Origin of the sequence: Micromonospora sp. CA-240977, assembly GCF_050942285.1 — a bacterium.
In the GTDB taxonomy this organism is placed as follows: domain Bacteria; phylum Actinomycetota; class Actinomycetes; order Mycobacteriales; family Micromonosporaceae; genus Micromonospora.
This window is the reverse complement of sequence record NZ_CP192055.1, coordinates 3,640,222-3,696,963: the sequence shown is the minus strand read 5'-3', so window position 1 is coordinate 3,696,963 and position 56,742 is coordinate 3,640,222. Positions and strand designations below refer to the sequence as shown.

The following is a 56,742-nucleotide window of genomic DNA, read 5'->3' as shown; positions in this document are numbered from 1 at the left end:
TCCAGCAGTTGCAGCAGCGGCCACACGAACGGGTAGAGCAGCGTGTCCAGTCCGGTGTTGAGCGCCTCGGAGGCGGGGCTGGTGACCTGGTTCCAGGTGTCCCGGACCTGCTGGTAGCCCTTGGCGACGTCGACGGCGTCCGGCTGGGTCACGACCCCTCCCGGTACTGGCTCGCCAGGTGGTCGGCGTTGCCCGAGTCGGTGTGCTCGTACGCATCGGCGTTGCCGCGCAACCCCTCGGCCAGGTCGTGCAGGTGCTGGACGAGCGCCTCCAGCGAGGCCACCTCGTCGGTCACCCAGCCGCGGTAGCCGGCATCCAGGCCGGCCATCTGCCCGATCACGCCGAAGAGGTTGCCCTGTGCGGTGGCCGACTCGACGGCACGGGCTGTCGACTCGGCCGTCCCGGCCGCGGCCTCCTGACCGGTGGCCGCCGCGCGCAACGCCGCCGGGTGGACGGTGAAGCCGTCGCCGCTCACCGGCGCCTGCCGAACTGCTCGTCGGCGGAGTCGAGCCGCTCCTCGGCCTCCCGGAACCGGCCCTGGTCGAGCGCCCGGTCGACCATCGACCGCACGTCGACCGCCCCGCCCGTGGCCGGGCCGATCAACTCCTGGACCGCCTCGGCCTGCCGCCGCCCGGCCTCGGCCGCGGCCTCCCGCTGCGTCGCCACGATGCGCTCCGCCAACTCCTCCGGCCCCAGCCGCATCGCGGAGGCGCTCAGCGTGAGCCGTACCGGCATCCCCCCGGGTGCCACCACCGCGACGACGCCGTCCGAGGATCGCGCCTCGCCGTACAGCCGCTCGGGGTCGTCGCCGAGCTCGGCCAGCCCCGCGAACCGCTCCCGGGTGTCCGCCACCAGGCGTCCGAACCAGGCCCGGGTCTCGTCACTCACACTCACCGTCGCCCCCCGTCACAGTCGTACGAGCGACGAGCGTACCGATGCCGGTCCAACCTGGCTGCCCCGTCACCGGGCGCGGCCCGGGTCGTCCACGCGCACAGTGGTTTTCCCGTTCCAACGGCGGACGGGGCCATAGCCTGGATCCGGGGGATGCCCGCACGGGCATCCCGGGCCGGGAGGATCGCGTGGCAACGAACGAGGAGGACCGGGCGGCGACGCGCCGACGCCGCCAACTGTGGGCGGGGGTGCTCGCGCTCGTCGGCCTGGTCCTGCTGATCATCGGTGTCACCGTGGCCGACGGCGTCGCGGCCTGGGTCGAGGTGCTTGTCGCGATCGTGCTGCTGGTGACCAGTTACGTCGTGCAGCACCTGGCCCGACGGGAGACCGTCTACCGGCACGACGAGCGGCGCTGACACCGCCGACGGCCGGGCGTACCCCGGATCGTCGGAGGCTTGTGCCAGGCTGTCCGGCGTGGCACACCGACCCCCGATCCTGCTGATCGACGCAGCCAGCCTCTACTTCCGGGCCTACTTCGGCATCCCGGAGTCCGCCGCCCGCACCGAGGACGGCACCCCGGTCAACGCGGTGCGCGGCTTCCTCGACATGCTCGCCACCCTCATCCGCGGTCGCGGCGCCGACCGGATGGTCTGCGCTCTGGACTACGACTGGCGGCCCGCGTGGCGGGTCGATCTGTTGCCGTCGTACAAGGCGCACCGGGTCGCCCCGCAGGGCGGCGAGATCGTCCCGGACACCCTCTCCCCGCAGGTGCCGATGATCCTGGAGGTGCTGGCCGCGGTGGGCATCACCGCTGTCGGCGCGACCGGCTACGAGGCCGACGACGTCCTCGGCACGCTCTCGGTCACCCAGCCGGGCCCGGTCGAGGTGGTCTCCGGCGACCGCGACCTGTTCCAGCTCATCGACGACGCCCGGTCGGTCCGGTTGCTCTACGTGGGGCGCGGCGTCGCCAAGCTCGACGACTGCGACGACGCCGCGGTGCGGGCCCGCTACGGCGTGCCGGCCGACCGGTACGCCGACTTCGCCGCGCTGCGCGGCGACCCGAGCGACGGGCTGCCCGGCGTGGCGGGCGTCGGCGAGAAGACCGCCGCCCGGCTCATCGAGCGCTACGGCAGCGTCGCCGGCATCCTGGCCGCGCTCGACGACTCCGACTCGTCGTTCGCGCCGGGCCTGCGCACCAAGCTGGCCGCGGCCCGCGACTACCTGGGCGTCGCGCCGACGGTGGTCCGGGTCGCGCTGGACGTGCCGCTGCCGGAGCTGCCCACCGCGCTGCCGACCGCGCCTGTCGATCCGGACCGGCTGGTCGAGCTCGCCGGCCGATGGAACCTGGCCGGCTCCACCCGCCGCCTGGTGGACGCCCTCGCCGCCCGCGCCGACGCCTGACCGCCGAGTCGGCTGTGCCGACCCCGGACCGCCGGCGCGGCTGTGCCGACCGCCCACGCCCGACCGGCGGCGCGGCAACGCCAGCCTCGCCTGAACGCCGCCGCCGGCGGTGGCGCGGCGGTCGGCCTCAGGCGCGCAGCCTCGCCGCGAGGTCGCCGATCGCTCCCATCGCGAAGCGCTGCATGCCCGGGCCGAAGGTGATGCGGGTCGCGCCCCGCCGACCCAGCTCGGCAACGGACTCGCGGTCCGGGCCGGCGGCCATGTTGATCGGCCCCGCGATGCCCGCACGCAGCACCGGCAGGACCTCCGGCGGCGCCAGGATCGGGTAGACGCAGTCCGCGCCGGCCGCCACGTACCGGCGGGCGCGGTCCACCGCGTCGGCCGGGTCACCCGTCCCGACCAGGAACGTGTCGACGCGCGCGTTGATGACGAGCGCGTCCCCCGCCTCCGCCCGCACCTCGGCCAGCCAGTCCGCGTGCCGCTGCGGGTCCTTGAGGGTGGCGTGCCCCTCCGAGTCCTCCAGGTTGCAGCCGACGACGCCCGCCTCCAGCAGCCGTCCGACCAACTCGGCGGAGGCGAGACCGTAACCGCCCTCGACGTCGGCGGACACCGGAACGGAGACGGCCCGGACGATCCGCGCCACCGCCGCGAACATCTCGTCCGGCGGCGTCGCGCCGTCCTCGTAACCGAGCGACGCGGCGACCCCGGCGCTCGGGGTCGCGAGCGCCGGGAAACCGGCGTCGGCGAACACCTTGGCGCTGGCCGCGTCCCAGGGGCCGGGTAGGACGAGTGGGTCGCCCGCGGCGCGGTCGTGGTGCAGGGCACGGAAGGTGGCGGCTGTCATCGTTGTGGTCTCCCGACGGGACGTGCGGCGGCGGAGGTCAGGCGGTGTACCCGCCGGTGGAGTCAAGCACGGCGCCGGTGCGGTACGAGGCGGCGGGGCTGGACATCGACACCCTGACCGCGACCACCCGCGCCCTCGCCGCCACGCTCCGGCCGGACGCCTGACCCGGTCGGCGCGGCGGCGCCGGGGAGGGGAAGGGCCGGCCGGCTACTTGATCTTGCGGGTGGACCGGACCACGATGCTCTCGTACTCCGGGTGCTTGACCAGCCAGTCGGCGAGAAACGGGCAGATCGGCACGACGGTCCGCTTTCTGGCCCGCGCGTCGTCCATCACCGCGCGCGCCAGCGTCGACCCGACGCCCCGGCCCTCGAACGCCGGATCGACCTCGGTGTGGGTGTAGGCGATGATCGAGCCGGTCAGCTGGTAGGTGACGAACCCGGCGACCGCACCCGCCTCGTCGTGCGCCTCGAAACGCTCCCGCTCCGGCGCGTCTGTCACTGTGAACTCCACCCGACCATCCAACCACCCGCCCCGGCCGCGCCGACCGCGAGGCCAGCGGGGGCGCCGTACGCGCATTCTCTCCGTGGGAACGGGAATCCAGCGCCGCCGCGCCCCGTGGGAGGAGAGACGCCACAATGACGAATCCAGCGACCGACGGCGGCTTCGCCGTCGTGGAGATGTTCACGTCCCAGGGCTGCAACAGCTGCCCACCCGCGGAGGAGTTGCTCAGCGAGCTCGAGCACGACGCACGGGTTCGGGGGCAGAACGTCTTCGCCCTCGGGTTCCACGTCGACTACTGGGACAACCTGGGGTGGCCCGACCAGTTCGCCGACCCGGCGTACACGGCGCGGCAGGAGGCGTACGCCCGCGCGTTCGGCACCGGGGGTCTGTACACCCCGCAGATGGTCGTCAACGGCACCGTGGAGTTCGTCGGCTCCGACCGTCGGCGAGCGGCCGGCGCGATCATGTCCGCCATGTCGTCGACCGCCTCCGCGCCCCTCACGCTGTCCAGGGCCGACGGGGATGGCCACCGGGTGCTGCTCGACTACCGGGTCGAACACCCGCCGGCGGGGGCCGTGCTGAACGTGGCGATCGTGGAGCGGGGCCTGGACAGTGCGATCGCCCGGGGCGAGAACGCCGGGCGGACGCTTCGGCAGGACAACGTCGTACGCGCCTACGCGTCGGTGGGGCTGGACGCCGAGCGGGGCCAGGTGCGGTTGGTGACACCACCCGATCTCGATCCGCGCAACGCCGCGGTGGTCGGTTACGTTCAGGAGGACGGCAACCGGGCGATCGTCGGCGCCACCGCCATCGAGGTGTCCACGGCGTAATCTCGGCGCATGCGGATGGGGCGCGGCGCGAGGGGGCACTGTGGTTGACGCCGACGACGTACGACGGGTGGCGCTGGCCCTGCCGCACACCGTGGAGATCGCCAGTGACGGCTTCGACTTCCGGGTGGCCGACAAGGGCTTCGTCTGGTCCTACCCGGAGCGGGTCCCCGGAAAGCCGCGGGTGATCCGGCTCGACATCGCCGTGCTGTTCGTCGGCGACGAGGCCGAGAAGCAGGCTCTCCTGCTCGGCGAGCCCGACCTCTTCTTCACCACGCCCGGCTACGAGGGCCTGCCCCTGGTGCTGGTGCGCCTGGCGGAGGTCGGCCCCGATCGGCTGCGCGAGCTGGTGACCGACGCGTGGCGGATGCGCGCACCCGAGGCGCTCCTGGGCGACCTCGACGACGGTGGCGCGTCGGCCGTCGCGGCGGACGCGGGCGCTGGCGCATAGCGACATCAGCACGCAACGGGTTTGACACATTGACGGGGATCTCGGTACTCCACTACCGTTGCTGTGAGAGCGCTCTCTCACCTGACCTTCCCCCCAATTCAGACGCACGCGTCGGAACCGGCAAAGGGCCGCACCCCGGCGCGCGATGGAGGCACCATGAAACCTCCCGTCCCCCACCGCCGCTGGGCCCTGGCCACCGCGACCGCCCTGGCCCTGGTCGTCGGCGGTCTCGCGATCCCCGTCACCCGCGCCGCCGAGGCCGCACCTGTCGGCGCCGGCAGCTACACCACCACCCCGGTCGGCGCACTCCCCAGCGGCTGCGGCGCGATGTCCAGCAACCCTCGGCAGTTCGCCACCGCCAACGCGCCGGCCGGGCCGATACCCACGAACGACTGGTGGTCCTCCCTGCTGTGGAAGCGCACCGACTGCTCCTTCAGCGAACCGCTGCACGCCCACCCGATCTCGTACGACACCTTCACCGACGGCCTTGGCTTCTCCGCCAACTCCACACCCGCCATCAGTGGCACCGCGACCGGCGTCGGTGAATACCACTACCCCTACGTGCAGGACATCCGGGTCGGCGTGGCCGGGCTCGGCGCACCCCAGGTCAAGGTGGACGGCTGGACCGACTGGACGGTCAGCCCACACTGGAGCGACGGCACCCGCACCATGCGCGCCACCATCGGCCACGGGCTGCCGTTCGCGTACTTCCAGACCACCGGTGGGGACGCGGTGATCGGCACCGCCGGCACCCCCGACGTGTGGTCCACCAACGGCGCCACCATCGGCTTCCGGGTCAACGGCCACGACTACGTCGGGTACGCGCCCAGCGGCGCCACCTGGACCGTCGCCGGCGGCCGGATCTCGTCCACCCTCGCCGGCCGGGGCTACTTCTCCGTCGCCCTGCTGCCGCCGACGTCCAGCGCGACGGAGCGCGCCGACCTGGCCGCCACCTACGGCCGGTACGCGCACGCCCACGTGACCGGCACCCAGGTGTCGTACGCGTACGACCCGGCGACCAGCGGCCTGACCACCACGTACGCGTTCACCACTACCGCCCGGGAGGGCTCCGCCACGCAGACCGTGGTCAGCCTCTACCCGCACCAGTGGAAGTCGCTGAGCGGGTCCACCGCCATCACCCCGACCTACCCGTCGGCGCGCGGCCGGATGCGGGTGCTCACCGGCGTCAACCAGTTCCGCACCGCCATGAAGTTCCAGGGCGTGCTGCCGGAGCTGCCGGCCGTCGGCGACGGCAGCGGAAGTGACCTGGCCACCATCACCGGTCAACTGGCCGCCGCCCGCGCGAACCCGATGGACCAGCGCGGCAACGACACCTACTGGACCGGCAAGGGGCTCGGTCGGGCCGCCCGCATCGCCGAGATCGCCGACCTGGTCAACGACACCACGACCCGCGACAGCGCGCTGAACGCCATCCGCAGCACGCTCACCGACTGGTTCACCGCTTCCAGCGGCAAGACCAGCCGGGTCTTCTACTACGACAACAACTGGGGCACCCTGATCGGCTACCCGGCGTCGTACGGCTCCGACCAGGAACTCAACGACCACCACTTCCACTACGGCTACTTCATCGCCGCCGCCGCCACGCTCGCCAAGTTCGACCCGGCCTGGGCCACCGCCAGCCGCTACGGCGGCATGGTGGACCTGCTCATCCGCGACGCCAACAACTACCAGCGCGGCGACACCCGTTTCCCCTACCTGCGTGACTTCGACATCTACGCCGGCCACGACTGGGCGTCCGGGCACGGCTCGTTCGGCTCCGGCAACAACCAGGAGTCCTCGTCCGAGGGGATGAACTTCGCCAACGCCCTCATCCAGTGGGGGCAGGTGACCGGCAACGCCGCCGTCCGTGACGCCGGCGTCTTCCTCTACACCACGCAGGCCGCCGCCATCCAGGAGTACTGGTTCGACGCCAGCGACCAGAACTTCCCCGCCGCCTTCGGGCACTCCACGGTCGGCATGGTCTGGGGCGACGGCGGCGCGTACGCCACCTGGTTCAGCGGCGAACCCGAGATGATCCAGGGCATCAACCTGCTGCCGGTCACCGGCGGACACCTCTACCTGGGCAACAACCCGGCGTACGTGCGGACCAACTACGCGGAGCTGGTCCGCAACAACGGCGGGCAACCGACGGTATGGCAGGACATTCTCTGGCAGTTCCAGGCCCTCGGCGACCCCGACGCGGCGCTGGCGAACCTGCGCGCGAACCCCGGCTACACCCCGGAGGAGGGCGAGAGCCGAGCCCACACCTTCCACTGGATCCGCAACCTCGCGGCGCTGGGCACCGTCGACACCACGGTGACCGGCAACCACCCGCTGTCGGCGGTGTTCTCGCGCAACGGGGCGCGCACCTACGTGGCATCGAACCCGACCGCCGCGCCGATCACTGTGACGTTCTCCAACGGCACCAGCCTCACCGTGGCAGCGGGCCGGACGGCAACCACCGGGGCGTACACCTGGAGTGGTGGCAACGCGTCCGGCGGCGTACCACCGGGGTCGACGCCGACGACCGCGCCGCCACCGACCACCGCGCCACCCACGACGGCGCCGCCGACGTCCGCGCCACCCACGACCACCCCGCCGACGACGGGTGGTCCCACCCGGTACCTGCTGCCCGGGGGCGGGTTGGGCGCCGCCGGCAGCGCGGCCACCACGACGGTCGCGGCCGCCAACGGCAACCACGACGGTACGCCCACCAACCCGCAGGTCTTCACGGCGACCGGCCTGAATCTCGCCTACTCCGGCGGGCAGACCACGTTCGACCTGTTCGTGGATGCGGGGACGGCGGTCGGTAACGGTGTGCAGGTGCGGATCTCCTACGACCTCACCGGCAACGGCAGTTGGGAACGGGTGGAGACCCTTCGCTACTTCGCCACCGACCCGGTTCCCGGCTACGAGCACTACACCCAGAGCGCGGGCCTGGCCTCGGCCACCGGCACGTTGGGCACGCTGAGCAACGGCACGGTCCGGGTGGAGGTCTGGTCGGCGATCGGCAACAACCCCAGCACCGTGGGCATCGGCAACCAGTCGGTGCTGCGGCTGCCGTACTCCTGATCGACCCCGCACGTGGCGACCGGCCGGTGCGCGGGACCACTCTCGGTCCCGCACACCGGCCGGTGTGCGGAGTCAGTCAGGCATCCGCGGTCAGGAGGCGGCGCAGGTGGGCGTCATGCCCGCGCCGCTGCCGGTGCCCTGGAAGCCGAACTCGGTGACCTGACCGGCGCCGAGCCGGCCGTTGTAGTCCACGTTGGTGAACCGCACAGTGCCGGTGGAGCCACTTGCCGTCGCGCTCCAGGTGTTCGTGACACTCGCGCCACTGGGCAGCGTGAAGCTGACGTTCCACCCGCTCGTGCCGCCGGAGCCCGCGGTGACCTTGACGGTGGCGACGAAGCCACCGGTCCACGAGTTCAGTGACACCGACGCCGAGCAACCACCCGGCGGAGGCGTGGTGGGCGGCGGGGTCGTGGGCGGAGGCGTGGTGGGCGGCGGGGTCGTGGGGGCAGGCGTCGTCGGTCCCGGGGTCGTCGGCGACGGGGTGATGCCCGGGCCGGCGTTGAGGGCGTTCAGGACGCTTGTGTACGCCGCCTTCTTGTTGCCGCTGCAGTCGAAGAGCAGGGCGTTGTCCGACCCGCGCCACGAGTCGCAGTCCCGCACACCCCAGGTGGTGATGCCGGTGCACCGCGAGACGTTCATGCACGCGCGGGTGACCGAGCCGAAGATGTTCGCCTGGTTGCCGCCGGTCATCACGTCCAGCTCGGTGATCTGCACGTCCACACCGAGATCGGCGAAACGCTGCAGGTTGGCCTGATAGTCACCGGCCAACGACGTGCCCAGGTGCGACTGGAAACCCACGCAGTCGATCGGCACACCACGGGACTTGAAGTCCCGCACCATGTTGTAGATCCCCGTCGACTTCGCGTTGATCCCGTCGGTGTTGTAGTCGTTGTAACACAACTTCGCACCCGGATCCGCCGCCCGCGCCGCCCGGAACGCCGCCTCGATCCAGTCGTTACCGGTGCGCTGCAGGTTCGAGTCACGCCGCCCGCCACTGCCACCGTCGGCGAAAGCCTCGTTCACCACGTCCCACGCGTAGATCTTGCCCCGGAAGTGGGTCGCCACCTGCGTGACGTGGTTGATCGCCGCACTCCGCAACGCGCTACCGGACATGGTCTGCGCCCAACCCGGCTGCTGCTGATACCACAACAGCGCGTGGCCCCGCACACTCATGCCGTTGGCCTGCGCGTGACTGACCAGCCGATCACCACCGGTGTAGTTGAACCGGCCCTGCTGCGGCTCGGTCGCGTCCCACTTCATCTCGTTCTCGGCCACGACACTGTTGAACTCGCGGTTCAGGATGGTCGCATACGTGTTGTCGGAGAGCTTGTTCGTCGCGACGGCCGCGCCGAAGTAGCGGCCCTTCTCGGCCGCCGACGCCCTCAGGGTCGTGCCGGCACTGGCCGTGGAGGTCAGCGTCATCGTCATTCCGGCGGCGAGTGCGCCGGTGGCTGCGACGGTCACCGCCAATCGCAGAACTCTCTTGTGATTCATGCGAATTCCTTGTCTGTGGTGGTTCGGTGATGGACGTGCAGCGCCCGAATCTGCTCCTGCGAAGTCGGCGACATCGACACGGCGATGTCGACGCCGATGCCAGTCCAGCCGCGGGATCGGTCCGCAGTGGTCGGACCATGACGAGCGGAGGCACAGTCGCCGTCACGGCACCGGTGGTGGGAGACCCCGACACGACGTCCGGCATGCCCTGGGCGGACGTCACGCTCCGAGGTGCGACCAGCAGGCTCGCCCGGTGAGCCACAGGTGCGGCCGCCCTCAACCATCGACTGTGAGCGATAACATGCCGTTCGTCAAGTCGTAACGAATCGCGCTGCGGACGGGTTGCTCCGGTCGCGGTGTCGGAGAGCGGCGCTGCCGGAGCCGTACGCGGACGGCTCCGGCAGCGGGCGTCACTGGAACGAGACGTCGTCGACCAGGAGACTGTCGGTGCCCTCGGCCGTTTCGACGTAGAAGGTCGCGTTGGACAGCGTGCCGCTCCACGACACGGTCGTCGTGCCGGTGAGCAGGGTCCAGCCGTTGACGTTCACCCCCACGGCGGGGGTGAGCTGGAGATAGCTCGTCGTGCCGTTCGCGGTCAGCGACAGGGTCGCCTTGGCCGAGGGCGTGCCGCTCTGCGCCCGTACCCAGACGTTTGTGGTGTAGCTCTTGCCGTTGGTGAGCTTCGAGGTCACGTCCTGACCGGGGCCGTTCCACGCGGCGGTCCGGCCGGTGATCGACAGCGACCCGCCGCCGCCGTGGGCGGCGGCGGTGGTCCGGGAGAGCGTTCCGCTGCCGTGCACACCCCAGCCCGTGGTGCCGTTCTCCACGTCACCGTTGGTGAGCACGGTGCCGCTGCCGCCGGTGCCGCTGAACTGCCACCAGTTGATATTGAACAGGGTGCCGGTGCCGCCGGCGAAGCGCAGATACAGGTCATGGGTGCCGGTGGCGCCGTTCACCGCGCAACTGGTGGTGGTCCAGGCCTGCCAACCGCCGGTGCCCGCGACAGCGCAGGTCCCGACGAGCGGGCCGGTGGCACTGTCGAGACGGACCTCGATGCGCCCACCACTGCTCGCCGACGCGACCCGGGCCGTGAACGACGACGCGCCCGCGCCGAACGCCACACCCTTGACCTTGACGTAGTCGCCGTTCTCGATCCAACCGACGTTCATCCCACCCTCGGTGGAGACCTCCGTCTCGATCCCCGAACCCCACGCGATCGTCTCGGCCTCCTGCCGCACGTACGGATTCAGCGTGCCCACCTGCGGCACCCCCGCGGTACTCATCGTGATCGTCGGGAACGTGCCGTTGGAGTTGTACGAGAACTTCTCCACCGCCACCGACCGGGTGTAACCACCACCACCGGGCAACGCCCCGTTGTGATAGAAGAAATACGACCCACCACCAAAATCGACGACCCCGGCGTGATTGGTGAAACTAGCGCCCTGCCGCGCCATGATCGTCCCCCGGTACGTCCACGGCCCCGTCGGACCAGGCGCCGTCGAGTACGCGATGAACTCCGAACAACACTCCGCCGCGAACACGTTGTAATACAACCCGTTGCGCTTGAACACCCACGGCCCCTCCTCATACAAGGTCGGCCGACTCGCGTTACCACTACGCGTACCGAACCCCGCAGTGGTCAACGCGATCCGCGTCGCGCTCCCCGAGTAGGAAACCATGTCCGCGTTCAACCGCACATACCACAGACCCGGATTACCCCAGTACAGATACGCCTGCCCATCATCATCGATGAACACCGTCGGATCGATCTCGTTGTTCCCCACCAACGGCCGACCGATCGCATCCCGAAACGGACCCGTCGGCGAGTCCGCCACCCCCACCCCGATGACCATCTGCCCGTTCGACCGCTGCCGCACCGGCACGTACCAGTAGAACTTCCCGTTCCGCGCCACCACCTGACCAGCCCACGCGTTGGCATCCGCCCACGCGAACGTCGCCAAACTCATCGGCGAACCATGATCAGTCCAATTCACCATGTCCGCCGACGACCACACCCGCCAGTCCCTCATCGTGAAATACGTCGAGCCATCCTCATCATGACCCGTATACAGATACACCCGACCGTTGTACACCAACGGCGCCGGATCAGCCGTATAAATATGCTGAACAATAGGATTGTCCGCCTTCGCCGCGCTGGCGGGAACCAGGGCGAGAACGCAGACGAGGCTGGCGAGCCAGGCGATGGCTTGCCTGGCCCGGGTTGTGGTTCGAGCATTCACCTTCACGATTACTCCCACCGAGAGTGCGCCGTGCGCGGGTCTGAGTCGACGGGCCACCGCTACCCGGGTTGCCGTCGAGAGGGGCTTCACCGTGCGCGTACGAACCGGCACGGGCGGCAACCGTGTTAGCGCTAACAGATCTGTTTCGACACCTGCTCTCCGCTGGTGACCTGGACTTTTGAGTGGTGCGAGATGACCGTCGTAACCACATCGCAGCATTGATGTATCGACGTTGACATCCAAGATTTACGATGCACCGTACTGAGCGGCGTGACGGGCGTCAACGGACGGCAGCCGGCTCTCCGTCATCGGCCCGCCCGTTACGCACGGTTACCATCTGCCGGCCACAAGCCCCATACCGTCCATTTCGGATCGCGACCGCCGCCGCGACCGCCGCCGGCCAGGCACCAGGGTGGGCTGCCACCGGGCCGGCGCGCCCCGGATGGCCCGCCCGGCGACCTCGGGGGTTGCGAGCGTGTTAACGAGCAACTATGTTAGCGATCACATTGATGTACCACGATTAGGCCTTCCGCAGGCGTGCCCCTGGCGTCCACGGTGGCAGCTCGTCCGCTCGACGCGCGTTCGCCCTGGGCGCACCCTCCGCCGCGGCCACCGCCAGCGCGCACCGAGCCCTCCGAGCGCCGCGGGCCGCCCGGACACCACCTTCCGCACCACCCCGCAGCGCACCGTCCCGTACCGAATCTCCCGGAGGTTCCCATGCCACCCCCGCCCCTCAGCCGCCGCCACCTCCTGCAGGCCGCCGGAGCCACAGTGGTGCTCTCCGCGACCGGCACCACCTTCGCCGCCGGCAGCGCCGCGGCCGCCGTGGTTCCGCCGGCCCGGCCGGACATCGGCGTCTCGGCGTACCCGTTCGACCTCGGTCAGGTGCGGCTGACCTCCGGCCGCTGGATGGACAACCAGTCGCGGACGCTCAACTACCTGCGGTTCGTCGACGTCGACCGGATGCTCTACAACTTCCGCGCCAACCACCGGCTGTCCACGAACGGCGCCGCCACCAACGGGGGCTGGGACGCGCCCAACTTCCCGTTCCGGACCCACATGCAGGGCCACTTCCTGAGCGCGTGGGCGTACGCGTACGCCGTGCTGGGCGACACCACCTGCCGGGACAAGGCGAACTACATGGTCGCCGAGTTGGCCAAGTGCCAGGCCAACAACGGTGCCGCCGGGTTCGGTTCGGGCTACCTCTCCGGCTTCCCGGAGTCCGACTTCACCGCGCTCGAGGCACGGACGCTGTCCAACGGCAACGTGCCCTACTACTGCATCCACAAGACCCTCGCCGGGCTGCTCGACGTCTGGCGCTACACCGGCAACACGCAGGCCCGTACGGTGCTGCTGTCGCTGGCGGGCTGGGTCGACACCCGGACGGCCCGGCTGAGCTCCAGCCAGATGCAGTCGATGCTGGGCACCGAGTTCGGGGGCATGAACGACGTGCTCACCGACATCTACCAGCAGACCGGCGACAGCCGGTGGCTCACCACGGCGCAGCGGTTCGACCACGCGGCCGTGTTCAACCCGCTGGCCGCCAACCAGGACCAGCTCAACGGGCTGCACGCGAACACGCAGGTCCCCAAGTGGATCGGCGCCGCCCGCGAGTACAAGGCCACCGGGACCACCCGTTACCGGGACATCGCCAGCAACGCGTGGCGAATCACCGTCGGCGCGCACACCTACGCCATCGGCGGCAACAGCCAGGCGGAGCACTTCCGGGCGCCGAACGCGATCGCCGGATACCTCAGCAACGACACGTGCGAGCAGTGCAACACGTACAACATGCTCAAACTGACCCGGGAGCTGTGGCTGCTCGACCCGAGCCGGGCGGACTACTTCGACTTCTACGAGCGCGCGCTGATCAACCACCTGATCGGCGGACAGAACCCGGCCGACAGCCGCGGCCACATCACCTACTTCACCCCGCTGCGGCCGGGTGGTCGTCGGGGCGTGGGCCCGGCGTGGGGTGGCGGCACCTGGAGCACCGACTACAACTCGTTCTGGTGCTGCCAGGGCACCGGCCTGGAGATCAACACGAGGTTGATGGACTCCATCTACTTCTACAACGGCACCACGCTGAGCGTGAACCTGTTCGCACCATCGGTGCTGGACTGGACGCAGCGCGGCATCACCGTCACCCAAACCACCAGCTTCCCGGTCAGTGACACCAGCACCCTGACCCTGAGCGGCACGATGAGCGGCTCGTGGAGCATCCGGGTGCGGATCCCGTCCTGGACCAACGGCGCGACGATCGCTGTCAACGGCACCGTGGAGAACGTCACCACCACGCCGGGCAGCTACGCCACCGTCACCCGCACCTGGGCCGCGGGCGACACCATCACCGTACGGCTGCCGATGCAGGTCGTCGTCCGGGCCGCCAACGACAACGCCAACGTCGGCGCGGTCACGTACGGCCCGACAGTGCTCGCCGGCAACTACGGCAACACGGCCCTGAGCACCCTGCCCACCCTCACCGTCTCCTCGGTCACCCGGACCAGCACCAGCTCGCTCGCGTTCACCGCCAGCGCCAACGGGTCCACGGTGAACCTCGCCCCCTTCTACGACGCCCACGGCTACAACTACACGGTCTACTGGAACACCAACGGCAGCGGCGGCCCCACCGGCAGCTACCGCCTGCTCAACGTCGGCACCGGGCTGGTCCTCGGCGTCCAGAACATGTCCACCGCCGACGGTGGTCTGGCCGTGCAGTGGAGCGACAGCGGTACCGCCGACCACAACTGGGTGGTCGTGACCGACGGCAACGCGGTCCGGTTCCGCAACGTCAACAGCGGCAAGGTGCTCGGTGTGGAGAACATGTCCACCGCCGACAACGCTCGGGTCCTGCAGTGGGCGGACAACGGCACCGCCGACCACCGGTGGATCCTCGTGGACAACGGCGACGGAACCTACAAGATCCGCAACGTCAACAGCAACAAGCTGCTCGGCATCCTGAACGCGTCGACCGCCATGGGCGCACAGGCGGTACAGGACTCGGACAACGGCAGCGCGGACAACCGGTGGCGGCTGGTCCGCAACGCCTGACGATCCGCCCAGCTCGCCGGCCCACCGGCGCGGTCGCCCCGATGACCGCGCCGGTGACGCCGGGCGGGCGGTCGGCTGCGGTCGTACAGTGGGCAGGGTCCTGGCCCCAGTGATCGTGGCGGATCTGTCGGCTCGCGCCGGCGCCCGCCCGGAAGGAGCACAGTGCACCGACCCCTTCGGGCCGCTCTCGGCGGCACCCTGACCGCCGCCCTGCTGACCTGCGTCGCCGTCGCGCCCGCCCAGGCGCATCCCGCGGAACGGCTGCCCACCGTCCTCGCCCTGCCCGACGGGTTCGCCCCCGAGGGCATCGCCACCGCCGGCCGGTACGCGTACCTCGGCTCCCGCGCCACCGGCGCCATCCAGCGCGTCGACCTGGTCACCGGTCGGGGTACGACGATCGGTGCGGTCACCGGCACCCCGTCCCTCGGTCTCAAGATCGATCCACGCGGCCGGCTCTTCGTCGCCGGGGGCACCGCGGGCGACGCCCGCGTGCTCGACACCCGTACCGGCGAGGTGCTGGCGCGCTACCAGTTCGCCACCACCCCGACGTTCGTCAACGACGTCGTCCTGACCCGCGACGCCGCGTACTTCACCGACTCGCACCGACCGGTGCTCTACCGGCTGCCGCTCGGTCGCGGTGGCGCGCTGCCACCCGCCGACGGGTTCACCACCATCGCGCTGACCGGCGCGTACGAGCAGGTCGGCACCGGCGTGAACCTCAACGGCATCGCCACCACACCGGACGGGAGGGCGCTGATCGTCGTCCAGTCCAACACCGGGACGCTGTACCGGGTCGACCCGGCGACCGGAGCGACCACCGTCGTGGACGTGCCCGGTTACACGTTCACCAACGGCGACGGGCTGCTGCTGCGCGGACGCACCCTCTACGTCGTGCAGAACAGCCTCAACCAGATCGCGGTGGCCACGCTGAACGACGCCGGCACCACGGGAACGGTCACCGGCACCATCACCGACCCGAACTTCGACGTACCCACCACCGTCGCCGAGGCGCTGGGCAGGCTCTACCTGCCCAACGGCCGCTTCACCACGCCACCGACGCCGACCACGCCGTACACGGTCGTCGCGGTCCGCGCCCGCTGAGCGACCCGAGGGGGTACGCGCACCGCGGGTGTCCCCTCGGCCCTGCGCGCGGGGGACCTGCCGTCAGTAGGATCGCGGGCACCACGGCGAAGACTGTCGCCTCCTGCACCCGGAGCCCGCGTGGCCGACCGCCGCACGCACCGTCTTCTGCGTCGAGCCCTGGCCGTCGGCTGCCTGATCGCCGCCGCCGGGCTGCCCGCCGGGCCGCCGGTGTCGAGCCCGACGGACCGCACCGGGCCGACGATCCTGCGGGTGCTGCAGATGAACCTCTGCAACAGCGGCCGCGCCGGCTGTTACACCGGCCAATCCCTGCAACGGGCCACTGAGGTGATCAGCGCCGAGGCACCCGATCTGGTCACCCTCAACGAGATCTGCCAGGACGACGTGGCCGTCCTGGAACGGGCGTTCGCGACGGTCCACACCGGGTGGCGCGTCGTCTCCGCCTTCCAGGCGGCCGGTGACCGCCCCAGCGGAGGCGACACCCTGTGCCGCAACGGCCAACCGTACGGCGTGGGACTGCTGACCCGGGCGCGGACGCCGGACACCGTGCCCGCCGTGTACCGGGGGATCCACCCGACGCAGGACCTCGCGGACCCCGAGGAACGCGCCTGGCTCTGCGTCGACGTCGACGCGGTCCTGCTCGCCTGCACCACGCATCTGGCAGCCACCAGTTACGCTGTCGCGCTCGCCCAGTGCCGCCAACTGCTCGACACGATCCTGCCGACGATCCGCCGGCGCACCGGGCACACGCCCATCCTGCTGAGCGGCGACCTCAACCTCCACGACGGCGGCGACCCCGATGTGCGGTCCTGCGCGCCGCCGGGTCACCAGCGCATCGACGACGGCGCGCGGCAACACATTGTGGCGACAACCGACATCGGCCTCTGTTGCCGCAGGTCGGTGCCCATGCGCGGGGCGACCGACCACCCCGCCCTGCTGGCCACCCTCAGCATCGACGGCCGACCGCCGACCTGACCACACCCCGGCCGCGCCGCGTCCCCGTCAGCGGGGTGGGGTGTCCCGGCGGGACGGGAACGGGGTGCCCGGCTGGCCGAGGGTGGAGCGGGCGCGCAGCCCGACCGGGTCCGGGGCGACGGTGGGCGTCGCGGCGGCCGGCTCCGGGACCCGTCGCCCGTTCAGGTAGGCGGCGGCGGCCCGGTCGTCGTCGGTCGGGGCGGCGAGCAGGGCGTAGAGCAGACCGACCACGCCGAAGATCACCGCCGCCATGATCGGCACCAGCAGCGTGCTCACCTGGGCGCCGGTCACCCCGTCCGCACGTTCGTGCCGGTGCACCGACAGGGCGCTCATCCCGGTGAAGTGCATACCGTTCACGGCGATGCCCATGACCAGCGCGGAGGCGAAGATCGCCAGCCCGCGTCGGACGGTCATCGCGAGCCACAGCGCGACGGTGGACGCCACGACAGCGATGACCACCGAGAGCACGACCCGGACGGTGTCGTAGCCGAGACTGCCGTTGAGGCGCATCGCCGCCATCCCGGTGTAGTGCATGGAGGCCACCCCGACGCCGGTGAAGACACCACCGGCGACCAGGCGTACCGGATGCAACCGGCCGGTGCCCACGATGGCCAGGCCGATACCGACCGCCACCACGGCGATGGCCGTGCTCGCCACGGTCAGCGGCACGTCGTAGCGGATCCGGGTGCCGTCGACGGCGAAGCCCAGCATGGCCATGAAGTGCATCGCCCAGATGGCGGTGCCGCCCAACGCCCAGGCCGCCAGCAGACCCCACCAGGCCCGCTGGCCGGCCGTGCGGGCGGTACGAATGCGCCCGGCGCAGACCAGCCCGAGGATCGAACCGAGCACGGACAACGCGTAGCTCGACGCGGGCGTGATCCACCCGTACTCAAAGTGATTGATGTCCGCCACAGCGGCCTTCTCCCGTTCGTTACCGGCGCGTCAACAATGAGCGCTCGGCAATGATCAGGGGTGGTGTGATCAGGCGCAACAGCGCCCCCCGAGCTGTTCGGGGGGTGCTGTCGCGGTGACTGTCCGACGCGTCGATTCGCCGGGGAGCGTCACTGAGAGTGACGTTAGGCGGAGGTGTGGTACGCCAGCACACCCCGGTTGACGGCCGCGATGGCCTGCCGGGCGGTGGACCGCAGCTCCGGCGAGGCGCCGCCGGAGTCGGCAAGCTGACCGAGCAGGTCGACCACCTGTCGCGCCCACCGGACGAAGTCACCGGCGGGCATCTCACCGTCGATCTCGTGACCGCTGCCGAGCACCTTGGCGAGCGCCTCGCCCCGGGCCCACCGGTAGACCGGCCAGGCGAAGCCCAGATCCGGCTCCCGGGTCGCGGTCAGCCCGCGCGTCGCCTCGTCGGCCTCGATCTCGCTCCAGAGCTTCACCGTCTCGTCCACCGCGTCGGCCACCGGCCCCCGCGGCAACGACGCCCGCTCGTCGACGTCGCGGCGCGCCTCGAAGACCACCACCGACACCGCGGCGGCCAACTCGGACGGGGACAGGCCGTTCCACACCCCCCGGCGCAGGCACTCGGCGACCAGCAGGTCCGCCTCGGTCCAGATCCGACCGAGCATCCGGCCGGCGTCGGTGACCGCGCCGTCGCGAGCGAGATAACCGCGGTCGGTCAACAGCGCCACGATCCGGTCGAAGGTCCGCGCGAGGGACCCGGTCCGCCCGGAGACCCGCTCGCGCAGTTCCTCCGTGTCGCGCTCCAGCCGCCGCCGGCGCTCCGCCCAGCGGGCGTGGTCCTCCCGCTCCGGGCAGGCGTGGCAGGGGTGGTTGCGCAGCTCGGTGCGGAGCTGGGCGATCTGGTGGTCCTCGCCGGCCGACTGTCGGGACCGGCCACCCCGTCGGCCGCCGTGCCGATCCAGGCCGGTGCCGCTGACCTCGGCGGCGAGGTCCCGGCGGGCGCCCGGCGACCGGTGGTTGAAGTGCTTGGGCACCCGGATCCGGGCCAGCACCTCGGCCGGAGTGGTGAAGTCGCCGGGGCTGACCCGGCCCGCCCACCGATCCTGGGTCAGCACCAGCGGCCGAGGCTCACCGAACCCGCCGGTCGCCGGGTCCAGCACGACGGCCAGCCCGGCCCGTCGGCCCGACGGCACCCGGATCACGTCACCGATCCGCAGCCGCTCCAGCGACGCCACCGCGGCGGCCTTGCGCTGGGTCTGCCCCTGCCGGGCGATCGCCTTCTCCCGCTCCGCGATCGCCACCCGCAGCGCGAAGTACTCGTCGAAGTCACCGTGGTGGCAGGCGGCCTCCGCGCCGTACGCCTCGATGGTCTCGGTGTTGCGCTGCACCTGCCGGGCCAGGCCGACCACCGACCGGTCTGCCTGGAACTGGGCGAACGAGGACTCCAGCAGCGCCCGGGCGGGCTCCGCGCCGACCGTACCAACCAGATTCACCGCCATGTTGTACGACGGCCGGAAACTGGAACGCAGCGGGTACGTGCGGGTGGACGCGAGCCCGGCCACGTGCCGCGGGTCGGTCTCCGGGGACCACACCACGACGGCGTGCCCCTCCACGTCGATGCCACGGCGGCCGGCCCGGCCGGTGAGCTGCGTGTACTCCCCCGGCGTCAGGTCGACGTGCGCCTCACCGTTGTACTTGACAAGCCGTTCCAGGACCACGCAACGGGCCGGCATGTTGATGCCCAACGCCAGGGTCTCGGTGGCGAAGACCGCCTTGACCAGGCCGCGGACGAACAACTCCTCGACGATCTCCTTGAACACCGGCAGCATGCCGGCGTGGTGGGAGGCCAGGCCCCGCTCCAAGCCGTCGAGCCACTCCCAGTAGCCCAGCACCGACAGGTCCTCGCCCGGGATGGCGGTGACCCGCGACTCGACGACCCGGCGGATCTCGGCCCGCTCGTCGGGCGAGGTGAGGCGCAGACCGGCGGCGAGACACTGCTGCACCGCGGCGGCGCACCCGGCCCGGCTGAAGATGAACAGGATCGCCGGGAGCAGACCCTCCCGGTCCAGCCGGTCGACGATGTCCGGGCGCATCGGGCCACGCCAGCGCGGACCCCGCCGACCGGCGCCGGGCCCCGCGCTGCGACCCTCGCCCAACTCCAGCCGCCGCGCTGTCTCCCGGGTGTAGCGCAGCAGCTCCGGGTGCACGTCGTGCTTACGGGCGGCGTCCGCGTCGTGGAACAGGTCGAACATCCGCTTACCGACGAGCATGTGCTGCCACAACGGCACCGGTCGGTGCTCGCTGACCACCACGGCGGTCTCGCCGCGCACGGTGACCAGCCAGTCGGCGAACTCCTCGGCGTTGGACACGGTCGCCGACAACGAGACCAGGGTGACCGAGGCGGGCAGGTGGATGATCACCTCTTCCCACACGCCACCGCGGAACCGGTCGGCCAGGTAGTGCACCTCGTCCATCACCACGTACGCCAGCCCCTGCAGGGTGCTGGAGCCCGCGTAGAGCATGTTGCGCAGCACCTCGGTGGTCATCACCACCACCGGCGCGTCACCGTTTATCGCGTTGTCGCCGGTCAACAGGCCGACCTGCTCGACGCCGTACCGGGCGACCAGGTCGTGGTACTTCTGGTTGGACAACGCCTTGATCGGTGTCGTGTAGAAGCACTTGCGCCGGGCCGGCGGGTCGTCGCCGGGCGCCGGGTCGCCGGGCCGCCCGCGCAACGCCAGGTGGACCGCGAACTCCCCCACCACTGTCTTACCGGCGCCGGTCGGGGCGCAGACCAGCACACCGCTGCCCCGCTCCAGTGACTGACACGCCTCCCGCTGAAAGTCGTCGAGGTCGAACCCCAGGTCAAGGGCGAACTCGTCCAGCGCCGGAAACTCTGCGGCCTGTGCGGCCCGGCGGCGCGCCGCTGCGTACCGCTCGGCGGGGCTCGACATGGCACCAAGATTAGTGCGTGCCGCGACGGGACACCCAGCAAGGCCGACCGGTTGGGCCGTCCGGGGCGGTCGGTAGGGTGCACGGCGTGCCGGACCATGCCGAACCGCCCCAGACTCGTTCGCCGGGCAGCCCCGAGGCCGCCGCCCCCCGGGCGTCCCGACGGCCCGTCAAGGCGGTGCTCTTCGACTTCCACGGCACCCTGGCGCAGGTGGAGGAGCCCCGGCAGTGGGTGCTGGCGGCCGCGGCGGCGTGCGGGGTCACCCTGGACCGGGTCCGCGCCACCTCGCTGGCCGACCGGCTGCTGACCGCCGGGCGCGCCGGCGGGCCACTGCCGGCCCGGGTGCCACCCCGACTGGCCGAGCTGTGGGCCGACCGGGATCTCTACCAGCACGCCCACCGGGGCGCGTACACCGGGCTGGCCGAGACCGTCGACGCGGGCATCGAGGGCTTCGCCGACGCGCTCTACGAGCGGCTGCTGACCGCCGAGGGCTGGTTGCCGTACCCGGACACCGCGCCCACACTGGCCGCGCTGCGCGCCGCCGGAGTGCCCGTGGCGGTGGTCAGCAACATCGGCTTCGACCTGCGACCGCACTTCGACGCCTGGGGGTTGACCGACCTGGTCGACGCGTTCGTGCTGTCCTACGAGGTGGGGCGCTGCAAGCCCGACCCGGCGATCTTCTGGCGGGCCTGCGGGATGCTCGGCGTCGACCCGGAGCAGACGCTGATGGTCGGCGACACCCCGGCGGACGCGGGCGCGGTGGCGGCCGGCTGCGCGGTGTTGGTGCTCCCCACGGCCGACCCGGGTCGGGAGAACGGGCTGGGCGCCGTGCTGGACCTCGCCCTGCCGGGCTGACCGGCGTTTCGTACCGTCAGTCGGGAATGTGAATCACCGGTAGCTCGCCGTCGCCGTACCGGTCCTCCCCGGTGAGGATCGAGGCGTCGTGGTCGAGGCAGGCGAGCGCTGTGGTGGCGAGATCGGCACGACCGGTCACCGTGCGCCAGTAGCTCAGCTCGTGCCAGTGGTGCCCCTCGGTGGCGAGCACCTCGCAGGCGTCGAGGGTCAGCAGCCGGTGCAGGGTCGCCCGTTCCTTGGGGTCGCTGACGATCGCCAGCGCCTCCGCCACGGTCACCGCCGTGACACCGAACCGGTTGCGGTCCTGGATGACCTCGTGCAGCGGCTCACCGACGTGCACCGACCCCGCCAGGTAGGCAAGCAGCGCCGAGCGGTCCAGCACGAGCCGGACCGGACGGTCGTCCCCCGCGCTCACGCAGCCGACTGGTCGGCGGTGCCAGCGGCGTCCAGCGCGTGTTGGCGGGCCCGCTCGCGAAGCGCGCTGCGGCGCTCGGGCGACCACTCGGCCTCCACCGCGGCACGACGAGCGCGCGCCTCGGCCACGCCCTGCTCGGTGATCTGGATGCCCTGGTGGGCCAGCTCCGCGTCCAGGGCGTCCAGACGCATGCGGTCCCGGACGGCCTGGGTGACGTACGCGCTGGCGTTGGACTCGTGCTCCAGGCGCTCCGCCACGTCGGGTGGCACGGAGATCGACAGTTTCCGCATCGCGCTGGTCATACCCCGGACGGTACGCCGGTAGCACCGGGTTGGCGACCACCGACGGCCGTGTCGGCGTCGCGGTCCCCCGTGCACGACCAGAGCGGTCGGGCGTGGCGCCACCCCACCCCGCCTCCGACGGGGGCTCGCGTTTCGGCAGGTGGATACCGCCGTGCGGCAGTCGGAGCGGACCGCCTACCGTCCTGCCCGTGACCGAGATCCTGCTGCCCACGCCACCGCCGACCGACACGCCACCGACCCGGCGCGGTGGCGTCGTCGCCGTGGGGCTGGTGCTCGGCGGGGCCCTGTCGGTGCAGTTCGGCTCCGCCGTGGCCGCGTTGCTCTTTCCGCGTACCGGGGTGGCCGGCGCGGTGACCCTGCGACTGACCATCTCGGCGGTGCTGCTGCTCATCGTGTGCCGGCCCCGGCTGCGTGGGCACGACCGGTCGGCCTGGCTCGCGGCGGGCGCGTTCGGGCTGGCGCTGGCCGGCATGAACTCGCTGTTCTACCAGGCCATCGACCGCATCCCGCTGGGTCCGACGGTGACGCTGGAGGTGCTCGGCCCGTTGGCGCTGTCGGTGTTCAGCGCCCGACGACTGGCCAGCTGGGGCTGGGCGGGGCTGGCGCTGGCCGGGGTGGCCCTGCTCGGGCAGGGCGGCTTCGACCGGCTCAACCCGGTCGGGGTGGCCTTCGCGTTCGGCGCCGGCGCCATGTGGGCCGCGTACATCGTGTTGAGCGCCCGGGTCGGCAGCCGGTTCCCGGGCGCGGACGGGCTGGCCCTGGCGTTGGCCCTCGCCGCGCTTGTCACCCTGCCGCTGGGCATCGTCGACGGCGGCGCGGTGCTGCTCGACCCGCCGGTGCTGGCGCTCGGCACGGCCCTCGCGGTGCTCGCCTCCGGGCTGCCCTACACCCTGGAGCTGGTGGCGCTGCGACGGATGCCGACCGGCACGTTCGCGGTGCTGATGAGCCTCGGCCCGGCCATCGCCACGCTCGCCGGGTGGCTGGTGCTGCGGCAGGCCCTGACCCTGCTGGAGTGCGCCGCCATCGTGCTGGTCATCGCGGCCAGCATCGGAGCGGTACGGGTCAACGCAGCAGCCGCAGCGCGCCCGGAACGGCGCTGATCGTCACCGGCAGTTCCAGGGAGCGTTCCCCGTCGGCGTACGTGACGATGCCGTCGGCGGCCACCTCCACAATGCGGGCCCGGTAGCTGGTCACCAGCGGATGGCTCACGTGGGTGCCCTGGTAGATGCGCGGCTTCACCCGGATCAGGGTCCGGCGATCGACCCGACCCGCCACCACCACGTCGAGCAGCCCGTCGGTCGGGTCGGCGTCGGGGCAGATCCGCATCCCGCCGCCGTACGTCGGGCAGTTGCCCACCGCCACCAGCACCGCGTCCAGCTCGTGCGCGACCCCGTCGAGGCGCAACGTGTAGCGGCGCGGGCGCAGCCGGGCCAGCTCGACAAGGATCGCCAGGTCGTACCGGCGGGGGCCGCGCGGCCAGCGCATCCGGTTGGCCCGCTCGTTGACTATCGCGTCGAACCCGGCCGCGAGGACGGCCCCGAACCACCGCTCGGCGCCATCGGCCCCGGTCATCCGCGCCAGGTCGACGACCCGGGTGCGGTCGGCCCGCAGCGCTGACGCGATCACGTCCACCGCCGCCACCGGGTCGGCGGGAAAACCGGTGTCGAGGGCGAAGTCGTTGCCGGTCCCCGCCGGCACCGGGCCGAATGGCACCTCGGTGCCGGCGACCGCCTGCATCGCCCGGTGCACGGTGCCGTCCCCACCGATCGCGACGAGCGCGCCGATGCCGTCGGCGACGGCGGCACGGCAGGCCGCCTCCGCCTCACCCGGAGTGGCCGCCGGCAGCACCCGGACCGGCCGGCCGGCGGCGGCCAACCCGTCCAGCAGCCGGGGCAGCAGGGCGCGGTGCCGCCCCCGACCGGCGGTCGGGTTGGCAAGCACCGCCACGGGGCCACCAGCGAGCGGGGCCGGGCCGCCCGCGGGCGGGCCGGGAAGGTGATCGTCTGCGGTCACGGGCAGCACCGTACCGGTCGGACACCCGACGTTCACCGGGGGCAGGCGCGGTCGCCACCGGTCCCGCCACCGAGGCCGCGGGTAACGCGGCGACGCCGCCCCCGGACAACGGGGACGGCGTCGGCTGACCGGGCGGCGCGGGGCCGTCAGGTCATGTCGTCGTAGCGGCGCTCGATCGGGGCCGGCTTGGCGATCGGCTCGGGCACACCGATCGGCGCGGTCGCGTCGACCCGTTGCCCGGCCACGACCGGGTCCGCGTCGAACTCCAACGGCGACACCTCGTCGTCGTCGAGGCCGGCGTAGATCTCCTTGCCCCGCCCACGCCGCTTGTCGTTGATGAACGCCACGCCCACCGCCACGAAGTACAGCAGCGAGAGGGAGACCGCCAGCAACGTCATGCCGAACGGACCCGGATCCGGAGTCGCGATCGCGGCGAAGGCGAAGGAGATGAAGATGACCGCCCGCCACCAGCTCAACAACCGGCGTGCGCTGGCCACCCCGGTGAAGTTGAGCATCAACAGGATCAGCGGAAACTCGAACGCCACCCCGAACAACAGGATCATGTTGGTGACGAACGAGATGTAGCGGGTGACCTCCAACTGGGTGGAGAGGCCGGTCACGCCCGCCTCCAGCAGGAACGCGAGGCCCTTGTCCACGACGAGGTAGGCCAGGACGGCTCCACCGGCGAACAGCGGCGCCGCGATCGCGACGAAGACGTACGCCCACTTGCGCTCGTGCCGGTGCAACCCCGGAGCGATGAACGCCCAGAGCTGGTACAACCAGACCGGCGCCCCGACGATCAGGCCGATCCAGAGCGCCAGCTTCAGCTTCAGGATGAAGCCGTCCGCGGGCGACAGCTGAATGAACGAGTGGCAGTCGCCGAACTCGTCAATGGCGCCCGGCAAACTGCAGTAGGGCTCCTTCAGCAGGTCGAACGCCGGCTGAGCCAGAAAGAAGCCGACGATCAGGCCGGCGACGATCGCCAGTGAGGCGCGGAACAACCGGTCGCGCAGCTCGCGGACGTGCTCGATCAGGGTCATCGAGCCGTCGGCGGCCCGCTCGAACGACTTGGGGCCGCGTTTGCGCAGTGCGAAGGCCACGGTGGTGGGGCCCTTCGGTCAGTTGTCGCGGACGCGGTGCACCGGGTCGACGACCGGCTGCTGCGTCGGCGCCTGCTGGTACGGCGCCTGCTGCGGCTGCCCGGCGTACGGCGCCTGCTGCGGCTGCCCGGCGTACGGCGCCTGCTGCCCGGCGTGCGGCGGCAGCGGCTGGTAACCGGCCTGCGCGTCGGCCTTCTCGGCGAGGTCGCGGTCGTCGTCCTGCAGGCTCTTGGTCTCGGCCTTGATGATCCGCAGCGACCGACCCAGGGAGCGGGCAGCGTCGGGAAGCCGCTTCGCACCGAAGAGCAGGATCAGCACAACCACGAGAACAGCGATGTGCCACGGCTTGAGGGCACCCATGAGAAGCTCCAGTCGCTCTGTGTCCGGGGGGTGGTACGCAGCCCATCGTACGTGCGGATCGGCTGCCTGCCACCCGCCGGGTGGGGGTGGTTCGACCCGAAGGGTGAAGTCTTGACCAACGCGCGATGATCCGTCAACCATCGCCAGGTGCGGCTCGATCAGCCGCGCCTGGCCCTGATCACCGCGAGCCGCCGCGCCGTGGTGTCGAGTTGGCGTTGGACCTCCTCGGCGCGCTGCTGCAACACCTCGGCGGTCCCCCGCAGCGCCTCGGCCTCGGCGGCCCGCCGCTGCAACGCCACAGCGGCGCGACGCAGCCGAGGCAGCCGGGTCAGCACCGGGCGCACGGCCAGCGCGAGCGCCACCAGCGGAAGCAACACGACAGCGAGCACGATCCAGATCAGCACGGCGGTCAGCCTACTGGGTGCGGCCGGCCACCGCCGGGTCACCCGACGGCGCGTCCAGCGGCACACCGGGGTGGGCCGGGACGGCGTCGGACGCGGGCAGCCGGGGCGCCGCCGTGGGGGCGGGCACCGCGTACGCGTCCAACGCGGCGGCCGCCGCCGCGCGGACCTGCTCGGCCAGCTCGACCGGGGCGACCACGACGGCGTCCGGGCCGAGGCCCAGCACGAACCGGCGGGCCCAGCCCAGGTCGGTCACCCGCAGGGAGACCAGCCACTGCTCGCCGTCACCGGCCTCGACCCGCTCACACGGGTAGTACTCAGTGATCCACCGCTCGCTCCGACCGATGCGCAGCGTGATCAGCGGCAGGTCGGGCGAGGGGCGGAAGACGCCCTCGGTGCGGTCGTGCGGGACGGCCTGCGGCGGGACGGCGGCCGGCTCGGCCAGCTCGGTGATCGCGTCGATCCGGTCGGCCCGGAACAGACGGACAGCCTCCGCGCGACGACACCACGCCTCCACGTAGGCCCGACCGCCGACCATCAGCATCCGCAGGGGGTCGATGACACGCTCGGTGGTCTCGTCCCGCGCGGCCGTGTAGTAGGTGATCCGCAGCGCCCGGCCGCCCTCCACGGCGGCACGCAGCGCCTCGACCCGCCGGGTGTCGCCGGGCAGCCGGACCGCCACCGGCGCGCCCACCAGGTCACCCGCGTCCTCGATCTTCGCCAGGGCCCGTTCGACGGCCTCGCGGTTGGCCACCCCGGGCGTCTCTGCGAGCATCCGCAACGCCACCACCAGCGCGAGGGCCTCGTCCGGGGTGAGCCGCAGCGGCCGGTCGATGCCGGCGTCGTAGGTGATCGTCACCCGGTCACCGTCGAACGCCATGTCGATCAGGTCGCCGGGACCGTAACCCGGCAGCCCGCAGACCCAGAGCAGCTCCAGGTCCTCGCGCAGTTGGCGCTCGGTGACACCCAGGTCACCGGCCGCCTCGGCGATCTCGATGCCGGGTCGGGCCAGCAGGTAGGGCACCAGGTTGAGCAGGCGGGCGAGCCGGTCGGCGGACGCGCGGGAACCGCCGCGGGCGGACGGGCGGGTCATCGGGCACCCCCGCTGACGGCCAGCTCGTCGTGCCGGACAGCGATCTCCTTGAGTCGTTGGATGACCGCCTCGCGGACCTCCGGTGGGTCGAGCACCCGCACGTCCGGGCCGTAGCCGACGAGGTGGCCGGCCAACCCGTCCGGGTCCGCGTACGGCAGGACCAACCGGTCGCCGTCCGGCCCGGTGGTCACCTCCACCGCCCAGCGGCGCAGCCCGGCGGCCCGGCCCGGCGCGGCCAGCACGGTGGCCCGGCCGGTGCGTTCCACCGGACCCGACCAGCGGGCCACGTGGCTGATCAGGTCGACGTTGGGCGGCGGCTGGTACGCGCCGGGCACACCGGTCACCCGGACCGTGCCCACCACCCGGGACAGTCGGAAGCAGCGGGTCGCCGCCCGGTCCAGGTCGTGGCCGACCACATACCACCGGCCGCGCCAGCAGACCACGCCCCACGGTTGCAGCCGCCGTCGGCTGGGCGCGTCCCGGTCGGGCACCCGGTAGTCGAAACCGACCTCGCGGCGGTCCCGGGCCGCGGCCGTCAGCGGCGCGAACGCCGGATCGACAGTGACCATCGGCTCCAGGCCCAGGGTCGCCTGCGGGTCCACGTCCACCCCGGCGGCGCGCAGCTTGGCCAGCCCGGACGACGCGGCGGCGGCCAGCCCGGCGTGCTGCCACAGCCGTGCGGCGATGCCCACCGCGGCGGCCTCGTCGGGCTCCAGCAGGATGTCGGGCAGCGCGTACTCGCGGTGGGCGATCCGGTAGCCGGGCTCGGCGTCGAAGGCGCTGGCCGTGCCGGTCTCCAGTGGCACACCCAACTCGCGCAGCTCGGCCTTGTCCCGCTCGAACTTGCGTTGGAACGCCTCGTGGTCGCGCGCGTCCTCAGGGTCGTGCTCATAGCCGGGCACGGTCGCGGCGATCTGCGCGGCGGTCAGGAACCGTCGCGTGGACAGCAGGCAGATCACCAGGTTGACCAGGCGTTCGGTGCGGGTCCGCGACACCCGGTAGACGCTAGCAGCCGACACGCCCGCGACGTGCACCCACGCGGGCGTGCCGCACACTTGTTCGGATCGGACCTCCCCCGGCGCGTCGCCGTTCCCGGTCATAGGGTGATCCTCATGGCGCAAGCGGAAACCAGGCCGGGAAGCGAGAGCGTCGGCACGGTGATCGTCGCGGGTGCCGCCAACCTGGCCATCGCGATCGCCAAGCTGATCGCCGGGCTGATCTCCGGATCGGCCGCGATGCTGTCCGAGGCCGCCCACTCGGTCGCCGACACCACCACCGAGGTGCTGCTCTTCCAGGCGCTGCGCCGGGGCGCGCGGCCGGCCGACCAGCGACACCCCTTCGGGTACGGCAAGGAAAGCTACGTCTGGGCGTTCTTCGCCGCGATGTTCACCTTCGTCGCCGGGGCCGGTTTCGCCGTCACCCACGGCGTCACCACGATCCTGGTGCACGAGCACAGCGGCGACTACCTGGTCTCGTACCTCGTCCTGGCGGTGTCGTTCGTCATCGAGTCGATCTCCCTGGCCCGCGCCCTGCGGCAGGTCCGACGGGCATCGCAGCGCTGGGGCACCACGCCGCGGCGGTTCCTGCGGCTGACCGCGGACACCACCGTCAAGGCGGTCTTCCTGGAGGACAGCGCGGCGCTGATCGGTCTGCTGCTGGCCGGGGCCGGCGTCGGCCTGTCGCACGCCACCGGCGACGAGGTGTGGGACGGCGTCGCGTCGATCCTCATCGGGCTGCTGCTGCTCACCGTCGCCGGGATCCTCGCCGGCAACAACCTGTCGCTGCTTGTCGGCCGCGCGGTCCCCGAGCGACTGCGCCACGAGATCGAGCGGGAGCTGAGCGGGCTGCCCGAGGTGGAGCGCATCGACACGCTGTTGACCATGCAGCTCGGCCCGGAGGACATCCTGGTCGCCGCGAAGGTCGACTTCCGCGACGACGCCACCGGGGCGCAGATCGAGGCCACGGCCGACCAGGCCGAACGGCGGCTCACCGGGCGGTACCCGGAGATCCGCTTCGTCTTCCTCGACCCCACCCGCTCACTGCCGGGGTCCACCGGCACCGCCCGCCACACCCAGGCCGGGCCGACCCCGGACGCCGGCGGCCCCGCGCCGACCTGATCCACCACCCGGGCGCGGGCCGTCGGGCCCGCGCGGCTAGCGTGCCCGTCATGGTGCGATGGCGTACGGGGACGGTGGCGACGCTGCGACGGCAGTGGACCGGGGCGGTGGAGCTCGACGTCGACCTGCCCGACGGCACGCGCATGCGGGCGCTGGCCTACCCGGAGCTGGTCGGCGCACCCGAGCCCGGCGACCGGGTGCTGCTCAACGCCGGTGCGCTGCTGATGGGGTTGGGCACCGGCGGGTACGCCCTCGTGGTGGCCCTGCCGGACCGGCTGCCGCCGGACCCGCCGGAGGTCGCCGACACCCGCGACGCCGGGCACCTGGTCAAGGCCCGGTACACGCCGTTGCAGCCGATCCTGCTGGGCGTCGACGAGGAGGCGTCCCCGCACCGCGCGGTGCTCGCCGACGCGGACGACCTGGGCGGCCTGCCCGTGGTCACCGCCGACCTGCACTCGGCGCTGCCGGCGATCCTGGCCGGCATCCGGGCCGACGCCCCGCAGGCCCGGGTGGCGTACCTGCTCACCGATGGCGGGGCGCTGCCGGCCTGGTTCTCCCGCACCCTCGCCGGGCTGCGCGCCGACCTGGCCGGCACGATCACCGTCGGGCAGGCCTTCGGCGGTGACCTGGAGGCGACCACCCTGCACGGCGGCCTGCTCGCCGCCCGGCACGTGCTCGGCGCCGACGTGGCCATCGTCGCCCAGGGACCCGGCAACCTGGGCACCGGCACCCGGTGGGGGTTCTCCGGTGTCGCCGTCGGCGAGGCGGTCAACGCGATCGCCACGCTGGGTGGCCGGCCGGTCGGCTCGCTGCGCATCTCCGCCGCCGACCCCCGCCCCCGGCACCGGGGCGTGTCGCACCACAGCCTCACCGCGTACGGCCGGGTGGCCCTCGCCCCGGCGGAACTGGTGGTGCCCGACGACCTGGACCCGGCCCTCGCGGCCGAGGTGGACGCGTCGTTGGCCCCGCTCGCCGCCCGGCACCGGATCGTCCGGGTGCCCACCACCGGCCTCGACGCCGCGCTGCGCGCCAGCGCCGTGCCGCTGTCCACCATGGGCCGTGGTCTCGACGCCGACCACGCGTACTTCCTGGCCGCCGCCGCCGCGGGCCGCCACGCCGCCACAGTGCTCGGCTGAGCGGGCCCGGCGGACGGGCGCCGGTCAGGCCAGGAAGATCAGGGCGAGCCAGCCGCCGACGATGAGCACCAGCGCCAGGGCCAGCACCCACGTCGGCACCGTGTATTCACCGCGGCGGTTACGGTCGACCTCGGCGCGGATCTTCTCCCGCCGGCGTTCGACCCAGTTCTGCCGCTCGGCGCCGCGCTCAGGGCGGTCGGAAGGTCCAGAAGTCGTCATGGCGCGCTCAGCTTAGCCGCTCGGCGCGCCGGGCTGGCCGGCCCCGGCGGCGGACCGCTCCGCCGGGGCCGGCAGACCCGTCACATGCTGGCGATCAACCGCTCGACCCGCTCGTCGTACGCCCGGAACGGGTCCTTGCAGAGCACCGTGCGCTGCGCCTGGTCGTTGAGCTTCAGGTGCACCCAGTCGACAGTGAAGTCCCGCCGCTTCTCCTGGGCGTGCCGGATGAACTCACCGCGCAGCCGGGCCCGGGTGGTCTGCGGTGGGGTCTCCTTGGCCTCGAAGATCTCCGGGTCGGTGGCGACCCGGTCGACCTCGCCGCGCCGTTCCAGCAGACCGTAGAGGCCCCGACCGCGACGCACGTCGTGGTACGCCAGATCCATCTGCGCCACCCGGGGGTGCGACAGCGGCAGGTCGTGCTTGCGCTGGTAACGCTCGATGAGCCGCAGCTTGCTGACCCAGTCGATCTCCCGCGAGACCGGCTCCAGGTCACCGCTCTCCACCGCGTTCAACACCCGCCCCCACAGCTCGACGACCCGCTTGGCGGCCTGGTCGCCGCCGCGACGCTCGACGAACTCGGTGGCCTTGGCCAGGTATTCCTGCTGGATGTCCAGGGCACTGACCTCCTTGCCGGAGGCCAACCGCACCTTGCGCCGGCCGGTGATGTCGTGTGACACCTCCCGGATGGCCCGGATCGGGTTCTCCAGCGACAGGTCGCGCATCACCACCCCGGCCTCGATCATCCGCAGCACGATGTCGGCGGTGCCGACCTTGAGCAGCGTGGTGACCTCGTTCATGTTGGAGTCACCGACGATGACGTGCAGCCGCCGGTAGCGCTCGGCGTCGGCGTGCGGCTCGTCGCGGGTGTTGATGATCGGACGGCTGCGGGTGGTCGCCGAGGAGACGCCCTCCCAGATGTGCTCGGCCCGCTGCGACAGGCAGTAGACCGCGCCGCGCGGGGTTTGCAGGACCTTGCCGGCCCCGCAGATCAACTGCCTGGTGACAAGGAACGGGATGAGGACGTCGGCGAGCCTGCCGAACTCCCCGTGCCGGGAGACCAGGTAGTTCTCGTGGCAGCCGTACGAGTTACCGGCCGAGTCGGTGTTGTTCTTGAACAGGTAGATCTCACCCGCGATGCCCTCGTCGTGCAGCCGCTTCTCCGCGTCGACGAGCAGGCCCTCCAGGATCCGCTCGCCAGCCCGGTCGTGGGCGACGAGATCGGTCACCGAGTCGCACTCCGGTGTCGCGTACTCCGGATGCGACCCGACGTCCAGGTAGAGCCGGGCTCCATTACGCAGGAAGACGTTGCTCGACCGACCCCAGGACACGACGCGACGGAACAGATACCGCGCGACCTCGTCCGGGGACAGCCGCCGCTGCCCGCGATAGGTGCAGGTGACGCCGTACTCGGTCTCGAGGCCGAAGATTCGCCGCTCCATGGTGTGACATTAGCCGCCCGGAGGCCCGGTTCGTCACTGTCACACCACAGGTCGTGCCCCGGGGGCTGTCACATACCGGTTGAGTGCGACATTCCGTCCGGACCGAGGCTCGCCACGAACCGCCGGCAGTTGTCGTACTCCGGCAGCAGACCGCTCTCGCGGGCCTGGGCGAGGGTCGGCGCCGCGTCGTCCCGCGCGGACAGCAGCGGCACGTCGGCGGGCCACTCGATGCCCAGCTCCTCGTCCAGCGGGTGCACCGCGTGCTCGCCGGTCGGGTTGTAGCTGGCCGAGCAGAGATAGCTCAACGTGGCGTCGTCGGTCAGCGCGCAGAAACCGTGCCCCAGCCCCTCGCTGAGGTAGACCGCGCGACGGTCGGTGTCGTCCAGCCGGACGCCCTCCCACCGGCCGAAGGTCGGCGAGCCCACCCGCAGATCCACGATCACGTCGAGGACCGCGCCGCGCACACAGGTGACGTACTTGGCCTGGCCCGGCGGAACGTCGGCGAAGTGGATGCCGCGCACCACGCCACGGGCGGAGACCGACAGGTTGGCCTGGGCCAGCCGCATCGGGTGCCCCACCACGTCGGCGAGCTTGTCGAAGCGGTACCACTCCATGAACATGCCGCGCGGGTCGCCGTGCTGCTGGGGGGTGATCTCCCAGGCGCCCTCGATGCTCAGCTCCCGGATCTTCACCACGCCGCCCTCTGCTGGCCGTCCGGCTCGGCCAGCAGGCCGAGCAGGTAGTCGCCGTAGCCGCTCTTGGTCAACGGCGTGGCCAAGGCGCGCAGCTGGTCGTCGTCGATGAGGCCGGCCCGCCAGGCCACCTCCTCGACACAACCGATCTTCAGACCCTGCCGCTCCTCGACCACCCGGACGAACTCGGCCGCCTGCATCATCGAGGTGAACGTGCCGGTATCCAGCCAGGCGGTGCCGCGATCCAGCACCGTCACCGACAGCTCCCCGGTCTCCCGGTACACCTCGTTGACCGCCGTGATCTCCAGCTCGCCGCGGGCGCTCGGGGTGAGCTTGCGGGCGATGTCCACGACCCGGTTGTCGTAGAAGTAGAGGCCGGGCACCGCGTAGCGGGACTTCGGCCGGGCCGGCTTCTCCTCGATCGAGAGCACTCGACCGGCGTCGTCGAAGTCGACGACACCGTATTCCTGCGGGTTGGCCACCTGGTAGGCGAAGACCCGCCCGCCGACCGGGTCGCCGTTGGCCGCGAGCTGCCGGCCCAGACCACCACCGTGGAAGATGTTGTCGCCGAGGATCAGCGCCACCGACTCCGCGCCGATGAAGTCCGCACCGAGGATGAAGGCCTGCGCGATGCCCTCCGGGCGCTCCTGGCTGACGTACTCCAGCCGCAGCCCGAACTGGCTGCCGTCGCCGAGCAGCCGACGGAACTGGTCCTGGTCGTCCGGGGTCGTGATCACCAGGATCTCCCGCACCCCGGACATCACCAGGGTGGAGAGCGGGTAGTAGACCATCGGCTTGTCGAAGACCGGCATCAGCTGCTTCGAAACCGCACGGGTGATCGGCCAGAGCCGAGAACCGGTGCCGCCAGCAAGTAGGATTCCACGCACCGGGGCAGCCTAGCGGCACAAAAGCAGGATGTGCGGGGGGGTCGTGCCCCGCGTAGCGCACCCAACTTCGCGTACACTTCCCGACCCGTGAGGATCCTCGTCACCGGCGGAGCCGGATTCATCGGGTCGGAGTACGTTCGCCTGCTGCTGGGCAAGCCCCTCGGCAGCGCCGAGGGCGTGCCGCCACTCGAGCCGGCGGTCGTGACCGTGCTCGACAAACTGACCTACTCGGGCAACCTGGCCAACCTCGACCCCGTCCGCGACGACCCGCGGCTACGGTTCGTCCAGGGCGACATCTGCGACCCGGTCATCGTCGACGAGGTCGTCGCCGAACACGACGTCATCGTGCACTTCGCCGCCGAATCCCACGTCGACCGCTCCATCGCCGGCGCCGCCCCGTTCGTCACCACCAACGTCCTCGGCACCCAGACCCTGCTCGACGCCGCCCTGCGCCACCGCACCAGCCGCTTCGTGCACGTCTCCACCGACGAGGTCTACGGCTCCATCGACGAAGGCTCCTGGACCGAAACCTGGCCCCTGGCCCCGAACTCCCCCTACTCGGCGTCCAAGGCCGGCTCCGACCTGCTCGCCCTGTCCTACCACCGCACCCACGGCATGGACGTCGTCGTCACCCGCTGCTCCAACAACTACGGCCCGTACCAGTTCCCCGAGAAGGTCATCCCCCTGTTCGTCACGAACCTCCTCGACGGCGCCACCGTCCCCCTCTACGGCGACGGCGGCAACATCCGCGACTGGCTACACGTGCACGACCACTGCCGCGGCATCGCCCTGGTCCAACAGAAAGGCCGCGCCGGCGAGGTCTACAACATCGGCGGCGGCACCGAACTGACGAACAAGGAACTCACCGGCCGACTCCTGGACGCCTGCGACGCCGGCTGGGACCGCGTCGTCCCGGTCACCGACCGCAAGGGCCACGACCGCCGCTACTCCCTCGACATCACCAAGATCCACCAAGAGCTCGGCTACACCCCCAGCATCACCCTCGACCAGGGCCTCGCCGACACCGTCACCTGGTACCGCGACAACCGCACCTGGTGGGAACCCCTCAAGACCACACCCACCGCATGACCCGACTACTCGTCACCGGCGCCGGCGGGATGCTCGGTCGGGACCTGGTCAGCGTGCTGCACGCCCGGTCCGACCTCAAGGTGACCGCCGCGGGCCGCGTCGACCTCGACGTCACCGATCCCACCGCCGTGCGGGCTGCGGTCGCCGAGCACGACATCGTGATCAACACGGCGGCGTGGACAAATGTCGACGGCGCGGAGGCCAACGAGGCCGCCGCCACCGCCGTCAACGGTCACGGCGTGGCGAACCTCGCGTCGGCGTGCGCCACCAGCGGCGCCCGGCTCATCCAGATCTCCACCGACTACGTCCTCGCCGGGGACGCGCGAGCCCCCTACCCGGAGGACGCCCCCACCGCGCCGGTCAACGCCTACGGCCGGGGCAAGCTGGTCGGCGAGCAGGCCGTCGCCCGGCTGCTGCCCGACACCGGCTACGTGGTCCGCACCGCCTGGCTGTACGGCGCGCACGGCCCGAACTTCGTGGCCACCATGCTCCGGCTCGCCACCCAGCGCGAGCACATCGACGTGGTCGACGACCAGCACGGCCAGCCCACCTGGTCCTACCGGCTCGCCGAACAGCTCGTCGCGCTCGCCGAAGCCGCCCTCGACGGCCGGGCCGCCGCCGGCATCTACCACAGCACCTGCGCCGGCCAGACCACGTGGTACGGGTTGGCCCGCGCGGCGTTCACGCTGGCCGGTCTGGACCCGGACCGGATCCGACCCACCACCAGCGACCGGTATCCTCGTCCTGCTCCCCGGCCGGCGTACAGTGTGCTAGCACACAGCCGCTGGGCGGCCGCAGGTCTGCCGTCGCTCCCCGACTGGCATGCCACCCTCGTCGACGCGTTCGACTCCCCCGCTCCGCCCGCTCCGTGGAAGGTCGCATGAAGCTCACCCTCGTCACCGGCTTGACCGGCCTGATATTGCTGGCCACCATCGTCGAGCTGCTGCGCCGCCGGCAGCTCCGCGAGAAGTACGGCATGCTCTGGCTCGGCGTCCTGGTGATCGTCATTCCCCTGTCGCTCTTCCCCCGCCTGCTGGACAACGTCGCCGAACTGCTCGGCGTCGCCTCCGGCGTCAGCCTCGTGCTCTTCCTCGGCATCATCTTCCTGCTGCTGGTCTGCGTGCACCTCAGCTGGGAGGTCAGCCACCTGGAAGAAGAGACCCGCACCCTGGCCGAAGACTTCGCCCTGCTCCGTACCGAGATCGACGCGGACCGGGCGGCCCGAAACGAACTGGTGTCCCACGATGGTTAACGGCAAGCGGGTCCTGATCATCATCCCGGCGCTCAACGAGTCCGGCTCGATCGCCGACGTGGTCGGCGAGGTCCGGGGTGAGCTGCCCGGCGTCGACGTGATCGTCGTCGACGACGGCTCCACCGACCGCACCGCCGCGGTCGCCGCCGCAGCCGGCGCCCGGGTGGCCAAGCTGCCGTACAACCTCGGCGTCGGCGGCGCCATGCGGGTGGGCTACCGGTACGCGCGCGACCACGACTACGACGTCGCCATCCAGATCGACGCCGACGGCCAGCACGACCCCCGGTACGTGCCGAAGCTCGTCGACCTGCTCGACGAGACCGACCTGGTGATCGGCGCCCGGTTCGCCGGCGAGGGTGACTACAACGTCCGCGGCCCCCGCCGCTGGGCCATGGTCATGCTCTCCGGTGTGCTGTCCCGCGTCGCCCACACCAAGCTCACCGACACCACCTCCGGGTTCCGGGCCGCCAACCGTCGGGTCATCGACATGTTCGCCACCTGGTACCCGGTGGAATACCTGGGCGACACCGTGGAGACGCTGGTGCACACCGCCCGACGCGGCTACACCATCCGGCAGGTGCCGGTGGCCATGCGCAAGCGGATGGCGGGCACCCCCAGCCACTCCCCCGCCAAGGCCATGATCTACCTCGGCCGCGCCTTCGCCGTCCTCACGTTGGCGCTCATTCGCCGGTGATCCGCAAGCTCCTGAGTCTGGTCCCACCGGGCACCGTCGCCGTCGGCGCCGGCCTCGCCCTGCTCGGGCTCGCCTCCTACGTCCACCTGGCGGTCGCCGGGCACAGCCTCACCGAAGCGGACTACAACTCGCTCTCCGTGCTCTGGTCGATCGTCTTCACCCTCGGTATCGGCCTGTTCATGCCGGTCGAGCAGGAGGTCGCCCGACTCGTCGCCGCCCGGCACAGCCAGGGCCTTCCCCCCGGGCCGGTACTGGCCCGGGGGGCGGCCCTGGCCGCCGGCCTGCTCGCCGCCGTGGTCGCGCTGATCATCACCTTCCGGGACACGCTCGCCGACCGGCTCTTCGCCGGCGACGGCACCATGACCACCGTCCTGATCGGCGCGCTGGCCGGGCTCGCCGTCGCGCACACCACCCGTGGCGTCCTCTCCGGCCTGCAACTGTTCCCCTGGTACGGCACCCAACTGGGCATCGACGGCGGCCTGCGGATCGTCATCGTCGCCGTGCTCGGCCTGAACGGCGTCACCGATCCCGTCTGGTACGGCGCGGTGCTCGTCATCGCGCCCGTCGCCGGCGCCATCCTCACCGCACCACCGGTCCTGCGAGCCATCGGCGGCGGCGTCCCCGTCGCCTGGGCGACCCTGCTGCGCGGCCTCGGCCTCCTCACCGCCTCCAGCCTGCTCGCCCAGGTCGTGGTCAACATCGGCGTGATCAACGTCAAGGTGTTGGACCCGTCCGACGTGGCGACCGCCGGCGCGCTGCTCTCCGCACTGGTGCTGGTGCGGATCCCGCTGTTCGTCTTCGCCTCGCTCCAGGCATCGCTGCTACCGGGCCTCTCCACCTCGGCCAGCACCGGCGACCTCGCCGGCTTCCACAGCCTGCTGCGCCGCGCCCTGGGCATCGTCAGCGCGCTCGGCCTCACCGGCGCCGTACTCGCCGTGCTCCTCGGCCCACGACTGGTGCAGACCCTCTTCGACGCTCCCGGCGTCCTCGGCTACGCCGACTTCGCCTGGCTCGCCGTCGCCACCCTCGCCTACCTGTGGGCGATGGTCCTCGGCCAGGCACTGCTCGCCCTCGACCGGCACCGGGCACAGGCCCTCGCCTGGGCCATCGGCGTGGCCGCACTCGTCGTCGCGACGCTCGCCCCGGTCTCCACCGCGCTGCGAGTCGAGCTCGGCTACGCCATCGGCTCCGTCGTGGTCGCCGCCGTCATGGCCGTGCTGCTGCGCACCAGCGCCACCCGCCCGGCAGCACCCACCCACGCCCCTACCTACGAGACCGCCGCGCCGGGATTGACCGGCGGGGCCTGACGGGCCCGTACCCCCGCGCGTCGTTGTCACCACCGTCCTGCGGCTGGCCCGCCCGCCGCAGGACGCCGGACGTACTGCGGCGGGCGGCCCCTGACCTCGGGCCGCCCGCCGCATCCGTCGGTGCTACTTGCCGTCCGCCGGCTTGTCCTCCAGGTCCGCGGACGCCGCCGACGTCGTCGGCTTGTGCGACTCCGTGGTCGGCTGCGCCGGAGTGTCCGGGCCACCCGCCTCCGCCGGCTGCTCGGCGTCGGACACGTCGCCGTCCAGCAACACGGTCAACGCCGCACCGGTGATCCGGCGGAACGTGCGCCCCACCCGGTGGCGGTCCAACACCGCCACCTCCAACTGGTTGGCGGCGATCGTCCGGGCCGCCCCGCCCTCACCACCCACCGAACTCAACGCCTGCACCGCCACCCGGGCCGCCTCGGCGAGGGACATGTCCGCGCGGTGCTGCGACTTCAACACACCGGTGATCGCCTCGGCCTGGCCACCCATGGCCATCCGCCCCGGCTCGTCGTTCACCGAACCGTCGTACGTCAACCGGTACAGCTCGTCATCGTCCGCGGTCGCCCCGACCTCCGCCACGCAGATCTCCACCTCGAACGGCTTCGACTGCTCGGTGAAGATCGCACCAAGCGTCTGCGCGAACGCGTTGGCCAGGGCCCGCCCGGTGACATCACGCCGGTCGTAGCTGAGCCCGTTCAGGTCGGCCATCCGCACCCCGGCCCGGCGCAGATTCTCGAACTCGTTGTACCGACCGACCGCGGCGAACCCGATCCGGTCGTAGATCTCGCTGACCTTGTGCAGGGCGCTGGAGAGGTTCTCCGCGACGAAGAGCACCCCGCCGGAATAGCTGAGGACCACCGCGCTGCGACCCCGAGCGATGCCCTTGCGGGCCAACTCGGAGCGGTCGCGCATGATCTGTTCGGGCGAGGCGTAGAACTGCATGGCCACGGCGGCGGTTCTCCTTACGGCGCGGTGCTGACGACTGCTGACTGGTGGGGGTGGACGGGGCTCAACCGCCCGGGTTCTCCATCCGACCGGCGACCACGCCCTCGGCGATCGCCGCCGTCTCGGCGTCGGTCAACCGGCGGGTGCCCTCGGCGGTAGCGGTCATCACCACCGGATAGATCCGACGGGTCAGGTCCGGTCCGCCGGTGGCGGTGTCGTCGTCCGCCGCGTCGTAGAGCGCCTCGACCGCGAGGCGGGTGGCGTCGTCGACCGACAGCCCGGCCCGGAACCGCTTCTTCAGCGCCGACTTCGCGAAGAGCGAGCCGGAGCCGATCGCGTCGTAACCGGTCTCCTCGTACGGACCGCCTGTCACGTCGAAGCTGAAGATCCGACCAGCCCGCGCCGGGTCGGCGGCGGCCAGGTCGAACCCGGCGAACAGCGGCACCACGGCCAGGCCCTGCATGGCCGCGCCCAGGTTGCCGCGGATCATCGACGCCAACCGGTTGGCCTTGCCGTCGAGCGAGAGCATCGCGCCCTCGATCTTCTCGTAGTGCTCCAGCTCCACCTGGAACAGTCGCATCAGCTCGATCCCGATGCCCGCCGTGCCGGCGATCCCCACCAGGGAGTACGCGTCGGCCGGGTGCACCTTCTCGATGTCACGCTGGGCGATCAGGTTGCCCATGGTGGCCCGCCGGTCGCCGGCCATCACGACGCCACCGGCGGCCGAGATGGCCACGATGGTGGTCGCGTGCGGCGCCAGGTCCGCTGCCATGCCCGGCGGCAACGGCCGCCTTCCGGGCAGCATCTCGGGGGCCACCCGACTCAGGAACGTCGTGAAGGAGGACGTCCCCGCGTTGGTGAACACATCTGGTAGACGCCCGGATGGATCAAAGCCCGCTGCCACGTGGTTCCTCTCAGATACGTGATCGCCCTGGCCAGCCTCATGGGACTGTCACGGAACTGGCCAAGACCACCGTTGCAGTTGAAGCAGAGTATCCCGCGCACCCACCCGGTGCGATGATCGTGGTCCAGATGTTGCGGGTCCGCGCCGCCACAGATCGCGCAGACCCCGCCCTGCTCGGCCAGGAGCTCCTGAAACTCCTTCTCCCCCACGCCATACCGCCGCCGCAGGTGGTACTCGCGAGTGCCGCCGTAGAGCCGCTGCGCCGACTCTTTGCCGCGGGCGTTGTGGCAGGGCTTGCAGTAGCTGTGCCGGCCACTCGCCTTGGTCGTGGTGGTGGGGAAATCGTCGAGCGGTTTGATCTGTTCGCAGTCCGGACACCACTTCAGACCCTCACCTACGGGTGTCGGCGACTTCCTCTGGGCAGCGATGCCTCGTTTGCGCCGGCTCGCCTCCGACCGGACGTTGGCGCACACCTTGCAGTAGAAAGCGAGGCCGTCCACCCGGCGGCGATCACTGTGGAACTCGGCGCGGGCCAACAGTCTCTTACACTGCGGACACACCTTGTCCGGAGGGTCCGTCAAATCGGACATATGCCCCTATTCCCCCCCTTTCTGGACGTAACCTCTCACGAACTCCTCTGCGTTCTCTTCGAGGACGGAGTCGATCTCGTCGAGGAGGTCGTCGACGTCCTCGGTGATCTCGGCGTGCCGCTCGGCCACCTCGGGGTTGGCCTCGGTGGTGACGTCCTCGATTTCCTCGCCCTGACGGGACTTGCCGGACTGCGACTGGCCGCCGCTGTCATGAGTGGCCACTGCTGCCTCCTCCACGATCGTCTGCGATGAACTTACCTCGCGCGGGCGACGAAAAGCCCGCCGCGCGCCGGCTTACGGCACGCGACGGGCATAAGGACGTACGTTCAGCCGCCGGTCAACGTCTCCAGCAGATCCTTCGCGCTGGCGCAACGGTCGAACAGCGCCCCGACGTGCGCGCGCGTGCCGCGCTCCGGTTCCATCATCGGCACCCGGACGAGTGACTCCCGGCCCACGTCGAAGATCACCGAGTCCCAGCTCGCGGCGACGACCTCGGACGCGTACTGGGCCAGGCAGCGGCCCCGGAAGTAGGCCCGGGTGTCCTCCGGCGGCTCGGTCATCGCGGTGCGCGTCTCGTCGTCCGTGAGCAGCGTCTTCATCGCCTTTCGGGTGACCAGGCGGTGGTAGAGGCCCTTCTCCGGCCGGACGTCGGAATACTGCAGGTCGACCAGCTGGAGCTTGTGCGAGCCCCAGCCGAGCTTCTCCCGCTCCCGGTAGCCCTCGAGCAGCCGCAGTTTGGCCACCCAGTCCAACTCGTCGGCGCAGAGCATCGGGTCCCGGCCGAGCCGGTCCAGCACGCTCTCCCAGCGGTCGAGCACATCGACGGTCTGCTCGTCGGCGTCGGTGCCGTAGCGGTCGTCGACAAAGGACCGGACCCGCTCCAGGTACGCCCACTGCAGGTCCAGTGCGGTGAGCCGGCGACCGTCGCGCATTCGCATGAGGTGCGACAGGCCGGGATCGTGGCTGACCGCGCGCAACTCGCTGACCGGGTCGGCGATGCCGAGGTCGGCGCCGAGCGCCTTCTCCTCGATCATGTTGAGGATCAGCGAGGTGGTGCCGACCTTGAGGTAGGTGGAGATCTCGGAGAGGTTGGCGTCGCCGATGATCACGTGCAGTCGGCGGTATTTGTCGGCGTCCGCGTGCGGCTCGTCACGGGTGTTGATGATGGGCCGCTTGAGGGTGGTCTCCAGCCCCACCTCGACCTCGAAGAAGTCGGCGCGCTGGGAGATCTGGAAGCCGCTCTGCCCGCCGTCCTGGCCGATGCCGACCCGGCCCGCGCCGCAGACGATCTGGCGGGTGACGAAGAACGGCGTCAGGTACGCCACGATGTCGGCGAAGGGGGTCTGCCGGCGCATCAGGTAGTTCTCGTGAGCGCCGTAGCTGGCGCCCTTGTTGTCGGTGTTGTTCTTGTAGAGGTGGATCGGCTGGCTGCCCGGGATGGTGGCGGCCCGGCGGGACGCCTCGGCCATCACCCGCTCGCCGGCCTTGTCCCAGCGCACCACGTCCCTGGGGGTGGTGACCTCCGGGGTGGAGTATTCGGGGTGGGCGTGGTCGACGTAGAGACGGGCACCGTTGGTGAGTATCACGTTGGCGAGGCCGAGGTCCTCGTCGGCCAACGCCTCGGCCGGGTCGTAGGCGGCCCCGGAGTAGGTGAAACCGCGGGCGTCGCGCAGCGGCGACTCTTCCTCGTAGTCCCAGCGGGCTCGACCACCCCGGTTGAGCTCAGGGCGTGCCCCGTAGGCGTTGACCACCTGTGATGAGGTGACCATCGGGTTGGCTCCGGCCTGACCGGGCACGGAGATGCCGTACTCGACTTCGGTGCCCATGATCCGACGTACCGTCATGCGACCACTCGCTTCGCTCGCCCCTGGAGCCGGCGTACCCGCCGCTCACACCATCGAGACTAGTCTGCGCGGTGGCCCACCGCGCGGCCCTGCCGGTCGGCGCGGCGCGGCTACCGTGCCGTGGCGGCCCCCGGTGGCACCGCGCTCAGCCGGCGCGCCGCGCCCGTCCATCCCGTGAAGTTCCGTCGATGGCCTGCTGAGCGCCCGGGTCGGCCACGACGAGCCACCGTGGGCGGGCGGCGACGCGGCAGGATGCGCGGGGCCCGGCCGGGCCGGTGGGACGCACGCAGCGGCGGCACCGGACGGGTCCGGTGCCGCCGCTGGCGGTCAGAGGTACTGGCCGGTGTTGCTGGCGGTCTCGATGGACCGGCCGGCCTCGGCGCCCTTGCCGCCGGAGACGAGCGTGCGGATGTAGACGATCCGCTCGCCCTTCTTGCCGGAGATGCGCGCCCAGTCGTCGGGGTTGGTGGTGTTGGGGAGGTCCTCGTTCTCGCGGAACTCGTCGACGCAGGCGTCGAGCAGGTGCTGCAGGCGCAGCCCCTTGCGACCGGAGGTGAGGAACTCCTTGATGGCCATCTTCTTGCTCCGGTCGACGATGTTCTGGATCATCGCGCCGGAGTTGAAGTCCTTGAAGTAGAGGACTTCCTTGTCACCGTTGGCGTAGGTGACCTCGAGGAAGCGGTTCTCCTCGGTCTCCGAGTACATCCGCAGCACCACGGCGTCGATCATCGCCGCGACGGTGGCCTGGGGGTCGGCCGAGTGCTCGGCCAGGTCGTCCGGGTGCAGGGGCAGCCCGGAGAGGATGTACTTGGAGAAGATGTCCTTGGCCGCCTCGGCGTCCGGTCGCTCGATCTTGATTTTGACGTCGAGCCGACCGGGGCGCAGGATCGCCGGGTCGATCATGTCTTCCCGGTTGGAGGCGCCGATGACGATGACGTTCTCCAGCCCCTCCACGCCGTCGATCTCGCTGAGCAGCTGCGGGACGATGGTGTTCTCCACATCGGAGGAGACACCGGAGCCACGGGTCCGGAAGATCGAGTCCATCTCGTCGAAGAACACGATCACCGGGGTGCCCTCGCCGGCCTTCTCCCGCGCCCGCTGGAAGATCAGCCGGATGTGCCGCTCGGTTTCGCCGACGTACTTGTTGAGCAGCTCGGGGCCCTTGATGTTGAGGAAGAAGCTTGTGTGCTTCTCCTTGCCCTGCCGTTCGGCGATCTTCTTGGCCAGCGAGTTGGCCACCGCCTTGGCGATGAGCGTCTTGCCACAGCCGGGCGGGCCGTAGAGCAGGATGCCCTTGGGCGGGCGGAGCTGGTGCTCGCGGAACAGGTCCGCGTGCAGGAAGGGCAACTCCACCGCGTCGCGGATCTGCTCGATCTGCGACTGGAGGCCACCGATGTCGCCGTAGTCGACGTCGGGCACCTCCTCCAGGACCAGCTCCTCGACCTCACTCTTCGGGATCCGCTCGTACGCGTACGCCGAGCGGGGCTCGATCATGAGCGAGTCGCCGGCCCGGATCGCGGAGCCGATGAGGGTCTCGGCGAGGTGCACGATGCGCTCCTCGTCGGAGTGCGAGACCACCAGCGCCCGGTCGCCCGGCCCGCCGCCGGGCCCCTCCAGGATCTCCTTGAGCATCACGACCTCACCGACCCGCTCATAGCCGAACGCGTCGACGATGTTGAGCGCGTCGTTGAGCAGGACCTCCTGGCCACGGCGCAGGTCACCCACGTCCAGCGAGGGCGAGACCGCGACCCGTAGTTTGCGGCCGCCGGTGAACACGTCCACCGAGCCGTCCTCGTGCTTGGCCAGGAAGACGCCGTAGCCACTCGGCGGTTGCGCGAGCCGGTCGATCTCCTCCTTGAGCGTCACGATCTGCGTGCGAGCCTCCTTGAGGGTGCTCACCAGCCGGTCGTTGTTCTCGGTCAGCCGCGCCAACTGTGCCTGGGTGGCCGCCAGCCGCTCTTCGAGCTGCCGGACGTGTCGGGGGCTTTCGGTCAACTTGCGCCGCACCAGAGCGAGTTCCTCCTGAAGGAACGCGACCTGCGTGGAGAGATCGTGGGCTTCCTTCTCCCACCGTGCGGCGCGCGAGTCCGCGTCGTCGCTGCGTGCTGCCACGTCCCACCTCCCCGGGGGGCTTGAACGTTCTGCCCTAACACTAGCCGCTATGAGGCCGATTCGGTCCCACGCAACACCCTCGTCACCGAACCTTGATCGCCAAGGGTGGCCTGACGGGCGGTTACCGGCGTTCGGGTACCGTCGGAGTGTAGGACGGGAGAACATGGGGGGTGCGCCGGTGACCGAGGTCGCGACCGATCAGCTGCAGGTCTGGGTGGACCAGGATCTGTGCACGGGCGATGGGCTCTGCGTGCAGTACGCGCCGGAGGTTTTCGAGTTCGACATCGACGGTCTGGCGTACGTCAAGGGCGCCGACGGCGAGCTGCTGGCGGCGCCGGGCAGCCGCGTCGACGTGCCCGAGCACCTGCGGCTCGAGGTGATCGACTCCGCGAAGGAGTGCCCGGGCGACTGCATCCACGTGGTGCGCGGCGACGGTGTCGAGATCGCCGGTCCGGACGCCGAGGACTGAGCCGTCCGCCGGCCGGGCCACGCGGCCCGGCCGGCTCCAGGAGGGGTACGCCTCAGAGCATCGGACGGCCGACCACCGAGGCGACCAGCCGCGCGAACTCCTCCAACCGGGCGATCTGCCCGGCCCCACCGTCGTCGAGCGTCTTGCCGAAGCGCAGCGCGTCGTGCCGTGGGGTGCCCACCATCTCCTCGCTCGGCGGCGCCTCGTCCAGTGAGGTGAGCAGCAGGTAGACGTCGATGCTGTCGACCCGGATCTCGCCGCTGTCGGCGCGGTTGAGCCGCCGCCGGCAGCCGACCTCGGTGACGGTGGACACCGGCACGACCCGCAACGACGAGGTCATCGAGCCCGGGGGGCCCTCCTCCGGCGGTACGTCCTCGCCGTGCCAGAGGATCAGCCGGCTGCCGTCGCAGACGACGACCTCCTGCCACACGCCGTTGACCTCGTTGACGAAGCGTTCCAGGGTGAAGCCGAGCACCGACGCGCCGCGCAGCACGCCGCCGAGCGCCTCCAGGGCGACGTCCGGGTCGCGCAGGTAGGCCCGCGCCGCCGATTCCAGATCCTGGTAGGGCGACCAGTCGGGAAAGACCGCGGGGAGGTCACCGCCGCCGTAGCCCGGTCGGCTCATGCCAGCGCCTCCCCCTGCTCGGCGGTGCCGCCGGCCAGCTCGATGGTCACGGCCTGTCCATCTCCCCCGTACCGTCGGACTGCGCACCCGCCGCCACGGCGGCGGCCTGCCGGGCCGCCTCCGCCGCGCGCAGGTCCTGGCGACGCTGCGCGTACGCCTCCGTGCCCTTGCTGGGCTTGCGCCGGCGCGGCGGCGCGGTGACCCCGGGGGCCAGCTTGCGCGCGGACACCAGGAACGCGGTGTGCGCGATCATCCGGTGGTCCGGCCGGACGGCGAGGCCCTCGGCGTGCCAGTCGCGCACCAGGGACTCCCAGGCGCGCGGCTCGGTCCAGCCGCCGCGCTCGCGGAGCGCCTCCACCAGCTCGGACAGCTGCGGCGTGGTGGCGACGTAGCCGATGAACACCCCGCCGGGGACCAACGCCCGCTCGACCATGTCGAGAGTTTCCCAGGGGGTCAGCATGTCCAGGATGATCCGGTCGAAGCCGGTCTCCTGGCACTGCGCGACGTCACCGACGTGCAGGTGCCACGACGGGTGCGGCCCGTTGAAGAACGCCTCGACGTTGCGCTTGGCGATCTGGGCGAAGTCGTCACGCAGCTCGAACGAGTGCAGCTCGCCCTCGGTGCCGACGGCCCGCAGCAGGGAGCAGCTCAGCGCGCCGGAGCCGGCGCCGGCCTCGAGGACCTTCGCACCGGGGAAGATGTCACCCATCGCGACGATCTGCGCCGAGTCCTTCGGGTAGATCACCTGGGCGCCGCGCGGCATGGACAGCACGTAGTCCGACAGGAGGGGCCGCAGGGCGAGGAACGCGGTGCCGCCACCGGCGGTGGTCACCACGCTGCCGTCGGGGAGCCCGATCAGCGTGTCGTGCGCCAGGATGCCGCGGTGGGTGTGGAACTCCTTGCCGGGCTCCAGCGTCACGGTGTGCATCCGCCCCTTGGGGTCGGTCAGCTGAACCCGGTCGCCGGGCCGGAAGGGCCCACGGTGCACCGGTGTCAGCGCCGGGGTGGTGGGGTCGGCTCCGACGGTGGAGGGAGTTGCGGTCACTGTGTCATCTTCCGGTTGGGTTCGAGGAGCTGTGCAAGGTCCGCGATGTGCAGAATGCCGACGACATCTTCGCCTGACGTCACCACGTACTGCGCGCCCGGGTGGGTCTGTACGGCCTCCATCACCCGCTCGCCGTCCCAGCCGACCGGCAGCGCGGGAAGTGTGCCGAGTGCTCGGGCGACGGCGTCCACCGCCAGCCACGGCCGGCGGTCGACGGGCACCGCGTCGGCGGCGGCCGGGTCGACGAGCGCCACCGGTCGGCCGGTGGAGTCGGTGACCAGCAGGGCCGCGGTGGGCTGCCCGCCTTCGGCGCGGCGGCGCTGGGCCTCGGCCAGGGGTGTACCGGTGGCCACCGGCCAGACCGGGCGGGCCAGCCGGGAGAGGTCGATCAGCGGGAACCGGCGGCTGACGCGGGCGGCCCGGACCGCCTGCCCGGCGCCCCGCCACAGGGTGACGGCGACCAGCAGCATCAGCGGCAGCGCCAGCGGCGCCAGGTAGTCGGCGACGGTCAGCAGCACGACCAGGGCGGCGGTGCCGACCGCGACGAGCCGGCCGGCCCAGCCGGCGACCTCGGTGCCGAGGTGCCGGTCGTGGGTCAGCCCCCACACGGCGGCGCGCAGCGCCCGGCCGCCGTCGAGCGGCAGTCCGGGCAGACTGTTGAACAGCGCGACGATGACGTTGCTGACCGCGAGTTGGAAGGCGAGTTGGTGCGCCAGCGTGCGCTCGGGCAGGGCGAGGGTGGCGGCGACCGCGAGGACTCCGAGCACCGCGGAGACGGCCGGGCCGGCCAGCGAGACCAGCAGGTCGACACGCGGGGACGGGGCGTCCCGGTCCATCTCGGTGTAGCCGCCGAGCAGTTCCAGGGTGATTCCGCGCACACCGATGCCGTGCCGGCGGGCGGTGAGGGCGTGGCCCAGCTCGTGCAGCAGCACCGAGCCGAGCAACGACACCACGAACCCGAAGCCGATCAGGTAGCCGCTGATCTGCGGCAGGTCGAGCTGTCGGCGGGCGAACTCGGCGTACAGCACGGCGATGAGCACCGAGAGCAGGACCATGGAGCCGTTGAGGTGCAGCGGCACCCCGAACACCCGGCCGACGTTCAGGCCGAGACGCCGGTGGGGTCGGCGCGGTGGGCGGGATGTCTGCTCCATCGCCACGATGCTACGGACCGTCGCCGGGCGGGGCGGGCGGCGGTCGGTGTCACACCGGTGCCCTAACCTTTGCGGACATGACGGCGGAACCGGTCACCACCTCCCAACCCTCCTCCCCGGCGCAGGCGCCGCCGACGGTGCGGGCCTCGCTGTCGCCGTCGCGGGCGGCGGATTTCAAGACCTGCCCGCTGCTCTACCGGTTCCGCAGCATCGACCGGCTGCCCGAGCGCACCACTATCGAGCAGGCCCGGGGCACGCTTGTGCACGCGGTGCTGGAGCGTCTGTTCGACCTGCCCGCGCAGGACCGCACGCCGGCGGCGGCGGGCGACCTGGTGGCTCCCCAGTGGGACCGGCTGGTGACCGAGCAGCCGGAGCTGGCCGGGATCTTCGACGGCGCGGAGCCGGCCGGGCCGGTGGAGTTCCTGCGCTCGGCCGCGGGGCTGTTGGAGGGCTACTTCGCCGTGGAGGATCCGACCCGGCTGGAGCCGGCCGAACGGGAGAGCCTGATCTCGGCGGTGGTCGACGAGGAGTTGCTGATCCGGGGCTACCTCGACCGGCTCGACGTGGCTCCGGACGGCGCGCTGCGGGTGGTCGACTACAAGACCGGGGGCGCGCCGCGGGAGGCGTTCGAGGCGCGGGCGCTGTTCCAGCTGAAGTTCTACGCCCTGGTGTTGTGGCGCACCCGGGGGGTGGTGCCCCGGGTGCTGCGGTTGCTCTACCTGCGCGACGCCGAGGTGTTGGACTACACGCCGGACGCCGAGGAGCTGGTCCGCTTCGAGCGCACTGTGGTGGCGCTGTGGCGGGCGATCGAGCAGGCCACCGCCCGGCAGGATTTCCGGCCCCGGCCGAGCCGGCTCTGTGACTGGTGCAGCCACCAGGCGCTGTGCCCGAGCTTCGGCGGCACCCCGCCGCCGTTCCCGGTCACGGCGGCGACCGCCGATCCGCTGCGCGACGCCCGGTCCGCTCCGGTGGTGCCCGGCGCCGACGAGTGACGCCGGCGGCGGGCCGCTCGGGCCCGCCGCGGGCGTGGGCGTGGCCGGTCCGGGGGGCCGTGCCCATCCGTCGTGGGCGCCCGGCCTCGCCGACGGTCCCGACCGAGGCGGCGCCCCGCCGGTCGGGACGCGCACCGTCGGCCTCCAGCGTGGTCCGCGACGCATCGGCCGCCGTACGCGAGGATGAGCGGTGCCAGCACGACGTCGGCGGAACGGGAGACGAGATGACGGATCGGGTGGCCTCGGCGCGGCCGGTGCGGATCCTGCTCGCCGACGACCAACCGTTGCTGCGCACCGGCTTCCGGATGGTGCTGGGGGCCGAGGGTGACCTGGACGTGGTGGCCGAGGCCGGCGACGGTGTGGAGGCGGTCGAGCTGTCCCGACGGCTGCTGCCCGACGTCGTGCTGATGGACATCCGGATGCCCCGGATGGACGGGGTGGCGGCGACCCGGGCCATCGTCGACTCCCGGCTGCCGGTGCGGGTGCTGGTGCTCACCACGTTCGACCTGGACGAGTACGTGGTGGGGGCGCTGCGCGCGGGCGCCAGCGGGTTCCTGGCCAAGGACGTTCCCGCCGAGGAGTTGATCGCGGCGATCCGCACGGTGGCCGGTGGGGACGCGGTGGTCTCGCCGCGGATCCTGCGGCGGCTGCTGGAGCGCTTCGCCGACCTGCTGCCCGATCCGGCGGCGACGCCCGCGCCGGTGCTCGACGCGCTCACCGACCGGGAGCGAGAGGTGCTGGTGCAGGTGGCCCGGGGGTTGTCCAACGCCGAGATCGCGGCGGCGCTGTCGGTCAGCGAAACCACTGTGAAGACCCACGTCGGGCGCCTGCTGACGAAGCTGCGACTACGGGACCGGGTGCAGGCCGTGGTGCTGGCGTACGAGTCGGGCCTGATCCGCCCCAGGGCGTAGCCGGCGTCCGGCGGCTACCCCACCTGGCGTACCCAAGGATCCCTCCGCGGGGGGACGGCACCGTTGCCGCGGTCACCTACCGTGACCGGAGACGGCTCGGCGCGGTTGACCCTCCTGTGGCGCGCGGGGGCAGAGTCGGGTTCGGCGCTGTCACCGGTCGCGGGAAAAGGGGTCGACCGGCCGTCGGATCAGGGGCAACCCTGATCCGATATCGGGGGCCACCCGCAGCGGGAAATCCGCGCCGGGTCCCCCCGTGGGCGGACGGAACGGGCGTGAACAGCGCCGATGATGGAACAGTCGCGCCGGACCATCGGGGGGCGGCGTGAACTTACGGACAGACGGAAGAGGTAGATGACGTGACCGCGACGGTAGGCCAGCAGGCGCAGGCCGCGGCCCGGGCGAACGACGTGTGGAAGGTGTACGGCAGCGGCGAGGCTCAGGTCAGCGCCCTGCGGGGGGTCAGCGCGGAGTTCGAACGTGGCCGGTTCACCGCGATCATGGGACCGTCCGGTTCGGGCAAGTCGACGCTGATGCACTGCCTGGCCGGCCTGGATTCGGTAACCCGGGGAACGGTGGCGATCGGTGAGACGACCGTCACGGGGCTGGGCGACGCCGGGCTGACGAAGCTGCGCCGCGACAAGGTGGGTTTCATCTTCCAGCAGTTCAACCTGCTGCCCACGCTGACCGCCAAGGAGAACATCCTGCTGCCGTTGTCGATCGCCGGGCGCAAGCCGGACCCGGCCTGGTACGACACGGTGATCACCACGGTTGGTCTGCGGGACCGGCTGGAGCACCGGCCGGCGCAGCTCTCCGGCGGGCAGCAGCAGCGGGTGGCGTGCGCGCGGGCCCTGGTCTCCCGCCCTGAGGTGATCTTCGCGGATGAGCCGACCGGCAACCTGGACTCGCGCTCCGGCGCGGAGGTGCTCAGCTTCCTGCGCAACTCGGTCCGCGAGCACGGCCAGACGATCGTGATGGTCACCCACGACCCGACCGCCGCCGCGTACGCCGACCGGGTGGTCTTCCTCGCCGACGGGCAGATCGTCTCGGAGTTGATCGAGCCGACCGCCGAGACGGTGCTGGACACCATGAAGAAGCTGGACACTCCGGCCGAGGTGGGCAGCTGATGTTCCGGGCGACACTGAAGAGTCTCCTGGCCCGCAAGGTCCGGTTGATTCTGTCCGGCCTGGCGGTGGTGCTCGGGGTGATGTTCGTCTCCGGCGCCTTCGTGTTGACCGACACGCTGGGCCGTTCGTTCGACTCCGTCTTCGCCGACGGCTTCTCCGAGATCGACGTGAACGTCGCGGCGAAACCGAAGGTGGAGCTCAGCGAGATGGAGGGCGAGCAGACCTCCGCCCCGCTGCCCGCCGCCGTCGTGGAACGGGTCAAGCAGGTGCCCGGGGCGGCCTCGGCGACCGGCATCGTCAACGCCGACGGCGCCCGCGTGATCGGCAGCAACGGCAAGGTGGTCACCTCGTTCGGTCCGCCGCAGTTGGGCGAGAACTGGACCGGCGAGAGCGACCTGATGCAGTTGCGGGAGGGGCGCGCGCCGCAGGCCGAGAACGAGATCGTGGTCAACAAGGCGCTGGCGACGACCGCGAAGGTGCAGGTCGGTCAGAAGGTCGGCGTGCTCACCGCGTTCGAGTCGAAGAAGCGGGACTTCACTCTGGTCGGCATCCTCGGTTACAGCGGTGACCGGGACTCGATCGGTGGGGTCAACGAGGTCTTCTTCACCACGCCGGTGGCGCAGCGGCTGATGCTCGGCGAACCGGACACCTTCAGCAGCATCACAGTGACCGCCGCCGACGGCGTCTCCGACGAGAAGCTGCGCGACGACGTGGCCCGCACCCTGGGCGCCGACTTCGAGGTGAAGACCGGCAAGCAGGTGGCCGCGGACGCCTCGGCCAGCCTGAAGGAGGGCCTGTCCTTCTTCAACAAGATCCTGCTCGGCTTCGCCGCGGTGGCGCTGCTTGTCGGTACGTTCCTGATCCTCAACACCTTCTCGATCATCGTGGCCCAGCGCACCCGGGAGTTGGCGTTGATGCGCGCCATCGGGGCCAGCGGGCGGCAGATCATCGGTTCGGTGGTGCTGGAGGCCATCGCGGTCGGGTTGATCGCCTCGGTGCTCGGCCTCGCCGCCGGCATCGGTGTGGGGGCGCTGCTGGCGTTCCTGTTCGGCAAGCTGGCCGGAGGCCTGACCCTGGCCGGGATCGGTGTGCCGGCGGCGGCGGTGATCGGGTCGTTCGCCGTCGGGTTGGTCATCACGGTGGTGGCGGCGCTGCTGCCGGCGCTGCGGGCGTCGCGGATTCCGCCGATCGCGGCCATGCAGGACGTGGCCACGCCGGACCGGCCACTGACCAAGATCACCATCACCGGCTCGGTGGTCACCGGCATCGGCGCGGTGCTGCTGTTCCTCGGGCTCAGCGGCAACGCCGGCGGGCAGACGCTGACCACCATCCTCGGTGGGGTGCTGTTCGCCTTCATCGGCGTGGCGCTGCTGACCCCGCTGATCAGCCGGCCGGTGGTGAACCTGCTCGGCACGATCTTCTCCTGGTCGGTGCCGGGCAAGCTGGGCCGGCTCAACTCCGGGCGCAACCCGCGCCGCACCGCGATCACCGCCGCGGCGCTGATGGTCGGCATCGCGCTGGTCACCGGCGTCACGGTGATCCTCGACTCGGCGAAGGGCAGCATCAGCGCGCTCGCCCAGGACACCATCAAGGCCGAGCTGGTGATCTCCGGTCAGCAGGGTGGCCCGCGTCCGCCGAGCTTCGACCCGGGTGTGCTGGACCAGGCGAAGGCGTTGCCCGGCGTGCAGCTCGTCGACGGCGAGTACGGCGACATGGCGAAGGTCGACGGCGAGAGCACCTGGGTCGCGGCGAGCAGCGACGTCGCGTCGCTGCGGCAGATCTTCGGGGCGAAGGCCACCGCCGGTGACATCGACCGGCTCGGGCCGACCCAGATGCTGGCCAGCTCGGACACTGCCACCTCGCGTGGCTGGTCGGTGGGTTCGACGGTCAAGGTGCAGCTGCCCCGGGGTGAGGCGCGGACGTACACCGTCAGCGGCATCTACGAGTCGTCCCAACTGACCAACCCGGTGACGTTGCCGGTGCAGGCCGCGAAGGACTTCACCATCCCGCAGCCCATCCAGGGCTTCATCCAGCTCGCCCCCGGTACCCGGGTCGCCGACGTGCAGCCCCAGGTGGAGACGCTGCTGGCGGACAGCCCCGAGGTGTCGGTGGCCGACCGGGACGCGTTCATCAAGCAGCAGACCGGTCAGCTCGACGGGCTGCTCACGATGATCCAGATCCTGTTGGCCCTGGCCATCGTGATCGCCGTGCTCGGCATCATCAACACCCTGGCGCTGTCGGTGCTGGAGCGGACCCGCGAGTTGGGTCTGCTGCGGGCGATCGGCCTGCGCCGGGGCCAGACGATGGGCATGATCACCGTGGAGGCGGTGGTGATCTCCGTGTTCGGCGCGCTGCTGGGCGTGGCGGTCGGCACCGGTCTCGGTGCCGCCGTGGTCGAGGCACTCAAGGACGAGGGCATCACCGACCTGATCCTGCCCTGGGGGCAGATGAGTGTCTTCCTCGGTCTCGCCGCGATCATCGGGGTGGTGGCCGCGGTGCTGCCAGCCATCCGGGCGGCCCGGATCAACGTCCTGGGCGCGATCGCCCACGACTGATCGGCACCACCGATGCCCCCGGTCGCGCACCGCGATCGGGGGCATCGGCTGTCCCGGGCTGAGCGATTCGTCCCCGGCCCACCCGACCGACTGTCAGGCTGGTGGTGCCGGCAGGGCGCTGGCCCGCCCGCGACTCGGGCGGCGGACCGTCGGGGCCGGTGACATGACCGATCAGGACGCGTACCAGCGGGCACTCGACAACGCCGAACGGCTGCTCGGCCAGCCACTGGTGCTGCCACTCGGCGAGGGTGAGCCGCCGGCCGGGCACGATTTCCGTCGGCTCGCCACCGTGCAGACCTTCGGCGAGGTATGGCCCCGGGAGGGCCTGGACCTGCGCAGCCGATGCCTGGTGTCGGTGGCGATCGCCGCCGCCCTCGGCACCCACGAGCCGCTCCGCGGCCAGCTACGCATCGCGTTGCACTCGGGCGTGACCAAGGAGGAGATCGTCGAGTTGTTCATCCACCTGGCCGCGTACGCGGGGGCCGCGCGGGCGTTCGACAGTTACCAGGTGGTGGGGGCGGTCTTCGCCGAACGCCCCTGACCCGCGCCGGTCGCTCAGCCGGTCGCTGCGGCCCTGTCGGTCAGCAGCGCCGTGAGCAGCGCCAGGTCCACGCCGGTCAGGCTCTCCACCTGGTGTACGCCGGCAGTCCGGGCGAGCGCCACCTCCGCCGGTACGGCCAGCACCGCCGCGCCGGAGGCGAGCGCGCTGGCCACCCCGGTCGGCGAGTCCTCGATCGCCACGCAACGCTCGATCGGCACGCCCAGCAGTCGGGCAGCGGTCAGGTAGGGCTCGGGGTGCGGTTTGGCAGCGACGACCTCGTCGCCGGCGACCACCGCGTCGAAGTTGTCCCGACCCAGGGTGTCCAGGGCGATCTCGACAAGCGCCCGGCCACTGGAGGTGACAAGGGCGGTGGGGATCCCCGCCGCCCGGACCGCGCCGAGCAGGGCGAACGCGCCCGGCCGCCAGCGCAGGCCGCTGCGGAACAGCTCCAGGATCCGCGCGTTGATCCACTCGGCGCTGAGCTGCGGGTCCCGTTCGGGCTGCCGCAGGTCGTCGTGCAGGATCCGCATCGACTCCGCCATGCTGGTCCCGATGATCGACCGGCGGGCGGCGGCGGAGAGCTCCCCGCCGTACTCCCGGGCGAGTTCCTCCAGCGCGACGTCCCACAGCTTCTCGCTGTCGACAAGCGTGCCGTCCATGTCGAAGAGCACGGCGGCGGGGTGGTGGCTGCTCAGCGGATCCTCCAGGGTCGTGGCCGACACCGGCGATCCTTCCAGGCCGGACCACCGCCGGTGACCGTGACGGGCGGCGACGTGATCCGGGCAACCCGCTCAGCCCAGGTCGCAGGCCTCCAGTGAGCGCTCGTAGCCACGGAAGAACGACTCGGTGCGCTGCTCGGCGGTGCCGTGCGAACCCTCCGCGAACCACGGCTGGTCCGGGTCGTCGCCGACGGCCGCCAGCCCCTCGCGGAACTCGTCGAGGTCACCGTCGGCCAGGGTCAGGGCCTCGGCGCGCACCGAGTCGCCGAGGAACGCGCCGGCCATGCAGTCAGCCTGCAACTCCTGCTGGATGGTGAAGCTGTAGTTGATGCCGAGCCGCACCTGGATGCCGTGGGCGTACTCGTGGCCGAGCAGGTAGAACACGAACGCGTCACCGACCTGGCGGAACGCCGCCACCGACCAGGCGACGTCGTACGCGATGAAATCGCCCTGCGAGCAGTAGACGGCGTTGTTGCGGGGCAGCTGCTGGCCCCCGCAGGACACCTCACCCGCCCGCTGGTACGGGGTGATCCGTCGGATCGGTCGGAACCGCTGCCCGGACTCCTTGAACTGGGCCGACCAGTACCGCTCGGCGATGTCCTGCGCGTCGGCGACGTCCTGCTCGAACTCGGCGACGCTGGTGGTGCTGTCGGCCCGGGTGGTGCCCGACGTCGGAGCCGCCGGCGACCGGTCCCCGGCGGGCCGCTCGCCCGCCGGCTCGGCCAGCCCGCCGCCGGCGCAGGCGAGCGACACCAGGGCGGCGATCAGCAGACCCGCCAACAGGCCCCGGGCGTCGCGTCCGGACCGTGTGCCCACTGTGCCTCCCCAGACATCGGTGTTCGCGCTGCTAGTACCCCGACGGTGTGACCGACACGCCCGTCACCGGATTCACGTGTGGCACGGCCGGGCGGTTCACGCCGGTGCGCCGCGGCGCGGTGCCGCTCAGCCGCCCGACTCGCGGCCGCGCTGCCACGTGTCGCCCTGGTCGCCGTGCCGCTCGGCCTCGTAGCGCTGCTGCCGCATCCGCGCGTCCCGCCCGGCCGTCGGGTCGTCGCCGGACGCACCTGCCCCGGACCCCCGCCCCCGCCGGGCCACCACCCCGAACGCCGCGCCGGCCACGACCACGAAGACCCCCAGCACCACCCACACGGTCCCCATCGCGCCACGCTAACCCACACCCACCACCCACGCCCTTCCCGATGATCGGGAGGTCGTGTCAGCCGCCCGACGGCCGCGCTGGCGGAGCGGGTCAGGGGCTCGCGGCCAGGAAGACGAAGGCGGCGAGCAACACCAGGTGCACGCCACCCTGGAGGACGTTGGCCCGGCCCGGCACGACGGTCAGCACCGCTGTCACCGCGGTCAGCGCGAGCAGGGCGAGCTGGGTGCCGCCGAGGCCGAGCAGCAGCGGGCCGTCCAACCAGATCGAGGCGATGGCGATGGCCGGGATGGTCAGGCCGATGCTGGCCATCGCGGACCCGAGGGCGAGGTTCAGGCTGATCTGGACGCGGTCGCGGCGCGCGGCGCGGGCGGCGGCGAGGGTCTCCGGCAGCAGCACCAGCAGGGCGATGATGACACCGACGAACGCGTGGGGCAGGTTCGCGGCCGCGACGCCGGCCTCGATGGTCGGCGAAACGGTCTTCGCGTCGCCCACCACGGCGATCAGCGCCACCAGCAGCAGCCCGAGGCTGATCAGCGCCGCGCGGGTCGTCGGCGGTTTGGCGTGCTCCTCGGCGTCGATCACCCGGCCCTGACTGTCGACAGGCAGGAAGTAGTCGCGGTGCCGGCCGGTCTGCACGAGCACGAACAGCCCGTACAGGGCCAGCGACGCGACGGCGGCGAAGGCGAGTTGGGCCGGACTGAACTCCGGGCCGGGGCGGGCCGTGGTGAAGGTCGGGATGACCAGACTCAGTGTGGCCAGGGTGATCACGGTGGCCAGCGCGCCGCCGGTGCCCTCCGGGTTGAACACGGCGACGCGCCGGCGCAGCGCCCCGAGCAGCAGCGACAGGCCAAGGATGCCGTTACAGGTGATCATGACGGCGGCGAACACGGTGTCGCGGGCGAGCGACTGGGTCTTCTCCGGCCCGCTGATCATCAGGGTGACGATGAGGGCTACCTCGATCAC

The 56,742-nt window shown here is 71.5% G+C and carries 57 protein-coding genes (2 of these 57 cut by a window edge); 23 read left to right on the top strand and 34 right to left on the bottom strand.

The window, feature by feature from the left end; all coding sequences use genetic code 11:
- The 3 genes in view from ACQPWW_RS17040 to ACQPWW_RS17030 are tightly spaced (each overlapping or abutting the next) and all read right to left on the bottom strand, a layout consistent with a single transcriptional unit that may run on beyond the window.
- On the bottom strand, positions 1–152 hold the start of the coding sequence (locus ACQPWW_RS17040) for a WXG100 family type VII secretion target (protein ID WP_433133866.1). It extends 739 nt beyond the left edge of the window; 152 of the gene's 891 nt are visible here — the first part of the coding sequence; it begins with the start codon at positions 150–152; its stop codon lies beyond the left edge, outside the window.
- Positions 149–475, bottom strand: a complete 327-nt coding sequence (locus tag ACQPWW_RS17035) for a type VII secretion target (RefSeq protein WP_433133864.1) — start codon at positions 473–475, stop codon at positions 149–151. Before ACQPWW_RS17035 ends, ACQPWW_RS17040 begins: the two co-directional genes overlap by 4 nt.
- A complete protein-coding gene (locus ACQPWW_RS17030; protein WP_433133862.1) occupies positions 472–894 on the bottom strand; it encodes a hypothetical protein in 423 nt (140 codons plus the stop codon). The genes ACQPWW_RS17035 and ACQPWW_RS17030 overlap by 4 nt, the downstream gene beginning before the upstream one ends.
- A gap of 185 nt (positions 895–1,079) precedes the next feature.
- On the opposite strand from ACQPWW_RS17030, the gene ACQPWW_RS17025 reads away from it, so the two are divergent.
- Together ACQPWW_RS17025 and ACQPWW_RS17020 are read left to right on the top strand one after the other, a co-directional pair.
- Complete coding sequence (locus ACQPWW_RS17025; protein ID WP_433133860.1) at positions 1,080–1,307, top strand: hypothetical protein; 228 nt, start codon at positions 1,080–1,082, stop codon at positions 1,305–1,307.
- Positions 1,308–1,365: 58 nt separating this feature from the next.
- Complete coding sequence (locus ACQPWW_RS17020; protein ID WP_433133858.1) at positions 1,366–2,292, top strand: 5'-3' exonuclease; 927 nt, start codon at positions 1,366–1,368, stop codon at positions 2,290–2,292.
- Between the two features lie 127 nt (positions 2,293–2,419).
- On the opposite strand, the gene ACQPWW_RS17015 is transcribed toward ACQPWW_RS17020, so the two are convergent.
- Together ACQPWW_RS17015 and ACQPWW_RS17010 are read right to left on the bottom strand one after the other, a co-directional pair.
- Positions 2,420–3,136 (bottom strand): isocitrate lyase/PEP mutase family protein, encoded by a 717-nt coding sequence (locus ACQPWW_RS17015; RefSeq protein ID WP_433133856.1) that lies wholly within the window; start codon positions 3,134–3,136, stop codon positions 2,420–2,422.
- 207 nt (positions 3,137–3,343) lie between these two features.
- Positions 3,344–3,634, bottom strand: a complete 291-nt coding sequence (locus tag ACQPWW_RS17010; protein WP_433133854.1) for a GNAT family N-acetyltransferase — start codon at positions 3,632–3,634, stop codon at positions 3,344–3,346.
- A 137-nt stretch (positions 3,635–3,771) separates the two neighbouring features.
- Between ACQPWW_RS17010 and ACQPWW_RS17005 the strand changes: the two genes are divergently transcribed.
- The 3 genes from ACQPWW_RS17005 (at position 3,772) to ACQPWW_RS16995 (ending at position 7,987) form a co-directional block, all read left to right on the top strand.
- On the top strand, positions 3,772–4,467 hold the full coding sequence (locus tag ACQPWW_RS17005) for a DUF1223 domain-containing protein (RefSeq protein WP_433133852.1): 696 nt from the start codon (positions 3,772–3,774) through the stop codon (positions 4,465–4,467).
- Positions 4,468–4,507: 40 nt separating this feature from the next.
- Complete coding sequence (locus ACQPWW_RS17000) at positions 4,508–4,915, top strand: MmcQ/YjbR family DNA-binding protein (protein ID WP_433133851.1); 408 nt, start codon at positions 4,508–4,510, stop codon at positions 4,913–4,915.
- Positions 4,916–5,071: 156 nt separating this feature from the next.
- On the top strand, positions 5,072–7,987 hold the full coding sequence (locus ACQPWW_RS16995) for a glycosyl hydrolase (protein WP_433133849.1): 2,916 nt from the start codon (positions 5,072–5,074) through the stop codon (positions 7,985–7,987).
- A gap of 90 nt (positions 7,988–8,077) precedes the next feature.
- Here the strand turns inward: ACQPWW_RS16995 and ACQPWW_RS16990 are convergent, their stop codons facing one another.
- Together ACQPWW_RS16990 and ACQPWW_RS16985 are read right to left on the bottom strand one after the other, a co-directional pair.
- Positions 8,078–9,481, bottom strand: a complete 1,404-nt coding sequence (locus tag ACQPWW_RS16990; RefSeq protein ID WP_433133847.1) for an endo-1,4-beta-xylanase — start codon at positions 9,479–9,481, stop codon at positions 8,078–8,080.
- Positions 9,482–9,891: 410 nt separating this feature from the next.
- Positions 9,892–11,721, bottom strand: a complete 1,830-nt coding sequence (locus tag ACQPWW_RS16985; RefSeq protein WP_433134391.1) for a family 43 glycosylhydrolase — start codon at positions 11,719–11,721, stop codon at positions 9,892–9,894.
- 717 nt (positions 11,722–12,438) lie between these two features.
- Between ACQPWW_RS16985 and ACQPWW_RS16980 the strand changes: the two genes are divergently transcribed.
- The 3 genes from ACQPWW_RS16980 to ACQPWW_RS16970 all read left to right on the top strand — a co-directional run bounded on the left by ACQPWW_RS16980 (position 12,439) and on the right by ACQPWW_RS16970 (position 16,848).
- On the top strand, positions 12,439–14,772 hold the full coding sequence (locus ACQPWW_RS16980; RefSeq protein ID WP_433133845.1) for a beta-L-arabinofuranosidase domain-containing protein: 2,334 nt from the start codon (positions 12,439–12,441) through the stop codon (positions 14,770–14,772).
- Between the two features lie 162 nt (positions 14,773–14,934).
- Positions 14,935–15,873, top strand: a complete 939-nt coding sequence (locus tag ACQPWW_RS16975) for a superoxide dismutase (protein WP_433133843.1) — start codon at positions 14,935–14,937, stop codon at positions 15,871–15,873.
- 120 nt (positions 15,874–15,993) lie between these two features.
- Positions 15,994–16,848: an endonuclease/exonuclease/phosphatase family protein gene (locus tag ACQPWW_RS16970; RefSeq protein WP_433133841.1), complete on the top strand. Its 855-nt coding sequence runs from the start codon at positions 15,994–15,996 to the stop codon at positions 16,846–16,848.
- A gap of 27 nt (positions 16,849–16,875) precedes the next feature.
- Here ACQPWW_RS16970 and ACQPWW_RS16965 read toward each other — a convergent pair whose 3' ends face one another.
- The gene (locus ACQPWW_RS16965) at positions 16,876–17,760 is read right to left on the bottom strand and encodes an MHYT domain-containing protein (RefSeq protein ID WP_433133839.1); all 885 of its coding nucleotides are present in this window, start codon (positions 17,758–17,760) and stop codon (positions 16,876–16,878) included.
- 164 nt (positions 17,761–17,924) lie between these two features.
- Complete coding sequence (locus tag ACQPWW_RS16960; protein ID WP_433133837.1) at positions 17,925–20,717, bottom strand: DEAD/DEAH box helicase; 2,793 nt, start codon at positions 20,715–20,717, stop codon at positions 17,925–17,927.
- Positions 20,718–20,803: 86 nt separating this feature from the next.
- Between ACQPWW_RS16960 and ACQPWW_RS16955 the strand changes: the two genes are divergently transcribed.
- Positions 20,804–21,571, top strand: coding sequence for an HAD family hydrolase (locus ACQPWW_RS16955; protein ID WP_433133835.1), 768 nt, complete (start codon positions 20,804–20,806; stop codon positions 21,569–21,571).
- Positions 21,572–21,587: 16 nt separating this feature from the next.
- On the opposite strand, the gene ACQPWW_RS16950 is transcribed toward ACQPWW_RS16955, so the two are convergent.
- The gene (locus ACQPWW_RS16950) at positions 21,588–21,986 is read right to left on the bottom strand and encodes a hypothetical protein (RefSeq protein ID WP_433133833.1); all 399 of its coding nucleotides are present in this window, start codon (positions 21,984–21,986) and stop codon (positions 21,588–21,590) included.
- Positions 21,983–22,288, bottom strand: a complete 306-nt coding sequence (locus ACQPWW_RS16945; protein ID WP_433133831.1) for a hypothetical protein — start codon at positions 22,286–22,288, stop codon at positions 21,983–21,985. Before ACQPWW_RS16945 ends, ACQPWW_RS16950 begins: the two co-directional genes overlap by 4 nt.
- Positions 22,289–22,476: 188 nt before the next feature.
- Here ACQPWW_RS16945 and ACQPWW_RS16940 point away from each other — a divergent pair, with 188 nt between their 5' ends.
- Positions 22,477–23,388 carry an EamA family transporter gene (locus ACQPWW_RS16940; RefSeq protein ID WP_433133829.1) on the top strand — a complete coding sequence of 304 codons (912 nt, stop codon included), beginning with the start codon at positions 22,477–22,479 and terminating at the stop codon, positions 23,386–23,388.
- Here the strand turns inward: ACQPWW_RS16940 and ACQPWW_RS16935 are convergent.
- The 6 genes from ACQPWW_RS16935 to ACQPWW_RS16910 all read right to left on the bottom strand — a co-directional run bounded on the left by ACQPWW_RS16935 (position 23,351) and on the right by ACQPWW_RS16910 (position 28,250).
- Positions 23,351–24,301, bottom strand: coding sequence for a diacylglycerol kinase family protein (locus tag ACQPWW_RS16935; RefSeq protein ID WP_433133827.1), 951 nt, complete (start codon positions 24,299–24,301; stop codon positions 23,351–23,353). The genes ACQPWW_RS16940 and ACQPWW_RS16935 overlap by 38 nt on opposite strands.
- Before the next feature lie 146 nt (positions 24,302–24,447).
- Positions 24,448–25,401 carry a twin-arginine translocase subunit TatC gene (gene tatC / locus ACQPWW_RS16930; RefSeq protein WP_433133825.1) on the bottom strand — a complete coding sequence of 318 codons (954 nt, stop codon included), beginning with the start codon at positions 25,399–25,401 and terminating at the stop codon, positions 24,448–24,450.
- A gap of 18 nt (positions 25,402–25,419) precedes the next feature.
- Positions 25,420–25,761: a Sec-independent protein translocase subunit TatA gene (tatA, locus tag ACQPWW_RS16925; protein ID WP_433133823.1), complete on the bottom strand. Its 342-nt coding sequence runs from the start codon at positions 25,759–25,761 to the stop codon at positions 25,420–25,422.
- 158 nt (positions 25,762–25,919) lie between these two features.
- Positions 25,920–26,165, bottom strand: coding sequence for a hypothetical protein (locus ACQPWW_RS16920; RefSeq protein ID WP_433133821.1), 246 nt, complete (start codon positions 26,163–26,165; stop codon positions 25,920–25,922).
- Positions 26,166–26,175: 10 nt separating this feature from the next.
- The gene (locus ACQPWW_RS16915; RefSeq protein ID WP_433133819.1) at positions 26,176–27,255 is read right to left on the bottom strand and encodes a helix-turn-helix transcriptional regulator; all 1,080 of its coding nucleotides are present in this window, start codon (positions 27,253–27,255) and stop codon (positions 26,176–26,178) included.
- Positions 27,252–28,250, bottom strand: coding sequence for a helix-turn-helix transcriptional regulator (locus tag ACQPWW_RS16910; RefSeq protein WP_433133817.1), 999 nt, complete (start codon positions 28,248–28,250; stop codon positions 27,252–27,254). Before ACQPWW_RS16910 ends, ACQPWW_RS16915 begins: the two co-directional genes overlap by 4 nt.
- A 117-nt stretch (positions 28,251–28,367) precedes the next feature.
- Between ACQPWW_RS16910 and ACQPWW_RS16905 the strand changes: the two genes are divergently transcribed.
- Both ACQPWW_RS16905 and ACQPWW_RS16900 read left to right on the top strand, forming a co-directional pair.
- On the top strand, positions 28,368–29,372 hold the full coding sequence (locus ACQPWW_RS16905) for a cation diffusion facilitator family transporter (RefSeq protein ID WP_433133815.1): 1,005 nt from the start codon (positions 28,368–28,370) through the stop codon (positions 29,370–29,372).
- A 50-nt stretch (positions 29,373–29,422) separates the two neighbouring features.
- A complete protein-coding gene (locus ACQPWW_RS16900) occupies positions 29,423–30,508 on the top strand; it encodes a DUF3866 family protein (protein ID WP_433133813.1) in 1,086 nt (361 codons plus the stop codon).
- 24 nt (positions 30,509–30,532) lie between these two features.
- Here the strand turns inward: ACQPWW_RS16900 and ACQPWW_RS16895 are convergent, their stop codons facing one another.
- The 4 genes from ACQPWW_RS16895 to rfbA form a co-directional block, all read right to left on the bottom strand.
- Positions 30,533–30,727, bottom strand: coding sequence for a hypothetical protein (locus ACQPWW_RS16895; protein ID WP_357818118.1), 195 nt, complete (start codon positions 30,725–30,727; stop codon positions 30,533–30,535).
- Between the two features lie 80 nt (positions 30,728–30,807).
- On the bottom strand, positions 30,808–32,166 hold the full coding sequence (gene pafA / locus ACQPWW_RS16890) for a Pup--protein ligase (protein ID WP_234581936.1): 1,359 nt from the start codon (positions 32,164–32,166) through the stop codon (positions 30,808–30,810).
- A gap of 68 nt (positions 32,167–32,234) precedes the next feature.
- On the bottom strand, positions 32,235–32,858 hold the full coding sequence (gene rfbC, locus ACQPWW_RS16885) for a dTDP-4-dehydrorhamnose 3,5-epimerase (RefSeq protein ID WP_433134389.1): 624 nt from the start codon (positions 32,856–32,858) through the stop codon (positions 32,235–32,237).
- Positions 32,855–33,745, bottom strand: coding sequence for a glucose-1-phosphate thymidylyltransferase RfbA (gene rfbA, locus ACQPWW_RS16880; protein WP_433133811.1), 891 nt, complete (start codon positions 33,743–33,745; stop codon positions 32,855–32,857). The genes rfbC and rfbA overlap by 4 nt, the downstream gene beginning before the upstream one ends.
- 87 nt (positions 33,746–33,832) lie before the next feature.
- On the opposite strand from rfbA, the gene rfbB reads away from it, so the two are divergent.
- From rfbB to ACQPWW_RS16855, 5 genes are read left to right on the top strand one after another with little or no spacing between them, the layout of a single operon-like run.
- A complete protein-coding gene (gene rfbB / locus ACQPWW_RS16875; RefSeq protein WP_433133809.1) occupies positions 33,833–34,834 on the top strand; it encodes a dTDP-glucose 4,6-dehydratase in 1,002 nt (333 codons plus the stop codon).
- A complete protein-coding gene (gene rfbD, locus ACQPWW_RS16870; RefSeq protein WP_433133807.1) occupies positions 34,831–35,718 on the top strand; it encodes a dTDP-4-dehydrorhamnose reductase in 888 nt (295 codons plus the stop codon). Before rfbB ends, rfbD begins: the two co-directional genes overlap by 4 nt.
- Positions 35,715–36,086 (top strand): DUF2304 domain-containing protein, encoded by a 372-nt coding sequence (locus ACQPWW_RS16865; protein ID WP_355029048.1) that lies wholly within the window; start codon positions 35,715–35,717, stop codon positions 36,084–36,086. Before rfbD ends, ACQPWW_RS16865 begins: the two co-directional genes overlap by 4 nt.
- Entirely contained in the window at positions 36,079–36,780 is a 702-nt protein-coding gene (locus ACQPWW_RS16860) for a glycosyltransferase family 2 protein (protein ID WP_433133805.1), read from the top strand. The genes ACQPWW_RS16865 and ACQPWW_RS16860 overlap by 8 nt, the downstream gene beginning before the upstream one ends.
- A complete protein-coding gene (locus tag ACQPWW_RS16855; protein WP_433133803.1) occupies positions 36,777–38,087 on the top strand; it encodes a polysaccharide biosynthesis protein in 1,311 nt (436 codons plus the stop codon). Before ACQPWW_RS16860 ends, ACQPWW_RS16855 begins: the two co-directional genes overlap by 4 nt.
- A 123-nt stretch (positions 38,088–38,210) precedes the next feature.
- On the opposite strand, the gene prcA is transcribed toward ACQPWW_RS16855, so the two are convergent.
- From prcA to arc, 6 genes are all read right to left on the bottom strand, one after another.
- Positions 38,211–39,041 (bottom strand): proteasome subunit alpha, encoded by an 831-nt coding sequence (gene prcA / locus ACQPWW_RS16850; RefSeq protein ID WP_433133801.1) that lies wholly within the window; start codon positions 39,039–39,041, stop codon positions 38,211–38,213.
- A gap of 61 nt (positions 39,042–39,102) precedes the next feature.
- The gene (gene prcB / locus ACQPWW_RS16845; RefSeq protein ID WP_357818388.1) at positions 39,103–39,942 is read right to left on the bottom strand and encodes a proteasome subunit beta; all 840 of its coding nucleotides are present in this window, start codon (positions 39,940–39,942) and stop codon (positions 39,103–39,105) included.
- The gene (locus ACQPWW_RS16840; RefSeq protein WP_433133798.1) at positions 39,861–40,478 is read right to left on the bottom strand and encodes an endonuclease VII domain-containing protein; all 618 of its coding nucleotides are present in this window, start codon (positions 40,476–40,478) and stop codon (positions 39,861–39,863) included. The genes prcB and ACQPWW_RS16840 overlap by 82 nt, the downstream gene beginning before the upstream one ends.
- Before the next feature lie 60 nt (positions 40,479–40,538).
- On the bottom strand, positions 40,539–40,754 hold the full coding sequence (locus tag ACQPWW_RS16835) for a ubiquitin-like protein Pup (protein ID WP_088948111.1): 216 nt from the start codon (positions 40,752–40,754) through the stop codon (positions 40,539–40,541).
- Between the two features lie 104 nt (positions 40,755–40,858).
- On the bottom strand, positions 40,859–42,376 hold the full coding sequence (dop, locus tag ACQPWW_RS16830; protein ID WP_433133796.1) for a depupylase/deamidase Dop: 1,518 nt from the start codon (positions 42,374–42,376) through the stop codon (positions 40,859–40,861).
- 327 nt (positions 42,377–42,703) lie between these two features.
- A complete protein-coding gene (gene arc / locus ACQPWW_RS16825) occupies positions 42,704–44,488 on the bottom strand; it encodes a proteasome ATPase (RefSeq protein ID WP_433133794.1) in 1,785 nt (594 codons plus the stop codon).
- Positions 44,489–44,666: 178 nt separating this feature from the next.
- On the opposite strand from arc, the gene ACQPWW_RS16820 reads away from it, so the two are divergent.
- Positions 44,667–44,957, top strand: coding sequence for a ferredoxin (locus ACQPWW_RS16820; RefSeq protein WP_433133792.1), 291 nt, complete (start codon positions 44,667–44,669; stop codon positions 44,955–44,957).
- Between the two features lie 52 nt (positions 44,958–45,009).
- Here the strand turns inward: ACQPWW_RS16820 and ACQPWW_RS16815 are convergent, their stop codons facing one another.
- From ACQPWW_RS16815 to ACQPWW_RS16805, 3 genes are read right to left on the bottom strand one after another with little or no spacing between them, the layout of a single operon-like run.
- Positions 45,010–45,582: a hypothetical protein gene (locus ACQPWW_RS16815; RefSeq protein ID WP_355029057.1), complete on the bottom strand. Its 573-nt coding sequence runs from the start codon at positions 45,580–45,582 to the stop codon at positions 45,010–45,012.
- A 46-nt stretch (positions 45,583–45,628) separates the two neighbouring features.
- Positions 45,629–46,627, bottom strand: a complete 999-nt coding sequence (locus tag ACQPWW_RS16810) for a tRNA (adenine-N1)-methyltransferase (RefSeq protein ID WP_433133790.1) — start codon at positions 46,625–46,627, stop codon at positions 45,629–45,631.
- Entirely contained in the window at positions 46,624–47,778 is a 1,155-nt protein-coding gene (locus tag ACQPWW_RS16805; RefSeq protein WP_433133788.1) for a M50 family metallopeptidase, read from the bottom strand. The genes ACQPWW_RS16810 and ACQPWW_RS16805 overlap by 4 nt, the downstream gene beginning before the upstream one ends.
- Positions 47,779–47,855: 77 nt before the next feature.
- Between ACQPWW_RS16805 and ACQPWW_RS16800 the strand changes: the two genes are divergently transcribed.
- The 5 genes from ACQPWW_RS16800 (at position 47,856) to ACQPWW_RS16780 (ending at position 53,901) form a co-directional block, all read left to right on the top strand.
- On the top strand, positions 47,856–48,770 hold the full coding sequence (locus ACQPWW_RS16800) for a RecB family exonuclease (RefSeq protein ID WP_433133786.1): 915 nt from the start codon (positions 47,856–47,858) through the stop codon (positions 48,768–48,770).
- A 224-nt stretch (positions 48,771–48,994) separates the two neighbouring features.
- On the top strand, positions 48,995–49,681 hold the full coding sequence (locus tag ACQPWW_RS16795) for a response regulator (RefSeq protein ID WP_433133784.1): 687 nt from the start codon (positions 48,995–48,997) through the stop codon (positions 49,679–49,681).
- Between the two features lie 356 nt (positions 49,682–50,037).
- On the top strand, positions 50,038–50,805 hold the full coding sequence (locus ACQPWW_RS16790; protein ID WP_433133782.1) for an ABC transporter ATP-binding protein: 768 nt from the start codon (positions 50,038–50,040) through the stop codon (positions 50,803–50,805).
- Entirely contained in the window at positions 50,805–53,360 is a 2,556-nt protein-coding gene (locus tag ACQPWW_RS16785; protein WP_433133780.1) for an ABC transporter permease, read from the top strand. Before ACQPWW_RS16790 ends, ACQPWW_RS16785 begins: the two co-directional genes overlap by 1 nt.
- Positions 53,361–53,523: 163 nt before the next feature.
- Complete coding sequence (locus ACQPWW_RS16780; protein WP_433133778.1) at positions 53,524–53,901, top strand: carboxymuconolactone decarboxylase family protein; 378 nt, start codon at positions 53,524–53,526, stop codon at positions 53,899–53,901.
- Positions 53,902–53,915: 14 nt separating this feature from the next.
- Here the strand turns inward: ACQPWW_RS16780 and ACQPWW_RS16775 are convergent, their stop codons facing one another.
- The 4 genes from ACQPWW_RS16775 to ACQPWW_RS16760 all read right to left on the bottom strand — a co-directional run.
- Complete coding sequence (locus ACQPWW_RS16775; protein ID WP_433134387.1) at positions 53,916–54,572, bottom strand: HAD family hydrolase; 657 nt, start codon at positions 54,570–54,572, stop codon at positions 53,916–53,918.
- Between the two features lie 120 nt (positions 54,573–54,692).
- Complete coding sequence (locus ACQPWW_RS16770; protein WP_433133776.1) at positions 54,693–55,436, bottom strand: neutral zinc metallopeptidase; 744 nt, start codon at positions 55,434–55,436, stop codon at positions 54,693–54,695.
- Between the two features lie 126 nt (positions 55,437–55,562).
- The gene (locus tag ACQPWW_RS16765; protein WP_433133774.1) at positions 55,563–55,778 is read right to left on the bottom strand and encodes a hypothetical protein; all 216 of its coding nucleotides are present in this window, start codon (positions 55,776–55,778) and stop codon (positions 55,563–55,565) included.
- Positions 55,779–55,869: 91 nt separating this feature from the next.
- Positions 55,870–56,742, bottom strand: the 3' portion of a protein-coding gene (locus ACQPWW_RS16760; protein ID WP_433134385.1) for a calcium:proton antiporter. 228 nt of this gene lie beyond the right edge of the window; the window shows 873 of its 1,101 coding nt (coding positions 229–1,101); the start codon falls outside the window, past its right edge — the gene reads right to left on this strand; it ends in the stop codon at positions 55,870–55,872.

What these genes read in the sequence shown, in the direction of transcription:
- ACQPWW_RS17015 (WP_433133856.1), bottom strand. Translation starts at nt 3,136, where the DNA reads ATGACAGCCGCCACCTTCCGTGCCCTGCACCACGACCGCGCCGCGGGC.
- ACQPWW_RS17005 (WP_433133852.1), top strand. Translation starts at nt 3,772, where the DNA reads ATGACGAATCCAGCGACCGACGGCGGCTTCGCCGTCGTGGAGATGTTC.
- ACQPWW_RS16995 (WP_433133849.1), top strand. Translation starts at nt 5,072, where the DNA reads ATGAAACCTCCCGTCCCCCACCGCCGCTGGGCCCTGGCCACCGCGACC.
- ACQPWW_RS16990 (WP_433133847.1), bottom strand. Translation starts at nt 9,481, where the DNA reads ATGAATCACAAGAGAGTTCTGCGATTGGCGGTGACCGTCGCAGCCACC.
- ACQPWW_RS16980 (WP_433133845.1), top strand. Translation starts at nt 12,439, where the DNA reads ATGCCACCCCCGCCCCTCAGCCGCCGCCACCTCCTGCAGGCCGCCGGA.
- ACQPWW_RS16960 (WP_433133837.1), bottom strand. Translation starts at nt 20,717, where the DNA reads ATGTCGAGCCCCGCCGAGCGGTACGCAGCGGCGCGCCGCCGGGCCGCA.
- ACQPWW_RS16945 (WP_433133831.1), bottom strand. Translation starts at nt 22,288, where the DNA reads ATGACCAGCGCGATGCGGAAACTGTCGATCTCCGTGCCACCCGACGTG.
- tatA (WP_433133823.1), bottom strand. Translation starts at nt 25,761, where the DNA reads ATGGGTGCCCTCAAGCCGTGGCACATCGCTGTTCTCGTGGTTGTGCTG.
- ACQPWW_RS16915 (WP_433133819.1), bottom strand. Translation starts at nt 27,255, where the DNA reads ATGACCCGCCCGTCCGCCCGCGGCGGTTCCCGCGCGTCCGCCGACCGG.
- ACQPWW_RS16905 (WP_433133815.1), top strand. Translation starts at nt 28,368, where the DNA reads ATGGCGCAAGCGGAAACCAGGCCGGGAAGCGAGAGCGTCGGCACGGTG.
- ACQPWW_RS16900 (WP_433133813.1), top strand. Translation starts at nt 29,423, where the DNA reads ATGGTGCGATGGCGTACGGGGACGGTGGCGACGCTGCGACGGCAGTGG.
- ACQPWW_RS16895 (WP_357818118.1), bottom strand. Translation starts at nt 30,727, where the DNA reads ATGACGACTTCTGGACCTTCCGACCGCCCTGAGCGCGGCGCCGAGCGG.
- pafA (WP_234581936.1), bottom strand. Translation starts at nt 32,166, where the DNA reads ATGGAGCGGCGAATCTTCGGCCTCGAGACCGAGTACGGCGTCACCTGC.
- rfbD (WP_433133807.1), top strand. Translation starts at nt 34,831, where the DNA reads ATGACCCGACTACTCGTCACCGGCGCCGGCGGGATGCTCGGTCGGGAC.
- ACQPWW_RS16865 (WP_355029048.1), top strand. Translation starts at nt 35,715, where the DNA reads ATGAAGCTCACCCTCGTCACCGGCTTGACCGGCCTGATATTGCTGGCC.
- ACQPWW_RS16860 (WP_433133805.1), top strand. Translation starts at nt 36,079, where the DNA reads ATGGTTAACGGCAAGCGGGTCCTGATCATCATCCCGGCGCTCAACGAG.
- dop (WP_433133796.1), bottom strand. Translation starts at nt 42,376, where the DNA reads ATGACGGTACGTCGGATCATGGGCACCGAAGTCGAGTACGGCATCTCC.
- ACQPWW_RS16815 (WP_355029057.1), bottom strand. Translation starts at nt 45,582, where the DNA reads ATGAGCCGACCGGGCTACGGCGGCGGTGACCTCCCCGCGGTCTTTCCC.
- ACQPWW_RS16805 (WP_433133788.1), bottom strand. Translation starts at nt 47,778, where the DNA reads ATGGAGCAGACATCCCGCCCACCGCGCCGACCCCACCGGCGTCTCGGC.
- ACQPWW_RS16800 (WP_433133786.1), top strand. Translation starts at nt 47,856, where the DNA reads ATGACGGCGGAACCGGTCACCACCTCCCAACCCTCCTCCCCGGCGCAG.
- ACQPWW_RS16795 (WP_433133784.1), top strand. Translation starts at nt 48,995, where the DNA reads ATGACGGATCGGGTGGCCTCGGCGCGGCCGGTGCGGATCCTGCTCGCC.
- ACQPWW_RS16785 (WP_433133780.1), top strand. Translation starts at nt 50,805, where the DNA reads ATGTTCCGGGCGACACTGAAGAGTCTCCTGGCCCGCAAGGTCCGGTTG.
- ACQPWW_RS16780 (WP_433133778.1), top strand. Translation starts at nt 53,524, where the DNA reads ATGACCGATCAGGACGCGTACCAGCGGGCACTCGACAACGCCGAACGG.
- ACQPWW_RS16765 (WP_433133774.1), bottom strand. Translation starts at nt 55,778, where the DNA reads ATGGGGACCGTGTGGGTGGTGCTGGGGGTCTTCGTGGTCGTGGCCGGC.